The organism is Maribacter sp. 6B07 (assembly GCF_002700155.1).
In the GTDB taxonomy this organism is placed as follows: Bacteria; Bacteroidota; Bacteroidia; order Flavobacteriales; family Flavobacteriaceae; genus Maribacter; species Maribacter dokdonensis.
On record NZ_PDUT01000002.1, the window covers coordinates 1 to 57671 of the forward strand.

Sequence of the window (57671 nt, forward strand, 5' to 3'; positions counted from 1 at the left end):
TATCCCTAAACGTGTGCGCTTCCGAGCTTACGGGGCCCACCCCTTACCATTCCGAACAGGGAAGTTAAGACCGTTTGCGCCGATGGTACTGCTATACCAAGTGGGAGAGTAGGTAGCCGCCTTTTTCGAAAGCCCCTTACAGTAATGTAAGGGGCTTTTTTTATACCCTAATTGGAAAGTCAAGGATTACCAAAATATCTTTTCAATAATTACCTTAGCATTATCAGATATTATTTAATAGACTTAATTTTGGTGCAAATAGATAATAAGTAATGCTATATGTGCCAAAAGCATATGATAAGGATTAAGTTAAAATAATCGTTATGCCATATCTAAATTCGTTAGAAAAGGAAGAAAAATTTAATACCATTTCTCATGGTGTTGGTGCCGTATTGGCAATGGTAGGTATGATTGTTTTAATCAACGCTAATAGTCATAAATCGGTATATGCTACATTTGCTATTATTATTTACAGTATATCCTTAATTAGTATGTTAACAGTGTCTACAATCTATCACGCTGTTGAAAATAGAATTTGGAAACTAAGGACCAGAATTCTTGATCATATTAATATATACTATCTAATTGCCGGAACATATACTCCTGTGGCACTTATAACTCTTATTAACGGCAATGGATGGTTGATATTTGGAACGGTATGGGTAATTGCAGCTGTGGGGACTATTTTAAAATTGTTTTTTACCGGTAAGTTTGAAATTATATCATTGTTGCTATACTTAGCTATGGGATGGTTGATTGTATTCGATTTTCAAAATTTAATAGATAATACGTCAGAAAATGGAATTAATTTACTTATGCTAGGTGGTGCTTTCTATACTATTGGGATAATTTTTTATGCCGTTAGAAGAATCCCCTATAATCATTTCATATGGCATCTTTTTGTCCTGTGCGGTGCAATAAGCCATTGGTTTTTCATCTATCTAGATGTAGTCTAATTAGTCTAATAGATTCAACAATAGAATGTAATTATGAATCTATGATGTCTTTATACTCTTCATAAAACCTTTCTATCTGTAGCATGTTCTGGTTTAAGAATTCCATCGTTTCTCTCCAAGTATTCTTGTTGTGTATAGATACATGGTTTAGCTCTACATAAATTCTTGATATCTCTTTTTTGTTTTCTAGTAAATAGAAATCTTCGAAGATAGCTTCATGTAAATATTCATTTAGTAAAATTGATTTTAGGGCAACTAATTTATCCCATACTCTTATTCGTTGTTCAAAATCTGAATCTACATCTATAGACACTATAGCCCTTTTTAAATCAAAATGAAATTTAAAAGATAATCCCTTAACTTCAGTTTTATATAAAGTCCATTTATTTGGAAAGGATTTTCCAAATGCAATCCAAAATTCTTCTCGTAGTTTTCTCGATTCTTCTTTACTGAACATTTATAAATAATAAGCAATGGTTATACCTAGTATAATTACCAAAAGTTTTCGAAGATTGAATTTATGACCTTCAGAACTTTCAAATAAAATTACTGTTGATATATGTAAGAATACGCCAATTACGAAAGCATTTAAATACATGCCGTACCTTGATAGAATAGTTGTTGTATGGGCTAATAAAGTGCCGATAGGAGTCATTACGGAAAATAATAGCATAAAAAAAGCAGCATGTAGTGGCTTAATGTTTGAGCCTAAAAGAAAAATGCTTAAGATTATTGCAATTGGAATTTTGTGAATTAATATACCATATATGATGGTGTCATTTGTGCCTATTGGAAGACCTTCTAGCAATGAATGTATACAAAGACTAAAAAATAGTAACCAAGGAAAGTTCTGACTTTCCTTGGAAATGTGCACATGGCCGTGTTCAGCTCCTTTTGAGAAAAACTCTAAGAAAATTTGAAATAGTATGCCCAACATAATAAAAACACCAATAGATTTTGGGTTGGTATTTGCATATACCTCCGGTAACATTTCAAAAATTGTTAGGGCTAACAGAAATGCTCCACTAAAAGCTAATAAAAGTTTAAAGGACTCATTTTTTTTGGGTTTTGCAACAACCACAAAAAGAAAACTGATAAGCACTCCTAGAATAGGTAATATATAAATCATGTGTTGCTGATAAACCTTTTATAAAAGGAAATAGGTCATAAATTAAACAGGCGTCAAAATTAGCGTATTTTTGTGGTTCGAGAAAAAATGAATATGGGTAATAATTTTAAGATGGTCGCTAAGACCTTATTCGGATTTGAGGAACTTTTATCTAAAGAGCTAAGAAATCTTGGTGCAAGTAATGTTGTTGAAGGTGTTAGAAATGTATCTTTTGAAGGAGATAACGGATTTATGTATAAGGCTAATCTTTGCTTGCGTACCGCAATTAAAATAATTAAACCTATACATTCATTTAGAGTTAGGGATGAAAATGATCTTTATAAGAAAATCTATGCAATGGACTGGACGGAATATCTTTCTGTCAGTGAAACTTTTGCAATAGATGCTACGGTAAATTCAGATCAGTTTACGCATTCTTTGTACGTGTCTCAAAAAACTAAAGATGCTATTGTAGATAAGTTTAGAGATACTGATGGTACTAGGCCAGATGTTGATGTTAAGGATCCAGATTTACGTATTAATATTCATATTCACAATAATGAATGTAATGTATCATTGGATAGTTCTGGTTATTCATTACATAAAAGAGGGTACCGTACCGCTACTAATATTGCTCCTATTAACGAGGTGCTTGCTTCAGGTTTACTTTTGTTAAGTGGTTGGGACGGTCAATGTGATTTTATGGATCCTATGTGTGGTAGTGGTACTATGCTGACAGAAGCGGCTATGATAGCATGCAATATACCTGCAAATATTAATAGAAAGAGTTTTGCTTTTGAAAAATGGACAGATTTTGATGCTGAGCTATATGAGAAGATTGTAGAATCTAGTTTGAAGAAAACAAGAGAGTTTCATTATAAGATTATTGGATATGATAAAGCACCTTCTGCAGTGAGAAAGGCACAGGATAATATAGAAAATGCTCATTTAGAGGATTATATTACCGTTGAAAGAAAAGATTTTTTCAGAACTACCAAACAAACCGAGGGAACTTTACATATGTGTTTTAACCCTCCTTATGGCGAACGTTTGGATATAGAGATGGAAAATTTTTATAGTGCTATTGGAGATACTTTAAAACAGGGATATCCAGGAACCAATGCTTGGTTTGTAACTAGTAATTTACCTGCCTTGAAATTTGTGGGTTTACGGCCGTCTAGAAAAATAAAGGTTTTTAATAGTCACCTAGAATCTAGATTGGTAAAATACGAGATGTATGAAGGTAGTAAAAAAGCTAAACATCAAAACAGAACTGAGAAATGAAATTAAAACACAAAGTGTTAGTATTTAATTTTTTAGCTTTCGCAATACTTTTTATTGTTTTCCGTGTTGTATTGTTTATGACTTTAACAATTAGTTCAATTTATTTATCTGTAATTGCCGCAATTTTAGCATCATTTTTAGCCCCTAAGTTTGCTGTGGCCAAAATTGAAAGTGTTGAAAAAATTGTAATGAAATGGATTTTTACCAAAGGGTTTAAGGTTTTATAAACCTTCGTTCTGTCTTGGTGGTGGACCTTGGGGTTCGGTTGAACTTTCAACTTTTTTCTTTGCTTTGTTCTTCTTTTTGTAAAGAGACAAGAAGTATGAGATGCTGAAGTTGTATCCAACACCAAAATTACTATCCCAAGTAACTTTATTAAAGCCGGGAACCCATAGGTTTGGAAAACGTTCATCTTCTTTTTGGCTAAGAATGAGTCCTAAGCGCACACTAGCGCCAACATACACATTATGTAATAATTCTACTTTAGTACCAAATACACCTTCTAGCCAGGTTGCTGAAAGCCCTGAGAAGTTCTCGGGAGTATCAGAACCATTGGCGAAATCATCCGGATTCCAGTATCTATTGGTGTCAAAATACTGGTAGTTATTTAAAGTATTGTCAAACGTACTGAATGCCAATCTACCTCCTATGTAAATCAGGTTACGTTCACCATACCAATTTGCATAGTTGTTTTTGTTGACCCCTATCTTAATGTAGTTTCCTGAAGTTGTAAAATTGTAAAGATCTTCTTGTCTTGTTTTTTCTTCACTACCTAATTCTGCCGCTAAATACAAATTTTGTGTTAGTCGGTAATCGGCTACAATTTCAAACCCTGTATAATTATCATCTAACGAACCAGTGATTATCCTACTTAAATCTATACCTAATCTAAGTCCATAATATTGTTTGTGTTCAACCGTGTCTTTAGGGTTAAGGTCTATAGGTTTATTTTGACCTAATACGGTAACCGTAGTTAAAAGTACTATAAGACTAATGAAATATCTTGACATGTGTAGAATCTGAGTTGGTGACTAAAGACTGTGTGATTTCTATATCTTGAATCCAATTATCGGTATCCGCTGTTACATTTGCTGTTAGTTCATCATAATTGACAATAAAACCGCATCCGCGTGAAAGAAAATCTTCAATTCTGGAATAAGAGAAATTAATGGTGTCCAGGTTTCCTGTTTCGGCACCATCATCATCAGACGCTGAGCTATTAATTAATATAAAGCTAGTACTGTCTTCATCTGTTTTTAGTGGTATGGAAATAGTGCTCAAATTGCTGCGGTCTGTAACCGTATTTACGGTTATTGTTTGTCCTACACCAACAACCCTTAAAGTTGGAACTTCTTTTAAGGTGGATGTATCTTCGGCGTCGTAAAATTCTATGACCAGCAAAGGAGTGTCACCTTCTACGCAGATATCATCTTTTTCACAAGATGAGATAAAGATTATTCCTAATAATAGTAGTAACCCGATGTGAATTTTTTTCATTTTAGGCTTTCTTTTCTAAAAGTACAACATTTTCTACATGATGCGTTTGCGGAAACATGTCTACAGGCTGAACCTTTGTAATGGTATACATCTCCTTCATCAGTTCTAAGTCTCTTGCTTGTGTGGCGCTATTGCAACTCACATAAACTACTTTTTTAGGCGCAATGTTCAATATTTGCTGTACTACATCTTTATGCATGCCATCACGAGGTGGGTCTGTAATAATAACATCTGGCACACCGTTTTGAGCAATAAACTGTTCATTGAAAACATTTTTCATATCGCCTACAAAAAAATCTACGTTTTCAATTCTGTTTCGCTCTGCATTTGCCTTGGCATCTAAAATAGCTTCTGGGACAGATTCAATTCCAATTACTTTTTTAGCTTTTTTTGAAACAAATTGAGCAATGGTTCCTGTGCCTGTATATAAATCATATACCAATTCATCACCTTTTAAATCTGCAAAATTTCTGGTGATCTTATATAACTCATATGCTTGTTCTGAATTCGTTTGATAAAAAGATTTGGCGTTTATCTTAAACTTCAAGCCTTCCATTTCTTCGAATATATGGTCTCTACCAGAAAAACAGATAATTTCTTGATCGTATATGGTATCATTCTGTTTTGGATTGATTACATATAACAAAGATGTTATCTCTGGGAATGTTTTAGAAAGATGATTTAACAGCAACTCCCTTTTCTCTTTGTCATTTTCAAAGAATTGTACCAAAACCATAATTTCGCCAATAGATGATGTTCGTAACATTAATGTACGTAACATTCCATATTGGTTTCTTGGATTAAAAAAGGTTAATCCATTTTCAATCGCAAATCTTTTTGTTTCTAAACGAATTGCGTTTGATGGGTCTTTTTGAAGATGACATTTTTTAATGTCCAATATTTTATCCCACATGCCTGGTATATGAAAACCCAAGGCATTTTTGTTGTCAATTTGTTGATCAGATTGAATTTCGTCAAGAGTTAGCCAACGGCTATCGGAAAACGAAAATTCCATTTTATTTCTGTAAAAATATTGTTGCTCTGAACCAAGTATTGGTGTAAGCTCTGGTAAATCTAAATGCCCAATTCTTTTAAGATTGTTTTCTACTTCTTTTTGCTTATAAAAAAGTTGATGCTCATAGCCCATATCTTGCCACTTACAACCACCACATACATTAAAATGCTGACAAACTGGATCAACCCTTTTGTCGGAAAGACTATGGAAATTGATCGCAGTGCCTTCAAAATAAGCTTTTCGCTTTTTAGTGGTTTGTACATCTACCACATCACCTGGTACAGTGTTGTTCAGGAAAATTACTCTACCATCTGGAGCTTTACCTATGGTTTTGCCTTTGGCAGCAGCATCGGTAACGGTTACATTTTCAAAAACTAAACGTTTCTTCTTTTTTCGCATAGCGCAAAAATAATGGGTTTCTTTGGATTGGGAATATAGTTAGTGATAGTATTAACAAGATATTGAAACGTTTTAGCGTAAATTTTATGATTCATATTATAAATTTGTACTTTTGAAATTCTACAAGGATGATTTCTCTCCCACGCTGAATTTTCGACTCTTCGAAAGGAAAAAGGTATAGAAGGAATTGCTAAAGTTTTATTTAAAGTAATTTTATCATGTCAATTTTAGAAAACATCACATCTTCTAAAGATGCTATTGCATTAGAAGATAAACACGGAGCACACAATTATCACCCATTACCTGTTGTATTAAGCAAAGGTGAAGGTGTTTATGTATGGGACGTTGAAGGTAAAAAGTATTATGATTTTCTCTCTGCGTATTCTGCAGTTAACCAAGGTCATTGTCATCCAAAGATTGTTAATGCAATGACAGAACAGGCAAAGACCCTTACCTTGACCTCAAGGGCATTTTATAATGATATGCTTGGCAAGTATGAAAAATATGCTACGGAAACTTTTCATTTTGATAAGTTGTTGCCTATGAATACCGGTGCTGAAGCTGTTGAAACGGCACTAAAAATTTGTAGAAAATGGGCGTATGAGGAAAAAGGAATTGTAGAGAACAATGCTGAAATTGTTGTTTGTGAGAATAATTTTCATGGACGAACAACTACTATAATTTCTTTTTCTAACGATCCTGTTGCCCGAAAGAATTTTGGACCGTATACAGACGGATTTATTAAAATAGAGTATGATAATCTTTCGGCTCTAGAAGAAGTTTTAAAATCAAACACGAATGTTGCAGGTTTTTTAGTGGAACCTATACAAGGTGAAGCAGGAGTTTACGTGCCTTCTGAAGGTTATTTAAGCGGAGCCAAAGCATTATGCGAGAAGTATAATGTACTATTTATTGCAGATGAAGTACAAACCGGTATCGCTAGAACCGGTAAAATGATCGCTGTAGATTATGAAGAGGTAAAACCAGATATTCTTATTTTAGGTAAGGCATTATCAGGAGGTGCATACCCAGTTTCTGCTGTTTTAGCAGATGATAGGATTATGGGAGTTATTAGACCAGGTAACCATGGAAGTACTTTTGGAGGTAACCCTATAGCGGCTGCTGTTGCCATAGCTGCTTTAGAGGTGGTAAAGGAAGAAAAGTTAGCCGAAAATGCTTTTGAACTTGGTGAACTTTTTAGAGATGAACTTAATAAGTTTATTCCACATACAGATTTGGTAAATAGTGTTCGTGGTAAAGGTTTATTAAATGCTATACTTATTAACGACAGTGAAGATAGTTCTACTGCATGGGATATTTGCATGGCACTTAAAGAAAATGGTTTGCTTGCTAAACCTACACACGGTAACATTATAAGATTTGCACCGCCATTGGTGATGACAAAAGAACAGCTTTTGGATTGTGTTTCAATTATAATAAAAACACTGAAAGAGTTTAAAAATTAATAATAAAAAAATCCCCGATGTAAGTCGGGGATTTTTTTTGATTATTGCTTTTATTGAAAATCTGCAGTAGTAAATAATGCGATGATCAATCCAAAATAAAGAATACAAAATATCAGATAAATTAGCGATAATGCTAAACCAATATAAGAGAGAATTCTTCCCGTATTAATATTTTCGTATCCTCTATAATTACCAGGGTTTGTTTCAAAATAACGCTTTGCGTTTTTTGCATTGCTCAAACCTATAAAGCTGAATATAGCCCCAAAAGGACCACAGCAGAAAAGGGTTAAAACAATAGATAAAATGCCAAAAGTTAATGCGTTACTAGAGCCTGGTATTTGTTGATATTCGGAATTGTTCATTTAATTATTGTGAATATTGTTCAGACATAATTCTAACTTGTTCCATATATGCATCCCAACCTCCAATGCTCATTATACCATAGATAGAATATGCTAAATATAAAATCCCTAATACCAAAACGACAATTGAAATGGTTTTAGTCGTTTTTAAGGTACTGTAGTTGGAATAGTTTTCCGGATTTTCCTTGTATAGTTTTTCGTCTTTTGATGCTAAGAAAAATGCTATCCCGCCTAAAATAATACCAGGTAGCCCGCCTATACAACAGCAGACAAATCCTATAATAGAAAGAACTAAGGCTATTGTTACGTTGGGTAATTTTTGTTGTTCCATAATGTAAAGGTTTAATTAAATGAATTTTAAAATGTAATTGGTTAATATAAAACCTACGGTACATACCGCAAGAGTAATGGTAATATGATTAGAATATTTAATGGGAAAAAATTTGTTGACTCCTAAGAAGGTAAATAATGCTAGCATAGGGTAAATTGCAGGATACATTAAAAATGCGGAAACAAATTCGCCCTTGCTCAAAAATAATAAAGAACGTTGCAATCCACATCCAGGGCAATCTACACCAAGCAACTGTTTAGTAAAACAGGGAAGCATAAAATTTTCCAATGCTAAAAAAAGAATTAATGCCTTTACGCGCATCTGTAAATTAATTAATAGTCGGAAAATTACCATTATTTTTGTGTTTACAAAACAAAAACATGTCTCAATTTAAGATTGGCGATACCGTAGAAACTATAGATGATGTTATAAAAGGCGTTGTCGAATCTGTAATTGATGATACTGTTACACTCATAAGTGAAGACGGTTTTCCTTTAACATTTGCAGCTCGTGAACTTGTATTGGTTTCTAATGAGATAAAGGTTAGTAATTATGAAGTTGCCAAGGTTAAAAAAGAAAAGGAATTACCAAAGCGAAGAAAAACGAGCGTTCTAAAACCAAAAGAGCGTACTGCACCCAAAATGGAAGTTGACCTCCATATTAATCAGCTTGTTAAAAATCCTAAATCTATGGGCAAGTTTGATATGCTGAATCTACAATTAGATACCGCTAAAAGACAATTGGATTTTGCCATAAACAAACGTATTCAAAAAATAGTATTTATTCATGGTGTGGGTGAAGGCGTCTTAAAGGAAGAACTAGGTTATTTATTCAGAAAATATGACAACGTTAAATTTTATGACGCGGACTACCAAAAATATGGCTTGGGCGCTACAGAGGTATATATTTTCCAGAATTATTAATTAGTTACTCTGTAGATGTGGTTACCGTACCAAATTCATTGATCTGTAAATCTGTAATTCTACTACCGTTCTCATTTAAGAAGGTAACACCGCTTAGTTGAACCAAATGACTAAAAGTTACATTGTCTTCTGATGCGGTTGTGGTTATTATGATGCTACCTCCTGTGGCTTCAATTTCCTCAAGCACAGTTGGTGTAAGTGGTGGTGGCGAGTCGCAAAAATATGCACTTGTCACTGTTTCGGAAAAAATTCGATAACTGATTTGAGAGTTTCCAGGAACTGCACTTTCTATACTGGTAGTAGAAGCTTCATTTTTTAAAAGCCCGCTTGGTAAAGTCAATATCAAAGCTTCATCTCCATTTATCTTGAACAAAACATTTTCTGTAGATGCTGAAATAGTATTGCATGATTGTACGGTTTCTATACTATCAAAATCAACGGTTTCTATTTGTAAGTCACCATCGTTACATCCAAAGAACAAAATGGAACAACCAATTAAAAGGTATTTTTTCATAGGTCAAATTTAATTTAAAATTTGGAAAACCTTCCTTTGCTTAAGGGTCATTTATAGGTTAATTAACTATTTTTGCGCTTTATTTATATAAGAATGCACATATATGAAACATGTATATTTAGATAACGCCGCAACAACTCAAGTACATTCTAACGTTATTGCCAAAATGCAAGAAGCCTTGGCTACCTATGGTAACCCATCTTCTACGCATAGTTTTGGTAGAACCGCTAAAACAGCTATTGAAAGCGCGCGTAAAACCATTGCTAAATATATGAATGCCCAACCTTCTGAAATAATATTTACTTCTGGTGGTACCGAGGCGGATAATATGATTCTAAGATGTGCCGTACGTGATTTAGGGGTTACGACTATTATTACGACAAGAATAGAGCACCATGCTGTTTTGCATACCGTAGAAGAATTGGAGGAGAAAGGGCTAATAAAATTATTATATGTTGATCTTGATGCCTATGGAAATCCAGATTTAGCACATTTAGAATCTTTATTGCAAAAAGATGATTCTAAAAAATTGGTGAGCCTAATGCATGTTAATAATGAAATTGGGAATAAGATAGACTTAGAGGCAATTACCCTATTAAGCAAAAAGTATGGGGCTTTGGTGCATTCTGATACTGTACAATCTTTAGGACATTATAATTGGGATGTAAAAGCTTTTCCTATTGATTTTTTGGCTGCTGCAGCTCATAAATTTCATGGTCCAAAAGGTGTTGGTTTTGCTTTTATTCGAAAAAATTCTGGTCTTGGGTGTATGATTTCGGGCGGTTCTCAAGAAAGAGGCTTACGGGCAGGAACAGAATCATTCCATAACATTGTAGGTTTGGAAGAGGCTTTTAAACATGCCTATGACAATTTGGACACAGAAAAGAAATATGTAGAAGATTTAAAGTCTTATTTTATAGATCAGGTGAAGTCTGCTATACCAGGTGCCAAATTTAACGGACACTCTGGAGATTTGGAAAAAAGTACTTATACCTTAGTTAATGTTTGCTTGCCAATTGAAGAAGAAAAGGCTATGCTACTGCTATTTAATTTAGATATGAAAGGTATTGCTTGTTCTAAAGGTAGTGCTTGCCAATCTGGTAGTGATATGGGCTCTCATGTACTAACACAAATTCTAAATGATGAAGATATGAAAAAGCCTTCTGTTCGTTTTTCATTTTCAACGTACAATACAAAAGAAGATATTGATTATACCGTCAATGTTCTTAAAGAAATAATTGAAGCGTAATTAGCTCTTGTTTCTATCGCGTTTTCGCTCTCTTTCGTACGGGAATTTTCTAATAGCTAATTTCATCATTCGATCAATAAGATCGGTAGTGTTTTTACCTGTCTTTTTATTTATTTCTTTTTCATACTTCCATAGAAGTTTGCCGGTATTGCCATCACTGATCTTTATACCTATTCTTCCATAATTGGCACCGCCAGAGAAGTAATCCGTAAAACTGAATTCTGTAGGTACTCCGTTGGACAATAGTATATTTAGATCTAACGTACCGCTTATGATACCATCTACACCCAATATTTCACTTAACTCTTTGGTGGTGTATACATCAATATTCTCATAGCTTATATTTTTCTTAGCTAATATTGCAGCGGTGTTTTCTATGTTTTGAAAGGTTACCGGTAATTTTTTCTTTTTACTTCGTTTAGAAAAATAGGTTTCAAGGGCATTTTGTACAGCATACCCTTCATTTTCTTCTAATCTCTTTTGTTCAGATTTAGATACTTTCTCATTAAGATCTAAATTGGTGAGAAAAGGTATGATCGCCAAAACCTGATGGTCTTCACTTAAGTGGTCAAAATTTGGACTCTCGTAAATGTTCTTTTGGGCTACGACTGTTAGGGTAGAAGTAAGTGCTATTAAGAAAAGTAATCTTTTCATTTTTGTTTTTTATAGGCGAATTCCCAGTCTTAAATTTAATACTCTAGATGTAAGGTAGTTTGGAACGGCAAATTCATTTTTGCTATCCGCATCCCTTACCCAAGTATTGGTAATTGAATTCTGATTGTTGAAGAGATTAAAAATTTCAAAACCTAAACTCAATTCTTTAAAACTATGAAGCCAATGTGTACTTGAATATTGTTTGTCCTTGTTTGCAAAAATATAGGAAATTCCCAAATCTGCACGTTTATAATCTCTTAATCTATTTTGAAATATATATGGGTCCGCATAACTAGGAGAACCACCTGGAACACCGGTCTGGTATACCAAATTTAAATACATCTTAAAATCAGGAATGGTGGGTATGTAATCTTGAAAAAGAATGCCAAATTTAAAGCGTTGGTCGGTTGGTCTAGCTATATAACCTCTATTATCTCTATTTTCCTCTGTTTTTAAATAACCTAAACTAACCCAAGATTCGGTACCCGGAACAAAAGCACCATTTAGTCGTACTTCTGCACCGTAGACATAAGCTTCGGTATCATTTGTTGCCGTATACCTAATGCGTACATCTTCTAGTGAATACGGATTTACATTGTTCAATTTTTTGTAGTACGCTTCGCTTATGAGTGTAAACGGACGGTCCCATAATTGAAAACTATATTCATTGCTTGCTACCAAATGAAATGCCTTTTGTGCCTTTACATTAGGTTGTATAGTGCCAGTACTATCTCTTAGTTCCCTGTAAAACGGCGGTTGGTGGTAAATGCCCGTAGAAAGTTTGAACAACATGTCTTTTTCCCAATTTGGTTTAATGGCAAATTGTGCCCTTGGGCTAACTACTGTTTGTGATACCTTATCAACACCGGTACCACTAACTGTCCAATGATGAGAGCGTAATCCTGCATTATAGTAGATATCTGTATTGTTCCAAGTTTTGTGGGTGCCAATTTGAATATAACCAGAAAAACGATTTGTTTTCACAAAGTTTAAAGCACTGAGACCATTATAAGCGACTAAAGGGGCGTCAAACGGTTCTGAAGGCTGGTTGTTCGTGAATTCTGCTCGTGGAGGTCTAATGGAATATCCCGCGGAATCTATAAACTCAGATTCTCTTAGTTGATCTCTTATATCCTCGTGCGTATATTTTACGCCCCATTCCAAAAGCGAGTTGTTTTTGGTGTGGTTCCCTTTATGCTCTAAGTTGAAAATTAGGGCATCGAGGTCGTTTCTTGTTCTATTGAATTGTGACCCAATACCACGAGACGTTAAAACTTGGCCTGCGGTATCGCTATTTAAATTACTATCTATATCGCCCAGTTCATAAGCGGCAATTACATCTGAGTATTCCTCTTCTGTGGTATGATAGATTGATGAAATAAGTTTTATTGTCGTGTTTTCATCTAAAAAATAACTGCCTTTTAAAGCTGCTAAAGCAGTATTGTACTTGTTTGTTTCCTGTCCCTCATAATAAACGATTAAGGCTTGTGGGTTGTCTATAGTGCCAAAATTGGTTTGTCTGTTAATGGGTTCATTCTTGTAATCGTTGACCGAAATATTTCCTAGAAAATTGAATTGAAATTTGGGTGAGACATGGTAGGTTAAATAGCTTTGGACATCAGTGAATGAAGGGTTAAAATTGCTTTGTGTTTGTTGACTGTTTACTAATAATGCATTGTTTCTATAGCGAATTCCTGAAACCGAACTTAACTTTTTGTTTTTAGAGATCGTTTCTAAACTGGCACTAGCGCCCAAAAAACTTAAATCTGCACGCAGGGAAAATAGGGTAGGCGTTTTATACTTAATGTCAAGTACAGAGGACATTTTATCTCCATACTTGGCTTGAAAACCTCCTGCGGAAAATTTTACATTTTGAACAAGGTCGCTATTTACAAAGCTTAACCCTTCTTGCTGCGCAGAACGAATTAAAAATGGTCTGTACACTTCAATTTCATTAACGTAGACCAAATTTTCATCATAGTTACCGCCTCGCACAGCGTATTGGGTACTCAACTCATTGTTAGAAGATACGCCCGGTAATAGTTTCAGTATGGTTTCAACACCAGAATTTGCGCCAGGAATTTTTCTGATTTTTTCTGGGGTAATGTTCAGAATATTATTGGTTGTTCTTTCTCCTGTAGCGGTAACGGTAACACCATCTATTTGGGTGACATCACTTTTTAAAACCGGATTGAATTCAAATGTTTCGTTCGTAGTTAGGATTAAATTTTCAAGAACTACATCTTTAAAGGCTACGTGAGAAAAGGAAATCGTATTTTCCTTATCCGCTATAATTTCCAGAAGGTAAAATCCGTCCGAGTCGGAAATTGTACCCAAATCCTTGGCCGTAATGTTCACATTGGGCAGCGGTTTATTGTTCTCATCTAATACAACACCCGAAATAGTAGCGTTCTGAGCAAAACCAAAGGTGCTGCACAGCAGTATTATAAGGTTTTGTACATTGCTAAGTTTCAATTATTCTATTTTCTATAAAACGAAGTGGTCAAGGTATTTTCATTACCTACATTATCAGTAACGGTAACTTTAAGTACGCATTGCGTTTGGTCAGCAATCTTATCGTCAAAATTATACGTTAGCGTATTACGTTTTGGTTCGTATTCCATTAAAATCCATTCACCGTTTAAAGTTGCCTTGTAAGTATCTACACCACTAAGGTCATCTGCAATTTGAACACTTAGGTATTTATAATTGTTCAACCACTGCTTTTCTTTGAAATTTTTGGTTCTAATGGTTGGTGCAATAGTGTCTTTTGCTAAAGTATAGGTTCCTAAATTACGGGTACGAGTGGTAAATTCATTACCTCGTTTATAGGTGTTTGCGTGGCTAGGTCGTAGTTTAGAGTCTAACCTGGCAATAAATAACTGTTTTTGCTCTTCTTTTGAATATTTGGAAACATCAAAAGTTATTGTGAAATTTCTATGTGCAGGCACCGTATTGGTGTGTATGGTCACCGTGTCTTTTCCTTTTTTTAAGTCGATATAAAAATCTTCATAGAACGTGTTGGCAGGGAAATATACCTTGGCACCGTCCAAATCAAAATTATTAGGTCTTTTTGCTGTAATATAATTATCTGTGGTCATCGTTTCTTTTTTGTTGCCCAAAAGATTTTTCTTTCCAGTAACCGGTATGTTCATAACAAGTTTATTGCCTGCGAAATCCTTGATCAATAGTTTTGCGTTGTAGCTTAGACCTTCGTTAACCTTAATTTTTCCGTCATTGAACAATTCTTTATAAATACTTAAATTGTTACCTGGGGATTTAAAACTTTTTTGAATGCGCTGCCTATTTCTGCCATAGTAATCATAGTCTATTAAGGTGTTGATATACCTGGTTTCACCAAAGGAGAACGATTCAAAATCGTATAACGAGTACACTTTACCGTTAACACTGAGTTCTACACTGTAAACGCCATTTTTATTAGCGGCCATATCCAATCGGTCAAAGCCAACAAAGCCTATGCCAATATCACCGAGCGCAGTTACGTCATCTGCTAAAAAAGAGCCATCACTTTGTCTTTTGAAATTGACTTGGGTTCTGCTATAATTACCGTTTACATGAGATTGATCGGTTAGTGGGTACACAAATAGCTTCTCTAAAATCGGGTTAGTGGCATCTGCAACATCCATACCGTAGAGTAGCGGGTTGGTAGGTTTTTCAGAAATACTACTTCTTATCTCAAAATGCAAGTGCGGACCGGCAGAACCACCAGTGTTTCCGCTATAGGCAATTAGTTCTCCCTTTGAGACCTTTAATTCCCCATAGTCGGGAAAAACTTCTACCTCAAATGATTTTTTATCGTATTGTATTTTTTTGATGTATTCTTCAATGTATGGGGAAAATTTTTGAAGATGCCCGTAAACAGAAGTATAGCCGTTAGGGTGTGCAATGTATAATACCTTACCATAGCCCCAAAGAGAAACTTTAATTCTAGTTATTGTTCCATCACCAATTGAATTTATAGGAATACCTTCTCTTTGCTGTGTTTTTATGTCAACGCCAGAGTGAAAGTGATTAGAACGCAGCTCGCCAAAAGTACCTGCCAAAATGATAGGTATGTCCATAGGTGGCGCAAAAACTCCTTTTGGATAATCTTTTTGTGCAAAAAGGGCAAAACAAAATAAAAAAAGCAGGCTTGTTGAGATTTTTTTCATAGGTAGAATGCAATACTGCGAAAATAAATAATCATTGACAATTCTATGAAGAACATGCCGCTAAAATTAATATAAAGTAAAAGCGTTTTGCATAAGCAAAAATCAATTAAGATTTTATGAACTACGAATATTTCACAAAACTATTGCTAAGTCATAATATGTATGTTAACTTTGTGTAAATCGCATTGACGGTAATGTATGAGCGAATTAATTAAAATCGTTGATTCTTTAGAAAATAAAATTAGCAAGCTGTTGCATAAACTTGAGGTTTTGAACAATGCTAATATTGAATTGGAAAGAGAATTACGTACAATAAAATCTTCTCAAGAGAACGCTAGTAAAACAGTTTCTGAATGGGAAGAAAAATATAATTCGCTTAAACTTGCAAACTCAATGCTTGGCAGTAATACCAATAAAACAGAAGCTAAGCTTAAAATAAATACATTAATACGAGAGTTGGACCATTGTATAGCCCAATTATCGGAGTAATGTTTATAATAATATGTCAGATAAGCTCAAAATAAAACTTTCTATTGCTGATAGGGTATATCCATTAACAATTGATCCCTCTCAAGAAGAAGGCTTGCGCAAAGCGGCCAAGAACATAGAACAGTTGGTTAAAAAATTTGAGCAGAACTATGCAGTTAGGGACAAACAAGATGTATTGGCAATGTGCGCCTTACAATTTGCGTCTAAAATTGAACAGAATGGCATAGAGCAAGTAGAGGGTACCAAAGAAGCTGAAGAACGTTTAAAAGCGCTTGAAGACTTGGTAAATTCTAAATTAGCTTTTAAATAAAAACGTTCTTATAAATACATTAAGTTACTGCCCACATTGGTAATACCTTTTGACAAACTCAACATTTATTTTTTTTAAAAAGGGTGAGTTTAGATTGTAAAAGCAGGCCCTACTCGTATAGGGATCCTTGATCAGTCTGTTAGCCCTAAACCTGTTTACCGGAGTTTGATCAAAACTTCTCCAATGTGGGCTTTTTTTTTATTAATAAATTACACTATGGATAGTACAATGATAGTTATAGCCGCAATAGTTGGGCTGGCAGTAGGTTTTGCGATTGCAAAATTTTTGGAAAAAGGGAAGGCCTCTAAAACCATAATCAATGCTAAAAAAGATGCTGAACGCATTTTAAAGGACGCTAATGCAGAAGGTGAAAGTGTCAAAAAAGAAAAAATATTACAGGCAAAGGAAAAGTTTTTAGAATTAAAGGCCGAGCATGAAAAAGTTATCAATACTAAGGATAAGAAAATCAATGATGCCGAAAAGAGAACTAGAGACAAAGAATCTCAAGTAAGTAGTGAGCTTGCTAAAAATAAGAGCATGAATGCTCAATTAGACAATAAGCTGAAAGAGGTTGAACAAAAAAGACAACTTTTTGAAAAGCGTCATGAGGAGTTGGATAAAATGCATAAAAGCCAAATTCAGCAACTAGAAGTTATTTCTGGTCTATCTGCGGATGAAGCAAAAAATCAACTAGTAGAAAGCTTAAAGGAAACAGCCAAAACAGATGCAATGGCCTTTATACAGTCTACTGTTGAAGAGTCTAAACTTACCGCACAGCAAGAGGCTCGTAAAATCATTATCAATACTATTCAAAGAATAGGTACGGAAGAAGCTGTTGAAAACTGTGTGTCTGTATTCAATATAGAATCAGATGATGTAAAGGGGCGTATCATTGGTAGAGAGGGTAGAAATATTAGAGCTTTAGAGGCAGCTACTGGTGTAGAGATCATTGTGGATGATACACCTGAGGCAATTATACTTTCTTGTTTTGATTCGGTTAGAAGAGAGGTCGCAAGACTTTCGCTTCATAAACTGGTTACCGATGGTAGAATTCATCCGGCAAGAATTGAGGAAATCGTTAAGAAGACCGAAAAGCAGATAGAAGCGGAAATTGTTGAAATAGGAAAGCGTACCGTTATAGATTTAGGTATTCATGGTCTTCACCCAGAGCTTATTCGTGCAGTGGGTAGAATGAAGTATAGATCGTCTTACGGCCAGAACTTGTTACAGCATTCAAGAGAAGTTGCAAAACTTTGTGGTGTAATGGCATCTGAACTAGGCTTGAATCCTAAAATTGCCAAACGAGCCGGACTTTTACATGATATTGGAAAAGTACCTAATACTGAAAATGAAGTGGAAACTCCACACGCTATCTTAGGTATGCAATGGGCAGAAAAATTTGGTGAGAAACCAGAAGTTTGCAATGCCATTGGAGCACACCATGATGAAATAGAAATGAAGACATTGATTGCGCCTATAGTACAGGTTTGTGATGCCATAAGCGGAGCAAGACCAGGAGCTAGAAGACAAGTGTTAGATTCATATATTCAACGTTTAAAGGATCTAGAAGAAATTGCCTTTGGGTTTAGTGGTGTTCAAAAAGCATATGCTATACAGGCAGGTAGAGAGCTTCGTGTAATTGTTGAAAGTGAAAAAGTAAACGATGATAGAGCTGCTCAACTGTCCTTTGAAATTTCTCAAAAAATACAAACGGATATGACCTATCCAGGTCAAGTGAAAGTAACGGTCATAAGGGAAACACGTGCGGTTAATGTTGCTAAATAATCGTTATTGACTTATCATATGAAAGCCTCTAGTATAGAGGCTTTTTTTATGCGTGCTAAAATAAATTTTATGATGGTTTAAATTTGTACCTGATATATTTATAATGCATGAAACTTAGCAAGTGAAAAACTAAAAAACACGCCTTCTTTATTATTTTCACGGTTATTTATCCTAATTTGTCCACCCAGTTTCTCTATTAATGTTTTAATAGTTGTTAGACCAATACCCGTATCCTTAGCATCATCTGTGCCTAGTTTTTCAAAAAGTCCAAATACTTTTTTCCAATATTTTTCTGCTATTCCGGGTCCATTGTCTTCATAAGTGAAGTAATAAAAATCTTGGTCTTCATTAAATGTTACTATGATTTCTGTAGAAGGGGAGTTGGCGAATTTTAGACTGTTGGAAAATAAATCCCTAAATATTTGATCAAAACTATTTAAAGATTGGTTAATAATTTGATCACAATTGATCAGTTGTAACTTTACGTTATGGATATCTGAGTGCTTATGAAGTACTTGTTGTAACTCTTTTGTTACGTTAAACTTTTCTAATTTTATTTCAGCATTGGTTATAGAATTATAGTTGATTATACCGTTGATCAATGCCTCCATATACTCAACCCTGTTATCTATAGTGCCTAGATAGCTTGGTATTTCGGTATCTTTAAGTAAATCATCATAATCTTCATTGATAAAGGCTACCATAGAACTTATGCCAAGTAATGGTGTTTTCATATCATGGGCTAGTCGGTATGATAAATGTTTTAACTGGTCATTCTTTATACGTAATTCTTCATTAATTAGTTTTTGTTGAATGTTCTGCTTTCGTAGCTCTAACTGTGCTATTACCTGGTCAGCTAGATCTTTTAAGCAAGCTTGTTGCTTTTCTGTAAAAGCTTGTCTTGGTTTGGTATCTATAACGCAAAGCGTTCCAATAGAAGCTCCCTCTTTAGTGTTCAACGGAGCACCTGCATAGAACTGGACCGTAGGTCCGCCGGTTACCAGAGGATTGTCATAGAACCTTTCATCTTTATTGGCATCATTTACGATTAATAAGGAATCTGGGGAATTAATGGCATGAGCACAAAAAGCAAGTTCCCTTGGTGTTTCGGTGGCGTCAATACCATGATGCGATTTAAACCACTGCCTATCTTTGTCAACTAAAGATACAAGTGCCATGGGTGTATCACATATTTCAGCAGCAATGCGTGTTATAGCATCATATTCTTTTTCTTCCAATGTGTCTAAAACATTGAAACTATTTAAAACCTCTAATCTAGTTTGTTCGTTTTTTGGTATTTCTGGTTTTACCATTTTTTTGGATATAACATATTACCTAACATTATACTTGTAGGTTTTTTCTTACTTGTTAACGATTGAATTATTAAAATGTTATATCTACAAGAACTTAAAAATACTTATTCGTCTGTTTGGGCTTCATCAGTAGATTCCCCTTCATCATCTTCTTTAAGTAGATTGTTTTTTAAAATATTTAGCTTTTTAAGTTTTGCTTTCCACGCAGCTAAAGATTCTTTGTGTTGGTTTACTCTTTTTATGACATCTTGTACTAAAGGATTGCTTTCAGAAGCATTTGAGAAAAATTGTAGATTATTCTCTAACTGTCTAATCTCATCTTTGCTTTCGTCGATCTTCTTTCTGATAAACGTACGCTCATTTTGTATAGCACGTTCTTGATTGTCATTATCAGCAAGCTGTTGAATTTTGTTTCCATATTTCAATAACTCCGACTCTTGCTTGCTCACTCCGCATTTTTGATAGAGAGCGTCAATTATTTTATCGAATTTTTGGTTAATGTTTTTCTTTTTAAATGGAACTCTACCATAACCTTTCCATTCTTCAGAAAACTTTTTGATGTCATTAAGATCTTTAGACTTGTCGCCACTTAATTCAAAAGATTTAAGGCGGTCCATTAAAGCTTCTTTTTGCTTTAGATTTGCTTCTTCTTCTTTAAAAGCATCATTTTTTAGGGCATTTAATCTATCAAAATAGTGATTACAGGCCGTTTTAAATTCTTTCCATAATTTATCTGAATACTTTCTAGGTACATGGCCAATTTTTTTCCATTGTCCTTGAATTCGTTTCATTTCAGAAGTAGTAGCATCCCAATTTTCACTATCCTTTAATGATATCGCTATTTCTAATAATGCTCTTTTTTTATCTAAATTTTCTTGCTGCTCCTTTTTAAGGTTTTTGTAAAATGCGTTTTTATGCTGATTAAACTCTCTTACAGCGGCCTTAAAACTGTTCCATGTTTTAGAGTTTACTTTTTGTGGTACTTGTCCGGCCGTGAAAAATGCTTCTCTAAGTTCTTCTAACTTTTTAATCTGTTGTTGAAGCTTACCGTGATTGTCCGATACATTTTCGGTAAGGGTATTTATTTCAGCAATAATGGCATGTTTACGCTCTAGATTGTCTTCTTTTACTTTGTCAAGATTTTTAAAATAGTCTTGGCGTCTTTCATGTATAATTTTTGTGGCAGCACTAAAACGATCCCAAATTTCTTCTCTGTGATCTTTTCCTACCGGACCTAAATCTTCTTTCCAAATTTTATGCAGCACTTGTAATTCTCTGAAAGCCCTATTTAGATCTGGTTCTTTGGCAAGTTCTTCCGCTCTAGCAACGATCTTACTTTTTTCTTCAAGATTATGCTTAAAATCTAAATCTCTTAAATCTCTATTTATGTTAAGAAAGTCGTAGAATATTTCAATATGGTGATGGTAGGTTTTCCATACATTATTGTAATCTGCACGAGGTATAGGACCGGCATGACGCCATTTTGCTTGTATATCTTTAAAGTTGTTATACGTTGTGTTTATATCTTCTTCTACATTGACCAATGCCTTTAATTGCTCAATTAGATCTAACCTGTACGCTAGATTTTCTTTGTGACTTTTTTCTAGGCTTTTGTAGTATTGATTACGCTTTTCTCTATACTCTGTATATACTTCATTGAATTGTCTTTTGTCTACGGAATTGTATCTAAAATCAATTTCATTGCCGCCATTCGCGATAAATTCTTCTTTCTTTTCCTCAATAAATTCATCAAATTTCTGATTGAATTCATCTTTGATATTATCAACATGCTTTCTTATGGCCTGAACTTTTTCATGCTTTACCAATCGCTGTAGTTCTCCAACTAAGTTTTCCATGTTCATTTCATGGTAGTCTGGCATAGGAATTTCGTGTCTCTTTTCTGTATCACTATCTTCTGCATCTTCAGCGTTAGAATCGTCAATTTCGTTCATGACGTCAGTTTCTACGGCAGATTCATTTGATTCAGGTACATTTTCTTCAGGTTGCGCTGTTGAATTTGTACTGTCATCAACAGTTTCTTCTACCTTGCTTTCAATTGCTTGGGCAGTAGTTTTTTCTTCCGTTGAATTTTCTTGTAGCTTTTGTTGTTTATCCTCAGACATAATCCTATGTTATATGCTTACAAGATAGTAACAACCCTAGTACTGGCAAAGAATTGATTACTCTTTTTAAATCTATTGCAAAACCCAATTTGATAGGAAATTTCAATAAATAAGGTCTTAAGATGGTTGGTGAAGTGAATAGGGTACTTATTTATTCCAGATTTCCCAAGATTTTTCAGCTTGATATTCTAGCATGTTGTAACCATTACAAATGGTAGCCCCATTTGTTTTACCGGCTTTTAAGAATGCTGTTTCTTCGGGATTGTAAATGAGATCGAACAGCAAATGTTTTTGGTTGATTTTTCTGTAGGGGATATTTGGTTTTTTTTCAATGTCGGGAAATGTGCCTACGGGAGAACAATTAATGATCAACGTATGTTCTTCTATAATATCATCCGTCAATTCATCATAGGTGAATCCATTATTTTTACCACTTCTGGAGACAAAAGAATAGGTGATATCTAATTCTTCAAGAACGTAGGCTATAGCTTTAGAAGCCCCGCCCGTACCTAAAATCAATCCTTTTTGATGGTGTTTTTTTAAATGTGGTTCCAGTGATTTTTTAAATCCATATGCATCTGTATTAAAGCCTTTAAGACCTTCTTTACTGACTTTTATGGTGTTCACTGCACCGATTTTTTTAGCCGCGGCATCAATGTCGTTTAAAAAATCCATGACCTCTTCTTTGTATGGTATGGTAACGTTCAGCCCTTTTACATTTTTAGTATTCTTGAAGATTGCTGGAAAATCTGAAATTGATGATAAGTCAAAGTTTTGATAGACATGGTCATTTAAGCCCATTTCTTCAAATTTCTTTTTAAAATACCCTCTTGAAAATGAATAGGAAATATTTTTTCCTATTAAGCCATAATTAGCTTTCTGTTCTTCTGTTTTTTCCATACCAATCTAAAAGTAGCAAAATACTAATACCGATTATTATAAAGAAAATCGCGATCCAATTTTCTACAATGGTCAAATTCGGAAGAAAACGCTCATAATTCATAATTATTTGCTTTCCATTAGAATCTAATATGAGGTTTCCGTCAAAATCTGTTTTGTAAATTGTCTTTTTCCATGGCCAGACCACGCCTAATGAACCTGTTATAAAGCCAAGAATTGTTGCCGTGGTTACATGCTTATAATGTTTTAATACATAAGTCAATAAGTGTGATAAGGTTACAAGACCGGTTGCAGACCCCAAAGTAAAGACAGCAAGTATTTTTAATGTATGTAAACGCTCCGTATTGTTCGTAAAACTAAAATCACCGACCAGTAATTCTGAAAATGTATCGTATAATGCGTTAACTGAATCTACTAATAACAATACGTAATTGCCTAGTAAGATTAAAATAAAAGAACCTGATAGACCGGGCAAGGTCATACCTGAAACACTGATCATGCCACATAGAAAAATAAATAGCAAATTGTCATTTTCTTTTGCCGGACTAAGAAAACTTATTGCTATGCCTACAGCTAGGCCAATGAACGCGGCGGTAAAGGTTTTCTTTTTCCAATAGTCGAAATCCTTACCTATATAATAGATGGATCCTAGTATCATGCCAAAGAATGTGGCCCAAACGTAGAGTTCCCGTTTCACTAGAAAATAATCTAACACTTTTGAAATGCTAAAATAACTTACCAGCATACCAAAAATAAGCAGTGTTAAGAATGAGCCGTTAATATAGCGGTAGAAACTTTTAAACCGGCCATTGACAAATAGCTTAAATGCTTTTGCATTTACTTTTTGTAAAGAATAAATAAATTCTTCGTAAAAACCACCTACGAAAGCAACTATACCACCCGATACGCCAGGAACCTTATTGGCGGCGCCCATACAAAGTCCTTTAACAACCAAGAAAAATTTATCGGTAAAGGTACGGGGTGTGTTCATGTAGGTTATCGCATTACTTCTTTGAAGCGGATTTTTCCAATATAAAAATAAGGGAAAAACCGATGATAGCAGCTACGATGGCAAAAGTTAATTGATTGTCACCTTGAAAAGCAAAAGGTGAAATATTTTCATCAATTATGATTTCTTTTTTTCCAATTTGAATAATTTCTATGATGTTTTTCCAAGGCCATATTTTATTTAAAGAACCTAAAATAAAACCAGTTAACACCGCAAGTGTGGCATCTTTATAATTGGTAAACATCCATTTTAAGATTCTGGCAAAACTTAAAATACCAAAAGCAGCACCAAAAGCGAATGTAATAATAACGCCAAAATCTTTTTCATTGACAGCTTCTAAAACAGTTCTGTAAGACCCAAGTAATACTAGAATAAAGGATCCGGAAATACCGGGTAAAACCATTGCGCAAATAGCAATAGCCCCAGATAGGAAAATAAAGGGCAAGCTACCAGAACTTGCAGAAGGGGGTAGGGTCGTAATATAAAATGCACTTGCAGTTCCAACAATAAATAGTACAATGGCAAGTATATTCCATTTTTTAATGGATTTTGCAACGAATATAACGCTTGCTAAAACCAATCCAAAGAAGAAAGACCAAGTAGGTATAGGGTGCTCTTCTAAAAGCCAGGCAATTATTTTTGATAAAGAGAAAATACTGATCATCATACCTATGAACAAGGCCAAAAGAAAGTTGCCGTTCAATTTCTCCCAAAACCTTTTAAAGCCTTCTTCCTTTAAAACCTTTAGAGTAGTTAGGTTGACGTTGTTGATAGAGGTGATGAACTCTTCGTAAATACCTGTAACAAAAGCTATTGTGCCTCCAGATACCCCAGGTACCAGTTCGGCAATGCCCATTGCCATTCCTTTTAAAGAAATTACGGTATAATCTTTAAGTTTTCTATTTTCCATATGGTGTAGAACCTTTTCTACTTGGTTTTATTGTATTTTTTTACAATTTCCTGGGTCCATTCAGATTTGCCATATTGAGGAAAATTCTCAGTGAACAGATGAAGTTTTTTCTGTTTTATATCAATCTTTAAAGCATCCATTAGCATAATTCGTGCGTTTATAGGATCATTTGCCAATAGTAGATAACCTACAGATCTATATAACAATTTTAAACTTTCAGGGTAAAATTCCCTTCCTTGGGAAAGTATTTGAACAGCAGCTTCGGTTTCACCGTTGATTCTTACGACCTCTGCCCATTTTAGCCAAGTATCCAATTCGTAATTTCCTAAATCTACGGCTTGTTTAAAAGCAAAGTCAGCTTGGTCATAATTCTCTAGCGCCATGTGTATTTTAGCACATTTTTTCCAATACTGTGGGTTTTCACCATCTATATTCAACGCTTTGTTAATATAGAATACCGCTTTTTCAAAATCCCTTTTATTGTAGTACAAATTGGTGATGGCCAACCAGCCTTTGTCCAATAAAGGGTCTTCGTGTACCGTTTGGTAGAAATAATACTTGGCCATATCAGTATCCTTTAATTTTTCATAGCATTTTCCTATTCTTAAAAATGCATGTGAGGTTGGATCTTCAATGGATATGGTAGTTTCGTAGTTTTCTATAGCTTCTTTATATCTGCCTAGTTTTTCAAGAACTTTGCCTTTTTCAAAATAAGCCCCAATAAAGGTATCGTCTGAAATAATGGCAAAATCATATGCGGTCAAAGCTTCACTATACATTTCTTTATAGTAATACTGTTTGCCCAATTGGTGCCAAGCAACTTCACAATATGGATTTTTTTCTAAATACCCATTTAAATATACAATGGCACCTTCATAGTCTTCTAAGAATTCAAAACAATATACTACATTATATAGCGATGAATAATCTTGCTCATCGAACTCTACACATTTCATGAAGCTTTCTTTGGCGCTATCAAAGTTGTCCATAAATAAATACTCCATGCCCAAAAGGCTATACACATCAAAACTGTTATTGGTAATACTAAGCGCTTTTTGCAAAAGCTCTATTGCACCTTCATGATTATCCAATTTGGATAAAATATTGGCACGTTGAATATAAATTTCTTCGTTATGATTGTCAAGTAACTGCAATTCATCTAAAAGGGCTTCAGCCTTTTCCATTTGGTTTTCAAAAACCATCACCTCTACTTGAAGTAACTTAAGTTCAATAGAACCCGGATGTTGTTGCAGCCCAATTTTTATCCCCTTTTTAGCCAAGGAAATTTTACCATGGTTTAAATAGTGGTGTATAATATCTTCAAAATCTTCGGCATCAAAGAAGTAGACATCATCTGTCTTTAACATTGATTCAAATTTCGTAATTGGCTTGTCCGGTCTCTCGTTAGATTCTAACGCCATAGGCACTATTTAGTTTTACAAGATATATTAAAAGTAAGTGTTTGTAAGGGCTTTCAGCCATTGTGCCAATCTATATTATTAACAAATTAGTTAACAACATTGATTTACATAGCGTTGAGTAGCGCTAAAATAATGGCACATCCTTCTCTAATTTCCAATTCTGATATCGTCAATGGTGGAGAAATACGTACGGCCCTATTTTCAAACAATAGCCAAAATAGAATCAAATTTTTATCCTTGGCTCTTAGTACTAGTTCATTGGCCGTTTCCGGTGAATCCATAATTAGGGCCAGCATGAGACCTTTGCCTCTGACCTCTTTTATCTTTGGATGTTTTAAAAGTTCTTTAAAGAGTTGTTCTTTTTTTAACGTGTCTGCTATTAACGAAGAATTCAGCAATACGTTCAGTGTAGCTAAGCTAGATGCCGCAATTACTGGATTGCCGCCAAAAGTAGTTATATGTCCCATTTTAGGATTATCACTTAGACTGTGCATAATCTCTTTGCTTGCTGTAAAGGCACCCACGGGAAGACCAGATGCCATTCCTTTTCCAATTACAAGTATATTTGGCACACAGTTGAAATGTTCAAATGCAAACAGCTTTCCCGTTCTGCCAAAACCAGGTTGTATTTCATCCAATATTAATAATGCACCAACAGCTGTACAACGATCCTTAACTTTTTTTAAATAATTGTTCTCCGGTAAAATAAAGCCGGCACCACCTTGTATGGTCTCCAATATGACACAGGCCGTTTTGGTAGTGATCTTTTCTAAATCTTTTTCGTTGTTGAATTTTATATGGTAAACATCGGGCAAGAGTGGTCGGAAAACACTTTTGCGTTCTTCAAAATCCATTAAACTTAGGCTGCCCATTGTATTGCCATGATATGCGGATTTTGCAGCAATAATTTCTGAGCGACCTGTATATCGCCGCGCCAATTTTAATGCTCCTTCAATAGCTTCCGTACCGGAGTTCACCAGATAAGTTACCTCTAAAGGTGCAGGCAATTGTTCGGCCAATAGCTTTGTGTAGTCGGTTGCCGGTGATTGTGCATACTCACCATACACCATAACATGCATGTATTTTTCAACTTGATGTTTAATGGCTTCCACTACTTTGGGGTGACAATGTCCAAGTGTACAAGCGGAAACACCCGCCACAAAATCTAAATGTGCATTACCTGCGGTATCATAAATATAACTGCCATTTGCGTATGATACCTCCATACCTAAAGGATACGGAGAGGTTTGTGCTTGGTATTTTAAAAAGTCCTTGTTCATGTGAAATATTTATTTCACCTTTTTAGGTTTTACAGATTTTTTGGGATCTGTTGCTTTGTCTTGCGCAGGTATGTTGTTGACAGGGTCAGATTCGTTTTGACTACGTTGCTGTTCTTCTGCATCAATATCAATGGGGTTGTCTATACCATTAATAACCACGAGTTTCAAGTTATTATCGTTTTCATCAAATATATCTTCCTTGGTTAGTATGCGCTCATCGCCACGCCATACAAATCCTTTTAATATTCTACTGTTTTCTGGTAAATCTTTTTCAGGGAAGATATCGCCATCTGGATCGGTGTAAAAGGTCAGATCTTCTATATCATTATCTACCATGGTGATTCTGATTTTACTGCAGACCGTTTTGTCAATTCCAATAAGTTCATCATCATCGTTATACATATAATATACTACCTCGGTATTTTGAACCAGATCAATTAGTTTTAGCTCGTTATCAATGAACTTGCCGAACAAATTAATTCCTTTAGCTTGATTGTAACCTGTCATGCTTACACTGTCTAAAGAAATTATAAAGGCGTTCTTTAGTACTTTTAAAGAATCTAGCTTTTCGGTTTCCAAGTTCGATTTTAAATGAATACTATCGCCTGTCATCTGGTTGGCACCGTTCCAAATAATGGGGTTTTTTATCAATTGAGTAATGCCTGTCTTTTCCTCGGAATGAATACTGTCGCACTTACCGCTCAAATCTGTTTTGTAAAATTTTGCATTTCTAAACGCTCTTAGAACACGATCTTCTGGTTTGCCGGTGACCATTAAGGTATCTCCATGTACATACAGCGAATCTCTTTCTTGAACAGAAATAGAAACAGCTCTTCTAGTTGCAAAGACAGAATCTTTAGCTTTGAAGACCTCTGCGTAATGGGCTCTGATAATACCTTTGTTAATAGTATCGGTTACGGTAATGTTATTGGTGGCCGAAGCAAACTCTTGAACTTTGTTGAAGTACACACTGTCACCTTCAATAATACGATTGTTATAATCTATACGCGTGTTTTTGATACCATAGCCGGTTTCTACCTTGGTGTCATAAAATCCTCTTTCACAATAAATTTTATACGTTTCTCCGTTTATGGTCGACGGTCCGTACATGTAAGCATTTTTAGAAGTTGTATAGTAATCTAGCTGTTCAGAATCTAAAGTGTATTCCGGGTTTTGAACATGAACACTATCTAAAAACTGATACTTTTTGAGTTCCATAAAATACTTGCCAATTTTACTGGTCAATGTATTTGCGGAATCAACTACAGTACCATTATCTTGATAAAATGCTTCTTGTTTTTCACGATCTAAGCGAAGGGTATCTGTTCTTAACGTCATGTCAGAATTAGTAAGAACTACATTACCCCAAGCCTTTGCCAGTTTTACATCGCCCAAATAGTTGATTTTTTTACTGGTCATTTTTATGGAGTCACCCTGTTTTAAAATGACATTGCCAATAGCTTCTAAACGGTTTTCTAATTGGTAGTAAATTGCTACATCGCACCACAAATCGGCACCTTGGTGTTCAAATTGTACTTGGCGTGTATCTTTACTGAATATAGAGGCGCCTGGGTATTCAGCTTCGTTTTTAGTGAAGTTGGCACCGTAAACAATATTAATTTGCTTGGGTTCTTCTTCATTGCCATCTTGCTGGGCAACACCAAAAAAAGAACAGGCAAAGAACAAAAGAACAACTGAATAAATCTTTTTCAACCTAAAAATTTTTTCAAAAATAGGATATTTTAAAAGAGCCTTACCATGGTTAAGATACTTTTGACATTTACTTGTGCAAAAGTGACTTTTATACAAAGCAATTTATACCGTGTTATTATTTAAAAAATCCAGGTCAGAAATTATATCATTTTTAAAACACCTCTTATGTAACCTACAGATTCTGACAGTCCATAAATGGCGTGGTTGGCGTCTTTTTCATATTCTATAGCAACAATACCGGCATAATTAATCTTCTTTAAAGTACTTAAAATGGCAGGTAAGTCTATTTTGCCGTGGCCTAAAATGGTTTTTTGACCTTTTTCTATTGGCGCATCTATATCCTTTATATGGACATCAAATAATTTATCTTGATATTTTATAAGTTCTTCTGCCGGGTCAAGTCCTAGCCTAAAAGTATGACCAACATCTATGCATAGACCTATTCTGGAATCTAAGCCCTTAATTTTTTCATAGACACTTTTTGGGGAGGGAAAAACTACATCCTCAGGACCGTGATTGTGTATGGCCAATTTGATACCCGTCTCTTTTACCTTTTGCTCTACCAATGGTAATAAATCATGTTCCGGTGCTCCAATAATCATAGGCAAACCTGCATTATCCGCATAATTAAAATAGGTTTCCACATCTTCAGGTGATTTCATATAAATGACCCCACCGCCATATAAATTGAGTCCCCTTGCAGTAACTTTTTCACGTATAAAGGTGAGTTCTTTCTTGTTTGCTTCGTATGGTAAATGAAAACTTTTAAACGCTACATCTTTTAACCCTAAGCGCTCCGTGATATCTATGAGTTCATCTAAGCTATATTTTCTAAGTGTATAGGAAGCCAATCCAATGTTAAGTTGATGATTGGTATTGTTTGCTGTTTTTTTACTGTTTGAGTTAGCTGTAAAAGATGCAGTACCTAGTGCCAAAGCTCCTAATCCACTGGTTTTGATGAAATTTTTTCGTGATAATGCCATACTTTAAAAATTGGTTAATGGTTTTTGATTCTTTTTAAATTTCTGCCCAAAACCCGAGTTGTTTGGTTCAAACGGCTCATCTAATGTAACATTTACTCCTTCCTTCGGGATCTTGTCCTCTTTGCCTAACGCCCAATAAATTCCGTTCATGGCAATTTTGCGCATTACGGGAAGTTTAAAATCATAAGGGTGACCAAGGGTAGTGAAGAATACTCTTGCAGGTTTGCCAGAAGTGCCAGTATAGCTTTTTGTCCAAGCAACGGGGTTGTCCAAAGAAAATTGATCTAGATTGCCATTCATTTCGTGTTGAGATTTGGTGGAATGCCCCATTAAAATAGGTTTACTATCGCCCTGCAATTTCCAATCTCCGCCATCAACATGGTATAACCATGAATATGATTCAAATTCAGAAAAGCCGTTTAAAATTGGATTATCACTTTTACCTTCTTTAATTGAAATATCCGTGACAGGAAATTTACCATCATCAAAGTGGCCATGGTGCGTAATCCATTGTTGCCCAAAAACTTTTGCGGGCCATTCTTCATTATATGTTGTTAAAGTAGAGTCATTATCATATTTAAATGCATGGGTAGTGGTTCTAAAACCCACAATTGGTTTGCCCGATTCTACATAATTGGTTATGTAATCTAGTTCTTTTTTAGGTAGGTTTCTAAAACGCATGAATACGACCATTAAATCAGCAGTTTTCAAAGCTTCTAATCCTTCAATATGGTCAGTTCTGTTGGGGTCAATAAATCCTGAGCTGTCAATAGAATAGGCAATTGAGACTTTTGCGCCTAATTCTCTCTTTGCTAATTTTGCCAACATAGGAAACGTTTCCTCTGACCTGTACTCTTCCTCGCCAGTGACAAAAACAATGTGTGGAGCTTTAATTTCTTCTGAAATGATTTCTTTTTTACTTTTTGTTTTTTCACCACAAGCTGTTAATATGGTCAAAATTAGTAATGTAGCATATTTAAATTTCATATGGTCTCTATTTTATTGTATCAGTTCATAGGATGCTCTTGTAACAACTCGTCTGCGGTATAGAACTTATTACGGTCTATAGTGGCTTCCCTAATTTCTTTTACCTTGTCCGGATCGATGACAGATGCTTTATTGCCAAATGAATTTCTAACATAAGTAAGTACAGCAGCAATTTCATCATCATTTAATAGCCCCTTGAAAGCCATCATGGGTACTTGACCTTTGTAATGGTTGCCCATGATATTCATTGGTCCATAAAGTCCGTGAAGGGCTAACTTTATCAATCTTTCTTCGTTGCCCAAAACCCATTCTTGCCCCACTAGTGTTGGGTAACCGGCTTTTTGTAATCCGGTACCGCTTTCTTGATGACAAGTTATACAGTAACCCTCGGTTTCATATATTTTTTTTCCTTTGGCAAAAATTTCTAAATCAGCACCCTTTAAATGTGATGCTAATAGTTCTTCTTTATTATTTTTCAGGAAGTTACCTGTTAATCTGGTTTCTGCAAAATTGAATGCATCGGTCATCCATTCATCTAGTGGATGTTGTTTTGCGACTTCTAGAATTTCCATTCCTTCAGATTTTGGTAACCATGATGCTGCTGTTATAGCTTCTAACCTAACTCTACCGTGGGAGTCATTTGCAGCACTCTTCAGTAATTCTTGTGCATTGTTCAATTGATGCCCCATATACCTTGTGACCCTAACTGCGGCAGATCGTACTCTGTGGTCGTTAGATTTTAACAATGACTCCAGTAATGGTTGGTCTACCTTGTTCATTCCCCAAGATACCCACAAACCCTCTAACCTATGATGTTCATAATTGGGGTCGTTCTTATCTAAGCTGGTAATCCAAATTTTTAAATAGTCCAATACCTCTGTCGCATTTCTTCCCCTTAATTCCCTACGGGTTCTATAACGAGTTCTATATTCTGGCAATTTTAAATTCTCAAAAAGTTGGGCTATTGTTGCGCCATCAATTTGTGCAGGTATTATCAAAGGTCTAGAAGGGTAAGTAATCCTATAAATTCTGCCGTGAACATGGTCACGTAATGGGTCACGGGCATTGTGTTGCATGTGTCCAATTAATACATTGTGCCAATCAACTAGATAAAGTGAACCATCTGGAGCAAATTCTAGCTCAACCGGTCTGAAATTAGGATCAGTGCTTGTTATTAAATCTTGTCGGTGTATGGTGGTATAACCCGTGCCATCTTCTAACATTCGGTGTTGTTTTAATCCTAGGAAGCCAATGGAATTAGCTAGTAACATATCGCCCTGTATTTCTTCCGGAAAGTGGCTACTTGAAACAAATTCCAGACCAGAAGTTGGTCTTACACGATGTGCTTCTTCAATCAACTCTTCCGTTAACGGTGATGATATTCCGTAGATGGGCTTTAAAGAACTGGGCATCATCCAATTTACTTTTGGACCAGAGGTATGCAAAAAGAAATCTTGCCCCCAATCATCAAAAGCAATACCCCACGGATTAGGAACAGGCACTTGCAAGGTTCGCTCCAAATGTTTACGCTGTGGATTATATCTATAAAACCCACCGTTGGTAGCACGGACCGGACCGTATGAGGTTTCTACGTTGGTATGAAGAAAGAGCCCCTCTGACATATAAAAAGCGCCAGAAGGGTCTGCACAAAAAGCAGAAATGGCATGATGGGTATCATGATCATCAAATCCGCTTAGTATAGTTTCTATCGTATCAGCTTTATCGTCACCATCAGTGTCTTTAAATAATTTTAGGGTAGTGCCTTGGCTTACATAAACACCTTCCGCAGAGAACTCAAATCCAATGGGTAAATGTAAGTTCTCGGCAAATACTGTTTCCTTATCCGCTTTGCCATTATTATCGGTATCTTCTAAAATAATAATCTTGTCGTTTGGCTTGGCATCGCCCGGTCTGTAATGTGGATAAGAGGGTAGGGTAGCAACCCATAAACGACCTTTGTTATCAAAGGAAATTTGTGCAGGATTTGCCAAATTGGTGAATTCCTTTTCCGAGGCAAACAATTCTACTTTATAGCCCTTTGGTACGGTCAATGTTTTTAGAGCTTCTTCTCCGTATTTGTAATGAATAGCATCTCCTTCGCTTAAATTATAATTGCTGGTTACTGGGGGCAATTTGCTTGTTAATGCATCTGCAGCTTTAAGGTTGTATGTATTTCCCTGTGCTGCCGCCCAGATAGCAGTATCTCTGATCGCTGTTAATTCTCTTGTTTTTCTTATTTCATACGGATAATTGTCTGGTCCGTAGGGTGCGTGTCTTCTGCCAAAAACATGCACACCATTGGGTATCTTATAATCATTGTGCCAATAGAAATTCTTTTCTAGAATAGCTTCTTTAATTGCTACTCTCTTATTTTCTTGTTTTACGGAAGTATTGCCGGTAAGTTGATCAGCTAAGAATTTGGCAAAAGTTTCATAGCCTACTTTATTCATTTGTGAGCCATCAATGGTGAAATCATCATTGGTATTTTTAAACCATTTTTTTGATGCTTCAAAAACGTTAATAAAAGGTATGTTGTTTGCTTTTGTAACTTCGCTCATTGCAGCAGTATATAAATTTAGATTCTTATTCTCTAATTGACCATTAGGGACATCTATATGGTCTGATAAGTCTTCAAAAGCAATAGGGGAAATCAATACCAATTGCGGTGCAGTGGTGCCATTATAGCGTTGTTTTAATGAATGCTTTATGAATGCATCTAATTCTTTTTTGTAATTATCTAAACCTTCAGCGCCTTCAAATGATTCATTGTAACCAAAAAAGGCCAGGACAATATCAGCTTTAAGACGAGTTAGCCATTCGTCTGGCGTTTCAAACTCTCCTTCACTTCCAGAATTTTGTGCAAGTTCTGTCTGAAAATTTTCTGCACCGGGAAAAGCCCATGGGGAAACGCGACCAGAATGTGGCCTAAAGCCTGGGGTGTCTCCGGCATCGCACATATTTCTTATAAAAAGCGAATCTGTAGGATATCGCAAATGAAATTCTGTTTCTAAGCTTCCATACTCCATCATTCTAGATCCCAAGTTATTTCCTATAAGGACAATTGAAGAATGCGGTTTTATGTCAATTATTGGAGGAGTACTTTCTTTACAGCTTTCAAGGATAAAAATGCCTATGAACAGTAGAATACATCTAAAGATGATATTAAAGATTTTTGACATTGATGAAAAGGTTGGTGGTGGTATGTTCTTTTAAAGATAGGTATAAAAAAACCACTCGAAAGTGGTTTTTTATGATATAATATTGATTAGAAGTTTCTATAATCGCCTTGTAAAAATGCATTTGCTTCTTCTTCGGCAAACTTGGCATTTTCACTATCCCAGTGCAAAACTTGGTTGGGGAATCTACCGGCAATGACACCTAATAATATAGTTTCCGTTAACCTTGATGCATACGAAAATGGTGCTGTAGTGGTATCTGTACCTAGACAAGCATCTACAAACTGATGATAATGTTTAGGACCTTCAGTATCATAATTACGAATTGGTTTGCCCATATTGTTCGCTTTTTCCACTGCTTCTATTTCTGCGGAAATGTCTACGTATTTACCGTCTACTATTTTTTTAGGTAGTTGCATAAAGTGAGGTAGCAATAACCTTCCTTTTTCTCCAATGAACATAGCACCTTGATCTGGTAGTGTGCCTTCATCTGCAGTTTTAGTGACTAAGGACATTTTATCTTCCATACTATCCTTGGAACTATCATCTTTGGCGACTATATTTTCCGCATCCGGTAAAATTAAATCTTCATGATCTTTTGGTGCACCGGGACCGTCGTACCAAACCCATTTTAATGTTTCTGTAGTAAATTCAGTTTGTGGAAACTCATAGGTTACTACATTGTTTTGAGGAAAGCCAAACCCATTAGGTTCCCTGCATTCATTTTTTATGGTTTTGGGTACTTGTAAAGCCAGTGCGTTATAAGGGGTGTCAAAAATATGAACTCCCATATCTCCCAATGTTCCACAACCATAATCAACTAGTTTTCTCCAATTTCCAGGGTGGTAAAATCCTTCTTTATATGGTCTCTCTGCTGAGGTGCCCAACCATAAATTCCAGTCTAATGAATCAGGAACAGGGTCAGAACCTGTAGGTTCAGGTCCGTCATAACCCCAATCTTTTGGGGACCATGCACGAACCGTGTGTACTTTACCTATAATACCAGATTGAATCAATAAGGTGGCAAGTTTATAGTCATAAAATGAATGAACCTGAATTCCCATTTGAGTGACCAATCCTTTTTCTTGAGCTAGTTTATTCATAGCCCTGGCCTCTGATACATAATGGGTGAGGGGTTTTTGACAATATACAGGTTTGTCCATTTCCATTGCCATCATAGAAGCGGGAGCATGTGTGTGATCAGGTGTAGATACAACTACTGCATCTATTTCATCACCCATTTCTTTCAACATTACTCTGTAATCTGTATACGTTTTTGCATTTGGGTGAAGTTCTTTTGCTGCAGCCAGATTGTTGGCGTCAACATCACAAAGTGCAGTGACATCCACTTTATTGTGAGATGAAATGGCTTTTAAGTCTTCTGCCCCCATATTACCTACACCAATATGAGCCGTGCGTAATCTGGACAGTTTTTTCACTTCTTTTTTACAAGACCAGAGTCCAGATGGTAATAATACAAATGTGGACAATGCCGCTGCGTTCTTTAAAAAGTCTCTTTTGTTCATTGGTGTGGTGGTTATAGTTTTTTGATTTTTATATTTCTGAACCAAATAGGGCTAGAATGATCTTGAAAACCGATATAGCCAGTTTTAAACTTGCCGTAATCTTCGCTGTTTTTCCATTTATCTGAATTCTTTTTTTCGTACCAGGCTTCATCCCATGGAACAAAAGAAACTACTTTTTTACCGTTCAACCAATGTTCTACCTGGTCTGGGGTGAAAATAATTCTTGTAGTATTCCATTCGCCCACAGGGTGCAGAATTTTCCCTTCAGGGTCTGCTGCGTGCATGGAATAATCAGATGCGGTCTGTTGTAATGGTTTTAGTTCTTCCGGGTTGTCAGTATACCCTAAACTTAAATTGTAATCTGTAAGGTCGTGAATGCTTGCGTAATTTTCGTCATCTATCAATTGGTACTCAGGGGCAACTTCCGGTGGACTATCATACCCTTCTTTTAAATGGTAGAAAATGCCACTATTACCTCCTTTTGGTAGTTTCCATTCTACGTAGAGTTCAAAATTGTCAAATTCTTCAGCTCCATATATAATATCTGTGCCGCCGGTGTAGTCTTGTTCCTTACCTAATTCGGTGTCAAATTGTAGTTCTCCGTCTTTTGCGATCCAGCCAGGTGGTAATTCTTTTCCGTTATAAGCTCGCCACCCTTTTGTAGATGTACCATCAAAAAGGGTGATCCATTCGTTTTCGGTTTGTTGTTGGGTAACGGTTTGTTCTTCAGCTTTGTCTTTTTTTTCTGTTTTACAAGCTATTGTCAATACAAGAAAAAAAAGCAAAGTTGAGCAGGTGGTTTTTTTCATTTTTTTGAGTTGTCGTTAAGTTGTTGTTGAATTGTAAAATGTAAATTTTACATAAACTTGAAAATACAAAAAAAAAGAATGGCGATAAAGGTATTTCCCTATATCGCCATTCTCGAAAGTTGAACAACCTGTTCTAGTCGCTTAATGCTTATCTTAGAATTGTCTGCGTTCTATCTGGACCCACAGAAACAATTTTAATAGGCACTTCTAATTCTTTCTCTAGAAAATCTATATATGCATTTAATGCTTTTGGTAATTGATCGGCAGAGGTCATTTTGGTTAAATCTTCTTTCCAACCATCCATTTCAGAATAAACGGGAGTTACATTCTCTGCTTCAATGTTATATGGAAAATGCTCTATTTGTTCACCTTTGTAATTATAAGCGGTACAAACTTTTAGTTTTTCAAATCCACTAAGAACATCTCCTTTCATCATCATTAGCTCAGTTACGCCATTAACACGAACCGCATATTTTAAGGCAACCAAATCTAACCATCCACAACGTCTTGGTCTACCTGTAGTAGCTCCAAATTCATTACCTACACGGCCCATAGTTTCACCATCCTCGTCAAAAAGCTCTGTAGGGAAAGGACCGCTACCAACTCTTGTTGTATACGCTTTAAAAATACCTTTTACCTCTCCGATTTGATTAGGGGCTACACCTAAACCTGTACATGCTCCTGCTGCAGTAGTGTTTGATGAGGTTACAAATGGGTATGTACCAAAATCAATATCTAACAATGATCCTTGTGCACCTTCCGCCAATATTTTTTTACCCGATTTTTGAGCTTGATATAGATATTCTTCGCTATCTATAAAGGTCAATTTTTTCAATTCTTCTACAGCTTTGAAGAAATCTGATTCTAGCTCAGCCAAATCATATTGAATGTCTACGTCATAAAAGCTGATCATGGCTTCATGCTTATTGGCTAGACTACGGTATTTATCTTTCCAATCGTTTAATTCCAGATCACCGATACGCATACCGTTTCTACCGGTCTTATCCATGTATGTAGGACCAATACCTTTTAAAGTAGAACCAATTTTTGCTTTTCCTTTAGATGCTTCTGAGGCTGCATCAAGTAAGCGGTGGGTAGGTAAAATTAAATGTGCTTTTCTTGAAATGAATAATTTAGAATTTACATCTAAATTAAATTTCTTTAATGCATCTAATTCTTTTTTAAAGATAACAGGGTCTATAACCACCCCGTTACCAACTACGTTTACCGCATTTTTGTGAAAAATACCTGAAGGAATAGTGTGTAAAACATGCTTAATGCCGTCAAATTCTAAAGTATGACCGGCATTTGGTCCGCCTTGAAAGCGAGCAATAATGTCATAATTTTCGGTTAATACATCAACTATCTTACCTTTTCCTTCGTCACCCCATTGTAGGCCTAACAATAAATCTACTGCCATCTAAATATTATATACTTGGTTAGTCTTATTTTATTTCTTTTTTACCTGCATCTTTGGCAGGAGTATTTTTAGTCCCATAAAAATATAGGGAATGTGTATTTATCTTAATATCAAAAACTTCTTCAATTGTTTTTTTGATAGATTGTATTCTAGGGTCGCAAAATTCCATTACTTCACCCGTATCCGTCAAGATTACATGATCGTGCTGACGGTCAAAGTATGATTTTTCATATTGCGCCTGGTTTTTACCAAATTGATGCTTGCGAACCAATTTACAATCTAATAGAAGTTCAATGGTGTTATAGAGAGTTGCCCTACTTACACGATAGTTTTTATTCTTCATTTTAATATAGAGTGACTCTATATCAAAATGCTCATCACTTTCGTAAATTTCTTGTAGAATAGCGTAGCGTTCGGGTGTTTTTCTATGTCCTTTGTCCTCTAAAAAGGTAGTGAAGACGTTTTTTACAATTTCTTGATTTTTATCAGAAGACATATTTACTGCATTAATGCACAAAGGTACAGTTAAATTTTAATTTCCTTTTTCTAAATACGAGTAACTTTATCAATACCGTTGATGTTCATGAGATTATCGGTCAATTTTTTCAAGACAGCTTTGTTTTTGACCACAACCGTAATCTTACCTTTAAAGGTGCCACCATCTGTACTGAAATTTAGATTTCGCATATTTACGTGCATAATATCAGAAATAACTTCTGTTATATCACTGACCAAACCTAAATTGTCAATTCCCGTCATTACAATATCTGCTTGGTATTCTTGTTGAGAAGAATCGATCCATTTTGCGCTAATAATTCTATACGCGTAATTAGATTGTAACGATATGGCATTTGGACAGTTCTTTTTATGAACTTTAATTCCTTCTGACACACTTACAAAGCCAAAAACATCATCACCAGGAATTGGATTACAGCATTGAGATAGTTTATACTCTAGTTTTTCTTCTTCTTTACCAAAAACCAGCATATCATACTTAGATGTAATTTCATCTTTGTTGATGTCTTCAGGTGTTGGAGATTTGCGCATTCTGTTCTTGAAGAAACTAATGAATGCATTACTGTAAGATGATGCAAAGTCTTTGATCATGGCATTGTCTATGGAGCCAATGCCTACACGATAGAATAAATCTAAACTTGTCTTTAACTTAAAGAAGGTCACCATTTTGTTTATGGAATCTTCATTAAGCGTAATCTTTTGAGATTTTAGTTTACGGCGTAAAATCTCTTTTCCATCTTCGGCTACAACTTTTTTCTCTTCTCTAAGAACAGATTTAATTTTAGCACGGGCTCTGGCAGTAGTTGCATAATCTAACCAGTTTTGATTTGGTTTCGCCTGGTCAGATGTAATGATCTCTACTTGGTCTCCACTTGAAAGGGTGGTATTTAAGGGTACCAGTTTGCCGTTTACTTTAGCCCCACGAGTTCTCATGCCCACTTCAGTGTGAATATTGAAAGAAAAATCTAACGGTGTAGCGCCTTTAGGTAAAGACCTTAATTCTCCTTTTGGGGTAAAAACAAAAATTTCTTTTGAATATAGGTTTAGCTTGAACTCCTCTACAAAATCAACAGCATTGGTATTTGCATTTTCCAAAGCTTCTTGAAGTTTGTTCAGCCAAACTTCTATTCCTTGTTCTTTTTGGTCGCCATGTTTGTATTTAAAATGCGCCGCATACCCTTTTTCGGCAATTTCGTGCATTCTTTCACTTCTGATCTGTACCTCTACCCATTTGCCTTTTGGTCCCATAACGGTAATGTGTAGGGCTTCATATCCGGTAGATTTAGGAGATGATATCCAATCTCGCAATCTAACGGGGTTGGGGGTAAAGTGATCCGTAACTATAGAATAGATTTTCCAAGCTAAAAACTTCTCGTTCTGTAAGTCGGATTTGTAGATGATCCTTATGGCAAACTTGTCATAAATTTCCTCAAAAGTGACATTTTGGGCAATCATCTTTTTGCGCATAGAGAAGATAGATTTCATCCTCCCTTTAATGATATAGTTAAGCCCTTCCTTTTTTAAAGAATTGTCTATAGTGCCAGAAAATGCATCAATATAGGCTTGCTGATCTTCTTTGGTGTCTTCTATTTTATCCTTGATGGAGTTGTAGACCTCGGGTTCCGTATACTTTAAACTTAGATCTTCTAGCTCTGTCTTAATGTTGTAAAGACCAATTCTATGTGCAAGAGGAGCATAAATGTACAAGGTTTCAGAGGCAATTTTCACTTGTTTATGCTCTGGCATAGAATCCATAGTGAGCATATTGTGATAACGGTCGGCTATCTTTATGATGATAACCCTAACATCATCATTTAAGGTCAAGAGCATTTTTCTGAAATTCTCCGCTTGTTGGGAGATGTTCATGTCTTTTTTTAAATGAGATATTTTTGTGAGCCCATCAACAATCCGCGCCACGGTTTCACCAAACATACGATCAATGTCGTCTAAGGTATACTCTGTATCCTCAACAACATCATGTAATAGGGCAGAGGCAATGGAAACCGCATCAAGACCAATCTCCGAAGCTACAATTTTTGCCACCGCTATGGGGTGAAAAATATATGCCTCGCCAGATTTTCTTCGCTGGGTTTTGTGCGCATCAACAGCTACTTCAAAAGCGCTACGTATTAGTTTTTTATCCTCATCGGTTAAGGTTTGATAACTAATTCTAAGTAACTCTTTGTACTCTTGAGCTATGAGCTTGTTTTCCTCTTCTATTGCTGCCTGTGTCATACTAGATTAAAAATAAGATAATCTTAAATGATGGGCAACAAAAATTATGCCTTTAAATTACGAATGCGATCGATTAACGGTGGGTGGGAATAATGCATAAATACATATGCCGGATGTGGAGTTAGGTTGCTAAGACTGTTTTTTGATAACTTCTTTAGTGATGCTACCAATGGTAAAGCTGCGTAAGTTTGTTTAGCATAATCATCTGCTTGATATTCAAATTTTCTTGAAAAATGATTCATTAGCAGTCCTGTAATCTCAGAAATAGGGCTATAAAGTATGCCAAAGCCGATCAAGGCGGCATGAAAACTAGGTCTGTCAACACCAATTGCCAATGATACTTCTGGATTGTTTATGAAAAGTGATAGAATTAATAGCATAACCCCCGTAAGTAAAACTGAAGTCGCCAAATTATAAATGATATGTTTTCGTTTGTAATGACCTATTTCATGTGCCAAAACGGCAACTATTTCTTCTTCCTCTAAATCATTGATCAAAGTGTCATACAGAGTTACGCGCTTTTCTTTTCCAAAACCAGAAAAATAGGCATTGGCTTTTGTTGAGCGCTTAGATCCGTTGATTACAAAAATATTCTGAAGGTCAAAACCAACTTCTGCGGCATAGTTTTCAATTTTACTTTTTAAACTACCGGCTTCCAAAGGTTCTTGTTTGTTAAATAACGGCACAATAAGCTTGCTATAAAATAAATTCATGAACAACGTGAAAATGGTAATCAAAGCCCAAGTGTAGAGCCAGAAATTTGTGCCGGCCCATTGAAAAAACAAAAGAATCAGAGAAAGTATTATACCACCTACGATTATGGTCATTAGCCACTGTTTAAGCTTGTCTATGAAAAATGTAGCTTTTGTTGTTTTATTGAATCCAAACTTTTCTTCAATTACAAAAGTTTGATAATAAGAAAAAGGTAGGTTAAGGATGTCACTACCTATCATTATTATTCCGAAGAAAATCAATGCTTGGACTATACTGTTGTTACTAATGTTTTGAGCCACTTGGTCAACCCAGGCAAAACCACCAAATAGTAAGAACGCTAATATTAATACTAGGGAAAATACAGAGGTAATAATTCCGAATTTATAATTGGTAAGCTTATAGGCTTGAGACTTTTTGTATTCTTCGGCGTTAAATACATCGGCAACTTCTGTGGGAATAGGGTCTTTAAAACGCTTTGCGTTTAAATAATTCATTACCGTGGCAAGTATAAATTCACCTATCAGTATAAATAGAATACAATAAAAAACAATAGTTTGGTCCATATAGCGTAATTGAAAACGAAAACATTAATAGAAAAAGTATAAAATGCTACGTGTTTAATTTACGTTGCCGTTTTGCTTCAAATATAAGTATTGCTGCAGATACCGAAACATTCATAGAATCTATTTCACCCTCCATGGGTATAATGATATTTTGGGTGGAATTTTGCAACCATTCATTGCTGAGACCAGAGTGTTCTGTGCCAACAACTATGGCAGAGGGTTCTGTAAAATTAACGGTAGTGTAATCTTTGGAGGCTGTTAGCGCTGCACAAAAAACCTGAAAGCCCTCTTTTTTTAAGTAGGAAAGAATTTCGCTAGTACTGCCCGTTTTTACGTTTCTAGAAAAAACACATCCTACACTTGATCGTATAATATTTGGATTATAAAGATCGGTCTTTGGGTTGGCAATTAAAACCGCATCAAGATTAGCAGCATCTGCAGTTCTAAGTAAAGCGCCTATGTTGCCCGGTTTTTCAGGTGCTTCTGCAATTAGGATCAGTGGGTTCCTTGTGTTGAACTCTAAAGATGAAAGTTGGTGGTCTTTACTTTTTGCAATAGCTATTACACCTTCGGTAGTATCTCTGTATGCTAATTTTTTATATACATCTGCACTAACGGATATTAATTGATCTGCATTAAAAGTATGTAAGAGGTTACTATTCTCTATAATGTCTTCACAGAATAAAACTGACTCTATAAAGTAACCAGCGCCAATAGCAATCTGCAGTTCTCGCAAACCTTCTAAGACAAAGAGTCCGGTTTTTTTTCTTTCCCTTGATTTTTCTTTTAGTACCAAAACCTTTTTTATCAAAGGGTTTTGTGCGCTGCTTATATGTTTTGTTACCTGCATGTAGTACAAAAATAGTTCAATTTGGTAAGTACTTCATATTTTCTCGACTAACGATTTTTAAAACAATAAAAACAGAATTAAAATGATGAACAAACTTTACCTTTTGGTCTTGGCCTTAGCAGTATTTTCATGTAAGCAAGCTCCTAATAAAGAAAAGGCTGCAGCCCCTGTAGATGAGGTTGGGAAAATGGTAGATTCGGATAAATATCCAACTGAGTTGAATAAAGTTTTTGAAGCTCATGGAGGTTTAAAAGCATGGAAAAGTTATAAAACTTTAATTTTTGAAATGCCCAAAGAAGGTTTCAATGAAGTTCAAACTATTGACCTTCACAAGAGATTCGATAAGATATCTACACCTGCCAATACTATAGGGTACGATGGAAAAGAAGTTTGGCTTTTGGACAAAACTGGTGATTATGAGGGTAAACCAAAGTTCTATCATAATTTAATGTTCTATTTCTATGCTATGCCATTCGTATTGTCCGATGATGGTATAAAATATGAAGAAGTAGATGCTATGGTTTATGACGGTGTGTCTTACCCAGGTTATAAAATTTCTTATAATGCAGGGGTTGGGTCATCTTCTACGGATGAATATTATATTCATTATGATGCAGATACGTACCAAATGAAATGGTTGGGCTATACCATGACTTATTTTAGTGGTGAACCATCGGACAAAATTAGTTGGATCAACTATGCTGAATGGAACAAAGTTGATGAGGTGTTATTGCCTAAGGCAATTACTTGGCATAAAGTTGAAGAGGGAAAGGTTAAGGAACCTGCTAAAACCGTTAATTTTGAAAACGCAAGTATATCTACTCAGGCACAGCCAAAAGGGTTTTATTCCAAACCTGAGAATGCTGTAACGGTCCAGTAGGTCTTTTCTCAAAATCATATAATTTTTTTAAAATAGGTGCCATTTTTATGGCACCTTATTTTTTATGCCTAACTTGGAATTTATCTAATTTTAGACGGATATGAATGTACTTTTTTTCGGTATTACCAAAGACATTGTGGGTAGTTCTGAGATTAACTTTAATGACGAATTAAAGCCGGCTAACGTTGGCTCGTTAAAGAAGAGATTAATAGATGCTTACCCTGAGTTTTCAAAGCTGAATTCGCTAGCGGTTGCCGTTAATAGCGAGTATGCAGATGATACTTTGACTTTGACCGGTAATGAGGAAATTGCAATTATACCACCTGTAAGCGGAGGCTAATGAAGAAAGTAATAGAAATTGTTAATGATATAGATACGGCAAAGGTATATGCAGAGTTGAGCGATGCCAAAAGTGGCGGAATTTGTGTTTTTGTAGGTGCTGTTCGTGAGTTTACCAATAATGAAGAAGTGGTTGCCCTGGAGTTTGAAACGTACCAGGCAATGGCATTGAAAGAGATGGATAAAATTGCGGATAAAGCTTTTGAAAAATGGACTTTGAACAAGGTAGTCATGCGACATGCCGTAGGCGAAAAAGGGGTTGAAGAGCCCGTTGTTGTTGTAGGGGCATCTTCTGCGCATAGGGATGCTTGTTTTGAGGCATGCAGGTTTTTAATAGATACACTAAAAGAAACAGTTCCTATTTGGAAAAAAGAGAAATTCAAAAATAAATCTGTCTGGGTTTCGGCACATCCGTGATTTTTGGATAAGAGAAGTTAGAAAATAGAGAATAGAAATTAGATAAAAGAGTAAAGAGATTGGAGTATAGATGTTATTGAACTCGAATTTGATTCTTGAACTTGTATTTTTAAAAGTATGTTAGTAGATAACCATAATAGAGCAATTAATTACCTGAGATTGGCAGTGACAGATCGTTGCAACCTGCGTTGCAATTATTGTATGCCAGAAGAGGGGATAAACTTTGCTAAAAATGATAAGTTGTTTACTATAGATGAGCTTGTGAGGTTAAGTGAAATTGTGGTTTCTCAAGGAATAGATAAGATTAGAATAACTGGTGGTGAACCTTTTGTACGCAAGGATCTTATGGTTTTGCTGAGAAGCTTATCTAAATTAAACGGTCTAAAAGATATCTCCGTCACTACTAACGCTACTTTAATTGGTCCATATATAGATGAATTAAAGCAATTGGGCATTAAGAACATTAACGTAAGCATGGATGCCAATAATCGTGAGACTTTTGAACGAATTACACGTCGCAATCAGTATGATGTTGTATATAATAACATGATTCGTTTAATAACCGAAGGGTTTAATGTTCGTATCAATTTTATTGCGTTAGATGGTCAGAATACAGATGATATTTTACCCATGCTTGAACTAACTAAACATTACAATGTTTCGGTTCGCTTTTTGGAAGAAATGCCTTTTAACGGTGGGTCAAAAGAATTTCAGACTATAAAGTGGGATTTTAAAACTATTCTAGGGCATATTAAAAGCGCACACCCAGATTATTATAAATTGGAATCTCCAAAGACATCAACGTCTATAAATTATAAAATTCCAGGTTTTAAAGGAACTTTTGGAGTAATCCCATCTTTTAGTAGAACATTTTGCGGTAGTTGTAATCGTTTAAGAATTTCGGCAACAGGTGATGTTATTTCTTGTTTGTATGCTAAAGCAAGCGCAAATCTTAGAGATTTAATGAGAGCGGATGATATGGAGGAAAATATCAAAAAAGAAATTTTAAAGGCTGTAGGCAGTCGTGCTAAAACTGGTTTTGAGGCGCAAGAAAAATATAAGGACGTATTCAGTAATTCAATGACTTCAATAGGAGGCTAATGCAGAAGAAATTATCACATATAGATGAATCTGGGAATGCTACCATGGTAGATGTTTCTCAAAAAACAGCATCAGTACGTACTGCCATTGCTAGTGGTACTATACAATTTCCTTCAGAGGTTTTTAAATCTTTGTCTGATCAAGATTTTGTTGGTAAAAAGGGAAGTATTGTGCAAACTGCTGTTATAGCAGGTATACAAGGTGTAAAGAAAACGTCTGAGCTAATACCTCTTTGTCATCAGATAAACTTGTCTAAAATCAATATCGATATCACTCCTTCTGTAAACGCTTTTCAAATAACATGTACTGTAAAATGTAATGAGAAAACGGGAGTGGAAATGGAGGCATTAACTGGTGTATCAGTTGCTGCTTTGACCATTTATGATATGTGTAAGGCACTTTCTCAAGATATTGTAATCGGTACAATTCAACTAGAACAAAAAACAGGAGGAAAAAATGATTTCCAAAGATAAGTTATATGGGCTAGTGCTATCCGGAGGGAAAAGTACTAGGATGGGAGAAGATAAGGGTTTGATCAAATATCATGAACTTCCACAACGTGAGCATTTATATTCATTGTTGAATGAGGTTTGTGACCAAACATTTTTAAGTATCCGCAAAGACCAAAAAGATGAAATTTCAAATGCTTTTGATACCATAGTTGATAAAGATGAGTTTCGCGGACCCTATAATGGTTTGCTTTCTGCACATAAAGCCCACCCAGATGCAGCTTGGTTGGTTCTGGCCTGCGATCTGCCTTTAATGGATAAAAAAGCTTTGGAAGAATTAATCGCTTCAAGAAATACAGGCAAAATAGCCAGTGCTTTTGCCGACAAGCAAAACCCGTTGCCAGAACCACTTTGTGCTATTTGGGAGCCAGAGGCTCTAAAACGATCGGTCGCCTACTTAGAGGCGGGCAATGGTTCATGTCCTAGAAAATTTTTGATCAATGCAGATGTTCATTTGGTATTCCCAGAACATAAAGAAGTATTGTTAAATGCGAATTCCAAGGCAGAATATGAAGAGGCATTCCTAAAAATTTCATTATGAACCAAGATCGTTACCAGAGGCAAATCACTTTAGCGGGTTTTGGAATTGAAGGGCAACAGAAATTACAGAAGGCAAAAGTACTGGTAGTAGGTGCTGGCGGTCTAGGTATTCCTGTATTAACTTATTTAAATGCCATGGGGGTAGGTACCCTTGGTGTTGTAGATGCAGATGTAGTTTCATTATCCAACCTTCACCGTCAAGTGTTGTTTACAGAAGCTATGGTGGGTATTTCTAAAGTTGAAGCGGTTAAAAGTCAATTATCTGCCCAAAACTCATCTACCGAAATACGAACATATCATACTTTTTTGACTGTTGATAATGCTCTTGAAATTATTGAAGGATATGATCTTGTTGTTGATGCTACAGATAATTTTCCGACAAGGTATCTTATAAACGATGCTTGTGTTATATTGAATAAACCATTTGTTTATGGGGCTTTGCATGCTTTTGAAGGGCAGGTAAGTGTTTTTAATTATAAAGGCGGACCAACATATCGTTGTTTGTACCCTACCATGCCGGCTGCCGATGCTGTACCCAATTGTAATGAAAACGGAGTCTTGGGAATTTTACCGGGAATTATTGGAAACTTACAGGCATTGGAAGCAATAAAAATAATAACGGATCTAGGGGAAGTTTTAACTGGTATTTTACTTTTGTGTGATACACTTACCCAACGTACCCAACGTATTAGATTTAAGTTACAGCCTGGTCATAATGAGATTAAGGTTCTGGAGAAGAGTTATGAATTTAATTGTGATTTACCCTTAAAATCTATTGAAGCCAATGCCCTTCAACAGTTGCTTTCAGAAGGGGCTATTGAATTGTTAGATGTTCGTACACCAAAAGAATATCAAAGACAGCATATTGACCAGGTTAAGCACATACCTCTAAGCGAGTTAGCAGATAGAAGTAGCGAGTTGAATTTAGAGAAAACTGTATATGTTATTTGTCAGTCTGGCGTACGCAGTAAAAAGGCAATAGCCAAGCTTCAAGAACTATATCCTGGTAAAGATTTTGTAAATGTGGTCGGAGGCATGAACCAGATGAAAAATTATGTTGATACCTATTGAGCAATTACTGCTTTTATGTGTTGGTTTTTTTATCATAGCTACCTTATATTCTTCGGTCGGTTTTGGTGGTGGATCTAGTTATTTGGCGCTATTGACTCTTTTTTTGACCAGCTTTTTTGCCATTAGGTCCATAGCATTGGTTTGCAATTTGGTGGTGGTTTCCGGTAGTACCTATCTTTATTTTAAAAATGGACATGCAAAATTCAAGGATTTTCTGCCGTTTGTGTTAACTAGTATTCCTTTGGCATATATTGGAGCTACCTTTCGTCTTAAGGAAAGTGTGTTTTTTATTATTCTTGGGTGCTCCCTTATCCTTTCAGCTTTATTCTTGGCTATTCAGACATTTGAATTGAACAAGACAAAGCAAGAAGTACATGACTATCCAAATTATATGAGTTACTTATTAGGTGCTGGAATAGGTTTTTTATCTGGATTGGTAGGAATTGGAGGCGGTATTTTTTTGGCTCCGATCTTAAATCATTTACGATGGAAAAAGGCTATTAAAATTGCTGCCCTCGCCAGCTTCTTTATATTGGTCAATTCTATCTCGGGTTTACTTGGTCTAATTACCAGCAATTCACTTTCATTGCCTTTAAAAGAAACCTTATGTTTGGTTATAGCTGTTCTTCTTGGGGGGCAGTTGGGTATTCGCATTAGTTTAAAGAAACTTTCTGCCAATGGAATTAAAAGAGTAACCGCACTTCTTGTTTTTGTGGTGGGTGTAAGAGTATTGTTGGTCAACGGTTTAAGTTTGTTTTCATCTTAATATGATGATGTTCATTTAATAGCAGTTTACATTATAATTTTACCTTTAATTCTATGATTACATTTAAAGAGGCATTTGAAAAAGTAATTGATCATCGCTTAGACTTGGGAGCAGAAAAGGTGAAGCTGATGGACAGCTTAAATAGAGTTTTAGCTGAAGATGTTCTTGCGGATCGTGATTTTCCACCTTTTGATCGGGCTACCAAAGATGGTATTGCTGTTCAATTTTCAAGTTTGTTGGAAAACGGGCATGCTTATACTATAGAAGGGGTAGCTGCGGCAGGTGTTGCCCAACAAACTTTAAATGATACAAGTAAATGTTTAGAGGTTATGACGGGTGCGGTAGTTCCTAAACATTGCGATACCGTGATTATGTATGAACATATCACTATTAAAGATAACAAGGTTACCATTAACGAAATAGTTACCAAAGGCCAAAATATTCACTACAAAGGCAGTGACGAAAAGGCTGGTGCCGTAATTCTTTCTAAAGGAATTAAAATTACACCTGCTGAAATTGGTGTTTTGGCTTCTGTGGGTAAATCTGTAGTCAAGGTAAAAGTGAACCCGAACATTTGTACCATAGCAACCGGTAATGAATTGGTTGAGGTTGACCAGTTGCCAGAACCGCATCAAATTAGAAAATCAAATATGCTGACCATTAAGGCGGCATTAATGAACAGTACAATACCTTCAAGCTCGTTACATCTTTTAGATGATAAGGAAAGTATTAAAACAGCATTGGAGAGGGCGCTGATTAAAAATGACGTTCTGTTATTAAGTGGAGGCGTATCTAAGGGTAAGTTTGATTTTATTCCGGATGTTATGGAATCCCTTGGTGTGGAAAAAGTGTTTCATAGGGTAGCACAAAGACCCGGGAAACCTTTTTGGTTTGGTTTACATGCTAAGTTAAAGACTGTGGTTTTTTCATTCCCCGGTAATCCTGTCTCTACATTTGCTAATTATCATCTATATTTTTTACCGTGGTTGTATGCTTCTTGGGGTATTCAGATAGAAAATTTGTATATTAAACTAGGTGTTCCTTTAAAAATAGTACCGCCATTAACTAGATTTATACATGTAAAAATGGAGTTGAAAGAAGGAGTTGTTTGGGGGGCACCGGTCATAGAAAATGGCTCAGGTGATTTAACCAGTTTGACCAAGGCCGATGGTTTTGTTTGTTTAGAGCCAAAGGAAAATGCTTATGAAGTAGGAGAGGTGGTACGCTTTGTAAAGACCAGATAGTAACCAATTAAATCTTTTGATATGAATCCAATATTAAAAAACGTTTTGGCTGTCGTTGCCGGAGTTATTATAGGCAGTATGGTGAATATGGGAATAATTATGATAAGTGGTTCTATTATTCCACCACCTGAAGGAGGAGACATTACTACTATGGAAGGGTTAAAGTCAACAATGCATTTGTTTGAACCCAAACATTTTATCTTTCCCTTTTTGGCACATGCGTTAGGTACATTGGTAGGAGCTTTCGTAGCCGCTAAAATAGCTGCTGGTAAAAAAATGCTAATGGCACTTTTGGTAGGGTTGTTTTTTTTGATAGGAGGTACGGTCAATATAGCTATGCTTGGCGGACCAATGTGGTTTACAGCTTTAGATATTATTGTAGCCTATATGCCAATGGGATATTTAGGATATGTGCTAGCTAAGAGATAATTGTATAGAATATACTAAATAAAAGAGGCTGCCCTGAATAAGGCAGCCTCTTTTGTTCAATGTTGTAATTGGGAATTATTTGCCTTCGTATTTACCCATGTAGCGTTTCCAAAGTTCAGTTTGGTGTGTCTCTAAAGAAACTGTTCTGCCGTCTATGAAAGCGTGGGTTAAAATGTTTCCGGCCATATCAAGAGCATCACCTTCAGAAATAAATAGAGTAGCGCTCTTACCGTTTTCTAAAGTGCCATATTGGTCATCAATACCTAAAATTTTGGCTGTATTTCCGGTCAGTAGTTGAACGGCTTTTTCCTTGTCCAACCCCTGTTGAGCGGCTTGACCCGCATAGAAAGGTAAATTTCTAGTCTGGAAATTTGCCGCATCTGCATTTTGAATACCTACCAATAGACCAGCATCCATTAATAATTTTGGCAGTTTGTAAGGCAGGTCATAATCATCATCATCAAATACCGGAAGATTATGCGTATACTGTACTAAAACAGGGATATTATTGCTCTTTAAAAATTCTGGAATTTTATAGGCATGGTATCCCCCGATCAAAACTACTTCTTTTGCGCCATTAGCTTTTAAAGTGTTTACGGCATCTATAATTTGCTTTTCATCATCTGCATGAACATATAGTTTTTGGGTACCGTCGAAAATACCTTTCATAGCTGCATAAGCGGGGTTTACTTCTTTAGGAGTAGTCTTGCCATAAGCTTGTGAATTTTTAAGAAAGGTAGCAATGGCTTCTATTTCTTCCGCGTAGTCTTTATTTGGATGGTAACCCGGGTCTTCACCTGCCCACCAACGACCTTGCTTAAAAGTACTTGGCCAGTTTAAATGAATGCCGTCATCAACCTTTATAGCCGCATCTTCCCAGTTCCATGCATCAAATTGTACAATACTTGAAGTTCCTGAAATTAAACCACCAGAAGGTGCTATTTGCCCAATTAAAACTCCATTGGGTCTCATGCTTTCTACTACTTTAGATTCTGCATTGTAAGCTATTAAGCTTCTAACATGTGGAATAAAATCGCCAATTTCATCTTCATCTTTTGAAGCTCTCACGGCATCGATCTCAACCAGTCCCAATGTTTTCGCTGGCGCTATAAATCCAGGATAAACATGTTTGCCTGTTGCATCTATTACTTTGCCTTTTCTTGCAATTCTCATTTTAGAATCACCCACAAAGGTAATCTTGCCGTCTTCGAACATTATAAGTGAACTTTCAATGACTTCGCCATTACCCAAATGAGCCGTTGCTCCTTCAATGGTAATAGCTTCGGTTTGTTTATTGCCCGGTGTCTGCTGCGCAAGGGTCGGTAATACCAAGCCAAGGGCAATGATCAAGGTTATTAATTTTTTCATTTTTAAAGTTTTATATATTTTGAATACTTCTTATACTATTAAAGGCTTTCGCAAGTGAAATCTCTTTTGACACTTTGTTTAGGACCTTGGGTTTTTTTACCGCTGCTTTTTTCTTTTAGCATCATAGTGACCAATTCATTTCTTTCTTTTTTGATGGCTTCACGATTTTTTTTGTCGGTCTCTAAATCAAAATAGGTAATACCCTCGATCATTGTTTTTTCGGCTTTTGAATAAACCGATAACGGACTGCCGGACCACAATACCAAATCAGCATCCTTACCTTCTTTAATACTACCAACACGGTCATCTAAGTGTAATAGTTTAGCAGGGTTTATGGTAACCATTTTCCAAGCTTCCAATTCCGTCATGCCACCATACTTTATAGTTTTGGCAGCTTCTTGGTTCAGCCTTCTTATCATTTCTCTGTCATCACTGTTTATGGCAGTTACAACCCCTTGTTTTTGCATAATTGCCGCGTTGTAAGGTATAGCATCATTTACTTCGAATTTATACGCCCACCAGTCACTGAATGTTCCTGCGCCAACACCATGTTCCGCCATTTTATCGGCTACTTTATAGCCTTCTAGAATATGGGTGAAAGTATTGATTCTGAATCCAAAGTGCTCCGCAACTTTCATCATCATATTGATTTCACTTTGTACATAGGAGTGGCAACTTATAAAGCGTTCACCATTTAATATTTCGGCAAGAACTTCCATTTCCTCATCATAACGATATGGCTCACCATTTTTCTTTTTTGTGTCATATTCCTTGGCTCTTTGGAAATAGTTCATGTACAGCTGTTCTACACCCATACGTGTTTGAGGAAAACGCGAAAAACTACCCCAGTTACTTTGTTTTACATTTTCACCAAGAGCAAACTTTATAAATTTAGGTGAATTGTCATAGATCAAGCCATCAGCTTCTTCTCCCCATTTTAATTTTAATATGGCCGATCTACCACCAATAGGGTTAGCGGAACCGTGCAGTAACTGTAATGAGGTAACTCCGCCAGCAAGTGATCTATAAATACCCATATGCTCCGGGTCTACTACATCTTCCATTTTAACTTCTGCTGAACTGTTCTGACCGGATTCGTTTACCGATAACGCCGCAATATGGCTATGCTCATCTATAATACCAGCGGTTAAATGTTTGCCTGTAGCATCTATTACCGTAGCGCCACCTGCACCTAAGTCTTTACCTATTTTTGCTATTTTACCGTTTTTGACCAGCACATCAGTGTTTTTTAAAATACCTGCTTCTTCACTAGTCCATACCGTAGCATTTTTGAACAAGGTATTTTGTGCCTTTGGTTTAGCGGCAAAGCCATACCCAACATTAGGGAAGGTTACCGGTACCACCTGTATAGATTTGTCAGCTTTCTCTTTTTCAGTTTCTTTTTCGGTAAAAGATTTTGATTTGGTCGCCGTAAATTTAGATTCGGTTCCGTCTGGTAAAACCAATCGCCCAGATAGGTTATCTGATGTATTGGTAACGGCACTAATCATTCTATAGGTTTTTTCGCCCTTATCTGTAGCGAATGAAAGGGTTACCCAATTGTTGTCATATGCAATTTTTGAACTTAGTTTGGTCGTATCTTGCTTAACTTCAATTTTAGGTTTTGAAACATCTCCTGAAATAGCTACGTCATAAGATTTTCCTTGAACCATTAATTGGTAATCCCCACGAATGTCTTTAACGTCCATAGCGTTGATAACGCTTTTTGTTCCCTGTACCCAGTTTTCATACAAGGTGGTAGTTTTGTCAAAAATGTCGCCAGATGAAATTAAAAAGTTGGCAAGGTAGCCTGTCTTTAAAGCCCCTATTTCATTTGATTTTCCCAAAATTTCTGCAGGAACGGTTGTTAGCGCTTCTAATGCCTTGGTCGATGAAAGACCATAATCTATGGCTTTAATTAATTTCTCCTTAAAATTAGCCGGAGATTTCAAATCATATGTAGTAAGCGAAAATTTTATTCCGTTATCCGCTAACACTTTTGGGTTAGATGGGGCTTGGTTCCAATAACGCATATCCTGTAAAGAAACATAGTCAACCGCATATGGGTTAGATACATCATACGCATCTGGAAAATTTATAGGTATAATGAATTTTGCATTGGTGGCCTTAATTTCCTCAATACGTTCAAACTCGTTTCCACCGCCTAAAATAGTGTACTGTACACCGTAACTATCGCCAATTTTATCGGCACGTAAGTCGTGCGATTTGTCCTTGGCTTCAATAATCTGAACCAAATTTTTATTACTGTTCAATGCTTCTAAAGAAAGATCTGTTGTGGTGGCGTTCCCTTTAGCATACCAATCTGCATCACTATACATTTGTCTTAATAATGCTAATGTTCCCATTAGTGAACTTGGGTAAGATTGTGCTTTAGTGATACTTCTGCTTAGTGAAAAATACTGCGCAGAACGATCATCTAAAATTCTATTGGCATTGGTACCCTTTCCATTTAAAGCGATAAGCACACCTGTACCTCTGGCAATACCATCATGAATGTGAGAGTTAACTACACCAAAACCAGCTGCTCTAAGTGTTTTGGCTTCCTTATCATCATAAGTGAATTTTTCTATTGCCTTATTTTCCGGCATAATATGATCATTCCAATAATATCCTTCTCTAGAAGGTTCATATTGGGTGGATCTTCCACGACCTGGTTTTCTTTTAGCTTGTTCTACCCCAAATTTTGAGTATACATCTATAAATGATGGATATATTGATTTACCTTGCAAGTCAATTACCACGGCATTTTTAGGAATATTGACATTGCTTGATGCATTGACCACTTTTCCATGTTGGATCAATAAAGTTCCTTTTTCGATTACTTGTGTTGGAGTTACATAGATTTTAGCATTGGTAAAGGCGGTATAATTGTTATTGTTGACCTTTACTCCGGCATTTTCCGGAAAATAATCTTGGGCAGTTAAAAATGAACCATACCCGAGTAGGCATAGTGCAAAGAATAGTTTTTTCATTACGTTTGGTTTGAATTAGTATTCTAAAAATACACGGATTATACACTAAATACGGTGTATTTCACTTTTGTTTAACAGTTGAAATATCCGTAATTAGGAATAATGATTATTTTCTTAATATTTTATAAAATGACCCGAAATAAAGCTTTAAGATCACGAACTTTTGAAGGTAGATTAAAGCGGATGGTTTTTGTGGTAAGCAACCAAAAATAGAACCACGGCGTTATAGCTTTTTATACCTTCTTTTTGATTGTTAGCTTTTAAAAACGTATCAAAAATTGATTTAAAGACGGGTTCCATAGGGTTTTCATAAGAATTCCAGAAAATGGCCATTTCTTGAAAGTTCTTTTTTACACCATCATTTAGCGCCAACATAATTCTGTCAAAATCTTCTTTATTAGTTCGCCTAACATCGTTTAAACAATAACCAAGAGCATAGGCGTAGGCGGCATATTTAAAATATGGATCTTTGTTGTTAGATGTGACCAAGTAGCCAATAAAGTTTGTTTCGTTTTCAGCGGAATACCCCAATTGATGTCCTACTTCATGACCTGCAACAAAAGGAAATCTAAAATTGGGCAATAGGTCATTTACCTGAGCTTCGTTCGTGAATGGATTTAAATACCCCGCATAACCCATATACGTGAGTCCGGTACTGAACAATGATCTTTTTAAACTAGGGTTGTTATAGGTAAGAAACGGATGAATAGTTTTAAGGTGTTTATAGCCATCTATGGTTTTGTTGAATATCTCTTTTTGTGAGTAGGGAATCTTTACCGCTAAGCTAGAATCTTTGGTAATGAATACTTGAGATTCATTGGTCTTTTGAATCAATAATTCTGTGAACTTTAAAAGGTCTGTATATTCTTTATTAGGGGTAAGTTGTAATTTATGGGATAAGGGTTCCCTGTAGTAGTTCATGCCCCACATAATATGAAACGTAAAATAAACAACGGCTAGTACCATACCCACGTTTTCCAAGAATTTCAACTTATGTCGCCAAATGTGTTTTCTTTTTCTAACTAAATAAAACAAGGCAAGAAATGTCAATGTGAAATATAAAAGGTCACCAATGGAAAAAGGAATCCACCCAAATAAAAGCCTGAAGAAATTAGAGATAACGGGGTAAATGCCTGTGCTATAATATTGTTCAACTAAATCTGTGCGGGTAGCAAGCCATTTCACAACAATAATTTGAGGAATTATAGTTAAGGCAACGGAGGTTTTAAAGGATATCTTCATTAACCCAAAAATAGCGAAATCCTTTTTCTATGAGTACTTTTGTGGTATCTAACCATGAAAATTGTAGAATGGAAATCAATAAACTAGAACCCACATCTGTTTGGGGGAATTTTTCTAAGCTTAATGCAGTGCCAAGACCATCTAAAAAGGAAGAAGAGGTAATTGCGTTTATGTTGGAATTTGGAAGTAAACTGGGCTTGGAAACTTTTTCTGATGAAGCAGGTAATGTTATTATTAGAAAACCGGCTACCGAAGGTATGGAAGGTAAAAAGATGATTACCCTTCAAAGTCATTTGGATATGGTACATCAAAAGAATGCGGATACTGAATTTGATTTTAATACCCAAGGCATAGAAATGTTCGTTGAAGGAGATTGGGTTAAAGCAAAAGGTACTACGTTGGGTGCTGATAATGGTATGGGCGTTGCCGCTATTATGTCGCTTTTAGAAAGTAATTATATACCTCACCCGCCACTAGAAGCTTTGTTCACTATAGATGAAGAAACGGGTATGACGGGTGCATTTGAATTAAAGGAGGGAGTTTTAAAAGGTGAGATACTTTTAAACTTAGACACTGAAGAGGACGATGAAATTGATATTGGTTGTGCCGGAGGAATAGATGTGACCGCTACTAGAAAATATAATGAAAAAGAGGGCACACATGGCGATGCGGGATTTCAAATTACCGTTAAAGGTTTAACCGGTGGACATAGTGGAATGGATATTCATAGGGGCAGGGGTAATGCCAATAAAATAATGAACCGTTTACTATACTTGGGGGTAGACCATAATGTACGCGTTAGCTTTTTAAATGGTGGTAGTCTAAGAAATGCTATTCCCAGGGAAAGTGTTTGTAAATTGAATATTGTACGTAAACAGGCAGATAGTTTTTTAAAGAAAGTAAAAGAACTGTCCAATGTTATCATTCAGGAACTAAAAGAACAAGAGCCGAATTTGATTATTGAGGTTGAAGATATAAAACCAGCTAAAAGAGTGATGGGTCTAGGTGCGCAAGAAAAAATGGTCAAAGCCATTTATGCGGCACAAAATGGTGTGTATGCCATGAGTGGGGCAATTGATGACTTGGTAGAGACCTCAAACAATATTGCCAAGGTAAAGGTAGAAGATGGTAAGATAACCATTGGTTGTTTAACCCGTTCTTCGGTAAATTCGGCAAAATTGGATTTAGCCAATTCTTTACGATCGGCGTTTGAATTAAGTGGATTTGATGTTGAATTTAGTGGAGATTACCCTGGATGGAACCCTAATCCTAATTCTGAGATTCTTACTGTAGTAAAAGATACATATGTAAGTTTATTTAAAGATGAGCCTAGAGTGGTAGCTTGTCATGCAGGTTTGGAGTGTGGTATTTTAGGTCAAAATTATCCAGAAATGGATATGGTCAGTTTTGGTCCAACTATTTTAGGGGCGCATTCACCAGATGAGCGTGTAAGTATAACTTCTGTTCAAAAGTTCTGGAGTTTACTTTTAGAAGTTTTAAAACGTACCAATTAGAAATTCTATTTTAAATAAAAAAGCCCTTTAGTGATATCACTAAAGGGCTTTTTTGATTATGAGGAGTTATTACTCCGTTAAACCTGTTATTTCAAGATCAAAGATCAAATCTGCATTTGGCGGTATTGGTCCGCCACCTTGTTCACCGTAGCCTAAATGAGACGGAATAAATAAACGTACTTTATCACCAACCTTCATGGTTAAAAGACCTTCTCTAAAGCCCGCAATTAAACGAGATTCAGGAGAATAGTCCATTGGTACCGGCATGTAGCCACCACCTTGCAATCTTCTTTCAT

54 protein-coding genes and 1 other RNA gene (1 of these 55 running past the window's edge) are annotated in these 57671 nt (G+C 35.8%); 21 read left to right on the forward strand and 34 right to left on the reverse strand.

Annotated features, from left to right (window positions below; genetic code table 11):
• Window positions 1-323 precede the first annotated feature (323 nt).
• Window positions 324-956, forward strand: a complete 633-nt coding sequence (locus tag CSC80_RS09800; RefSeq protein WP_099191495.1) for a hemolysin III family protein — start codon at window positions 324-326, stop codon at window positions 954-956.
• A 31-nt stretch (window positions 957-987) separates the two neighbouring features.
• Here CSC80_RS09800 and CSC80_RS09805 read toward each other — a convergent pair whose 3' ends face one another.
• Both CSC80_RS09805 and CSC80_RS09810 read right to left on the reverse strand, forming a co-directional pair.
• Window positions 988-1413: a DUF4268 domain-containing protein gene (locus CSC80_RS09805; protein WP_074672986.1), complete on the reverse strand. Its 426-nt coding sequence runs from the start codon at window positions 1411-1413 to the stop codon at window positions 988-990.
• Window positions 1414-2085 carry a ZIP family metal transporter gene (locus CSC80_RS09810; RefSeq protein ID WP_099191497.1) on the reverse strand — a complete coding sequence of 224 codons (672 nt, stop codon included), beginning with the start codon at window positions 2083-2085 and terminating at the stop codon, window positions 1414-1416.
• A 93-nt stretch (window positions 2086-2178) separates the two neighbouring features.
• On the opposite strand from CSC80_RS09810, the gene CSC80_RS09815 reads away from it, so the two are divergent.
• On the forward strand, window positions 2179-3348 hold the full coding sequence (locus CSC80_RS09815) for a THUMP domain-containing protein (protein ID WP_074672991.1): 1170 nt from the start codon (window positions 2179-2181) through the stop codon (window positions 3346-3348).
• A complete protein-coding gene (locus CSC80_RS09820) occupies window positions 3345-3575 on the forward strand; it encodes a hypothetical protein (protein WP_099191499.1) in 231 nt (76 codons plus the stop codon). The genes CSC80_RS09815 and CSC80_RS09820 overlap by 4 nt, the downstream gene beginning before the upstream one ends.
• On the opposite strand, the gene CSC80_RS09825 is transcribed toward CSC80_RS09820, so the two are convergent.
• Genes CSC80_RS09825 through rlmD form a run of 3 tightly spaced genes read right to left on the reverse strand, consistent with a single transcriptional unit; the run spans window position 3570 to window position 6259 of the window.
• Window positions 3570-4358 carry a DUF6048 family protein gene (locus tag CSC80_RS09825; protein ID WP_099191501.1) on the reverse strand — a complete coding sequence of 263 codons (789 nt, stop codon included), beginning with the start codon at window positions 4356-4358 and terminating at the stop codon, window positions 3570-3572. The two genes, CSC80_RS09820 and CSC80_RS09825, sit on opposite strands and share 6 nt — an antisense overlap.
• On the reverse strand, window positions 4339-4845 hold the full coding sequence (locus CSC80_RS09830; RefSeq protein WP_071341728.1) for a DUF6452 family protein: 507 nt from the start codon (window positions 4843-4845) through the stop codon (window positions 4339-4341). Before CSC80_RS09830 ends, CSC80_RS09825 begins: the two co-directional genes overlap by 20 nt.
• 1 nt (window position 4846) lies before the next feature.
• Window positions 4847-6259: a 23S rRNA (uracil(1939)-C(5))-methyltransferase RlmD gene (gene rlmD, locus CSC80_RS09835; protein WP_074672999.1), complete on the reverse strand. Its 1413-nt coding sequence runs from the start codon at window positions 6257-6259 to the stop codon at window positions 4847-4849.
• A gap of 218 nt (window positions 6260-6477) precedes the next feature.
• On the opposite strand from rlmD, the gene rocD reads away from it, so the two are divergent.
• Window positions 6478-7725 (forward strand): ornithine--oxo-acid transaminase, encoded by a 1248-nt coding sequence (gene rocD / locus CSC80_RS09840; protein ID WP_058103380.1) that lies wholly within the window; start codon window positions 6478-6480, stop codon window positions 7723-7725.
• 50 nt (window positions 7726-7775) lie between these two features.
• On the opposite strand, the gene CSC80_RS09845 is transcribed toward rocD, so the two are convergent.
• Genes CSC80_RS09845 through CSC80_RS09855 form a run of 3 tightly spaced genes read right to left on the reverse strand, consistent with a single transcriptional unit; the run spans window position 7776 to window position 8739 of the window.
• Window positions 7776-8087, reverse strand: coding sequence for a CCC motif membrane protein (locus CSC80_RS09845; protein ID WP_074673002.1), 312 nt, complete (start codon window positions 8085-8087; stop codon window positions 7776-7778).
• A gap of 4 nt (window positions 8088-8091) precedes the next feature.
• Window positions 8092-8418 carry a CCC motif membrane protein gene (locus CSC80_RS09850; RefSeq protein WP_058103378.1) on the reverse strand — a complete coding sequence of 109 codons (327 nt, stop codon included), beginning with the start codon at window positions 8416-8418 and terminating at the stop codon, window positions 8092-8094.
• A gap of 15 nt (window positions 8419-8433) precedes the next feature.
• Window positions 8434-8739 carry a DUF2752 domain-containing protein gene (locus CSC80_RS09855; RefSeq protein ID WP_058103377.1) on the reverse strand — a complete coding sequence of 102 codons (306 nt, stop codon included), beginning with the start codon at window positions 8737-8739 and terminating at the stop codon, window positions 8434-8436.
• A gap of 59 nt (window positions 8740-8798) precedes the next feature.
• Between CSC80_RS09855 and CSC80_RS09860 the strand changes: the two genes are divergently transcribed.
• The gene (locus CSC80_RS09860; protein WP_099191502.1) at window positions 8799-9341 is read left to right on the forward strand and encodes a Smr/MutS family protein; all 543 of its coding nucleotides are present in this window, start codon (window positions 8799-8801) and stop codon (window positions 9339-9341) included.
• Window positions 9342-9345: 4 nt separating this feature from the next.
• On the opposite strand, the gene CSC80_RS09865 is transcribed toward CSC80_RS09860, so the two are convergent.
• Window positions 9346-9855 (reverse strand): hypothetical protein, encoded by a 510-nt coding sequence (locus CSC80_RS09865; protein ID WP_091605557.1) that lies wholly within the window; start codon window positions 9853-9855, stop codon window positions 9346-9348.
• A gap of 103 nt (window positions 9856-9958) precedes the next feature.
• On the opposite strand from CSC80_RS09865, the gene CSC80_RS09870 reads away from it, so the two are divergent.
• Window positions 9959-11104: a cysteine desulfurase family protein gene (locus tag CSC80_RS09870; RefSeq protein WP_074673010.1), complete on the forward strand. Its 1146-nt coding sequence runs from the start codon at window positions 9959-9961 to the stop codon at window positions 11102-11104.
• Here CSC80_RS09870 and CSC80_RS09875 read toward each other — a convergent pair whose 3' ends face one another.
• From CSC80_RS09875 to CSC80_RS09885, 3 genes are read right to left on the reverse strand one after another with little or no spacing between them, the layout of a single operon-like run.
• Entirely contained in the window at window positions 11105-11758 is a 654-nt protein-coding gene (locus tag CSC80_RS09875; RefSeq protein ID WP_058103373.1) for a hypothetical protein, read from the reverse strand. It abuts the gene before it with no gap.
• Between the two features lie 9 nt (window positions 11759-11767).
• Window positions 11768-14233: a TonB-dependent receptor gene (locus CSC80_RS09880; RefSeq protein WP_099191504.1), complete on the reverse strand. Its 2466-nt coding sequence runs from the start codon at window positions 14231-14233 to the stop codon at window positions 11768-11770.
• A 5-nt stretch (window positions 14234-14238) separates the two neighbouring features.
• Window positions 14239-15930 (reverse strand): M23 family metallopeptidase, encoded by a 1692-nt coding sequence (locus tag CSC80_RS09885; RefSeq protein WP_099191506.1) that lies wholly within the window; start codon window positions 15928-15930, stop codon window positions 14239-14241.
• 198 nt (window positions 15931-16128) lie between these two features.
• On the opposite strand from CSC80_RS09885, the gene CSC80_RS09890 reads away from it, so the two are divergent.
• From CSC80_RS09890 to rny, 4 genes are all read left to right on the forward strand, one after another.
• Window positions 16129-16419, forward strand: a complete 291-nt coding sequence (locus CSC80_RS09890; RefSeq protein WP_058103370.1) for a hypothetical protein — start codon at window positions 16129-16131, stop codon at window positions 16417-16419.
• 13 nt (window positions 16420-16432) lie between these two features.
• Window positions 16433-16729 carry a cell division protein ZapA gene (locus tag CSC80_RS09895; RefSeq protein ID WP_099191508.1) on the forward strand — a complete coding sequence of 99 codons (297 nt, stop codon included), beginning with the start codon at window positions 16433-16435 and terminating at the stop codon, window positions 16727-16729.
• A 56-nt stretch (window positions 16730-16785) separates the two neighbouring features.
• Window positions 16786-16896: non-coding RNA, 6S RNA (gene ssrS, locus CSC80_RS09900), on the forward strand.
• A 49-nt stretch (window positions 16897-16945) separates the two neighbouring features.
• Window positions 16946-18514, forward strand: a complete 1569-nt coding sequence (gene rny / locus CSC80_RS09905; RefSeq protein ID WP_099192286.1) for a ribonuclease Y — start codon at window positions 16946-16948, stop codon at window positions 18512-18514.
• A 98-nt stretch (window positions 18515-18612) separates the two neighbouring features.
• Here rny and CSC80_RS09910 read toward each other — a convergent pair whose 3' ends face one another.
• The 18 genes from CSC80_RS09910 to CSC80_RS09995 all read right to left on the reverse strand — a co-directional run bounded on the left by CSC80_RS09910 (window position 18613) and on the right by CSC80_RS09995 (window position 42962).
• Complete coding sequence (locus CSC80_RS09910) at window positions 18613-19827, reverse strand: GAF domain-containing sensor histidine kinase (protein ID WP_099191510.1); 1215 nt, start codon at window positions 19825-19827, stop codon at window positions 18613-18615.
• Between the two features lie 104 nt (window positions 19828-19931).
• Complete coding sequence (locus CSC80_RS09915) at window positions 19932-21950, reverse strand: DUF349 domain-containing protein (protein ID WP_099191511.1); 2019 nt, start codon at window positions 21948-21950, stop codon at window positions 19932-19934.
• A gap of 147 nt (window positions 21951-22097) precedes the next feature.
• Window positions 22098-22850, reverse strand: coding sequence for a shikimate dehydrogenase (locus CSC80_RS09920; protein ID WP_099191513.1), 753 nt, complete (start codon window positions 22848-22850; stop codon window positions 22098-22100).
• Window positions 22822-23841 (reverse strand): DUF368 domain-containing protein, encoded by a 1020-nt coding sequence (locus CSC80_RS09925; RefSeq protein ID WP_099191515.1) that lies wholly within the window; start codon window positions 23839-23841, stop codon window positions 22822-22824. Before CSC80_RS09925 ends, CSC80_RS09920 begins: the two co-directional genes overlap by 29 nt.
• 13 nt (window positions 23842-23854) lie before the next feature.
• Window positions 23855-24769: a DUF368 domain-containing protein gene (locus CSC80_RS09930; protein ID WP_099191517.1), complete on the reverse strand. Its 915-nt coding sequence runs from the start codon at window positions 24767-24769 to the stop codon at window positions 23855-23857.
• A gap of 17 nt (window positions 24770-24786) precedes the next feature.
• Complete coding sequence (locus CSC80_RS09935) at window positions 24787-26190, reverse strand: tetratricopeptide repeat protein (protein ID WP_058103363.1); 1404 nt, start codon at window positions 26188-26190, stop codon at window positions 24787-24789.
• A gap of 104 nt (window positions 26191-26294) precedes the next feature.
• Window positions 26295-27470, reverse strand: a complete 1176-nt coding sequence (locus tag CSC80_RS09940; protein WP_099191520.1) for an aspartate aminotransferase family protein — start codon at window positions 27468-27470, stop codon at window positions 26295-26297.
• 9 nt (window positions 27471-27479) lie between these two features.
• Entirely contained in the window at window positions 27480-29156 is a 1677-nt protein-coding gene (locus CSC80_RS09945) for an OstA-like protein (RefSeq protein WP_180268618.1), read from the reverse strand.
• A 167-nt stretch (window positions 29157-29323) separates the two neighbouring features.
• Window positions 29324-30166, reverse strand: a complete 843-nt coding sequence (locus CSC80_RS09950) for a sugar phosphate isomerase/epimerase (RefSeq protein WP_099191523.1) — start codon at window positions 30164-30166, stop codon at window positions 29324-29326.
• Between the two features lie 3 nt (window positions 30167-30169).
• The gene (locus CSC80_RS09955) at window positions 30170-31153 is read right to left on the reverse strand and encodes a ThuA domain-containing protein (protein ID WP_099191527.1); all 984 of its coding nucleotides are present in this window, start codon (window positions 31151-31153) and stop codon (window positions 30170-30172) included.
• A gap of 20 nt (window positions 31154-31173) precedes the next feature.
• The gene (locus CSC80_RS09960; RefSeq protein WP_099191530.1) at window positions 31174-34332 is read right to left on the reverse strand and encodes a PVC-type heme-binding CxxCH protein; all 3159 of its coding nucleotides are present in this window, start codon (window positions 34330-34332) and stop codon (window positions 31174-31176) included.
• 86 nt (window positions 34333-34418) lie between these two features.
• The gene (locus tag CSC80_RS09965) at window positions 34419-35855 is read right to left on the reverse strand and encodes a Gfo/Idh/MocA family oxidoreductase (RefSeq protein ID WP_099192290.1); all 1437 of its coding nucleotides are present in this window, start codon (window positions 35853-35855) and stop codon (window positions 34419-34421) included.
• 11 nt (window positions 35856-35866) lie between these two features.
• Window positions 35867-36664 carry a DUF1080 domain-containing protein gene (locus tag CSC80_RS09970; RefSeq protein WP_099191532.1) on the reverse strand — a complete coding sequence of 266 codons (798 nt, stop codon included), beginning with the start codon at window positions 36662-36664 and terminating at the stop codon, window positions 35867-35869.
• Window positions 36665-36812: 148 nt separating this feature from the next.
• Window positions 36813-38084 carry an adenylosuccinate synthase gene (locus CSC80_RS09975; protein WP_099191534.1) on the reverse strand — a complete coding sequence of 424 codons (1272 nt, stop codon included), beginning with the start codon at window positions 38082-38084 and terminating at the stop codon, window positions 36813-36815.
• A gap of 25 nt (window positions 38085-38109) precedes the next feature.
• Complete coding sequence (locus CSC80_RS09980) at window positions 38110-38580, reverse strand: transcriptional repressor (RefSeq protein ID WP_058103355.1); 471 nt, start codon at window positions 38578-38580, stop codon at window positions 38110-38112.
• 50 nt (window positions 38581-38630) lie between these two features.
• Window positions 38631-40835 (reverse strand): RelA/SpoT family protein, encoded by a 2205-nt coding sequence (locus CSC80_RS09985; RefSeq protein ID WP_071341747.1) that lies wholly within the window; start codon window positions 40833-40835, stop codon window positions 38631-38633.
• A gap of 44 nt (window positions 40836-40879) precedes the next feature.
• Window positions 40880-42112, reverse strand: coding sequence for a M48 family metallopeptidase (locus tag CSC80_RS09990; protein WP_074673042.1), 1233 nt, complete (start codon window positions 42110-42112; stop codon window positions 40880-40882).
• Between the two features lie 46 nt (window positions 42113-42158).
• Window positions 42159-42962: an RNA methyltransferase gene (locus tag CSC80_RS09995; protein WP_071341749.1), complete on the reverse strand. Its 804-nt coding sequence runs from the start codon at window positions 42960-42962 to the stop codon at window positions 42159-42161.
• Between the two features lie 82 nt (window positions 42963-43044).
• Here CSC80_RS09995 and CSC80_RS10000 point away from each other — a divergent pair, with 82 nt between their 5' ends.
• From CSC80_RS10000 to CSC80_RS10045, 10 genes are all read left to right on the forward strand, one after another.
• Entirely contained in the window at window positions 43045-43842 is a 798-nt protein-coding gene (locus CSC80_RS10000) for a DUF6503 family protein (RefSeq protein WP_236973368.1), read from the forward strand.
• Window positions 43843-43942: 100 nt separating this feature from the next.
• Window positions 43943-44182, forward strand: coding sequence for a MoaD/ThiS family protein (locus tag CSC80_RS10005; protein ID WP_074673050.1), 240 nt, complete (start codon window positions 43943-43945; stop codon window positions 44180-44182).
• Window positions 44182-44598, forward strand: coding sequence for a molybdenum cofactor biosynthesis protein MoaE (locus CSC80_RS10010; protein ID WP_058103349.1), 417 nt, complete (start codon window positions 44182-44184; stop codon window positions 44596-44598). The genes CSC80_RS10005 and CSC80_RS10010 overlap by 1 nt, the downstream gene beginning before the upstream one ends.
• Before the next feature lie 117 nt (window positions 44599-44715).
• Window positions 44716-45699: a GTP 3',8-cyclase MoaA gene (gene moaA / locus CSC80_RS10015; protein WP_099191537.1), complete on the forward strand. Its 984-nt coding sequence runs from the start codon at window positions 44716-44718 to the stop codon at window positions 45697-45699.
• On the forward strand, window positions 45699-46172 hold the full coding sequence (gene moaC, locus CSC80_RS10020) for a cyclic pyranopterin monophosphate synthase MoaC (RefSeq protein WP_058103347.1): 474 nt from the start codon (window positions 45699-45701) through the stop codon (window positions 46170-46172). Before moaA ends, moaC begins: the two co-directional genes overlap by 1 nt.
• Window positions 46156-46749, forward strand: a complete 594-nt coding sequence (locus tag CSC80_RS10025; protein WP_099191539.1) for an NTP transferase domain-containing protein — start codon at window positions 46156-46158, stop codon at window positions 46747-46749. The genes moaC and CSC80_RS10025 overlap by 17 nt, the downstream gene beginning before the upstream one ends.
• On the forward strand, window positions 46746-47819 hold the full coding sequence (locus CSC80_RS10030) for a HesA/MoeB/ThiF family protein (RefSeq protein WP_099191541.1): 1074 nt from the start codon (window positions 46746-46748) through the stop codon (window positions 47817-47819). Before CSC80_RS10025 ends, CSC80_RS10030 begins: the two co-directional genes overlap by 4 nt.
• Complete coding sequence (locus CSC80_RS10035; RefSeq protein WP_091605502.1) at window positions 47803-48585, forward strand: sulfite exporter TauE/SafE family protein; 783 nt, start codon at window positions 47803-47805, stop codon at window positions 48583-48585. The genes CSC80_RS10030 and CSC80_RS10035 overlap by 17 nt, the downstream gene beginning before the upstream one ends.
• Window positions 48586-48638: 53 nt before the next feature.
• Window positions 48639-49829 carry a molybdopterin molybdotransferase MoeA gene (locus CSC80_RS10040; protein ID WP_099191543.1) on the forward strand — a complete coding sequence of 397 codons (1191 nt, stop codon included), beginning with the start codon at window positions 48639-48641 and terminating at the stop codon, window positions 49827-49829.
• Window positions 49830-49850: 21 nt separating this feature from the next.
• Window positions 49851-50258, forward strand: coding sequence for a hypothetical protein (locus tag CSC80_RS10045; protein WP_058103342.1), 408 nt, complete (start codon window positions 49851-49853; stop codon window positions 50256-50258).
• A gap of 75 nt (window positions 50259-50333) precedes the next feature.
• On the opposite strand, the gene CSC80_RS10050 is transcribed toward CSC80_RS10045, so the two are convergent.
• The 3 genes from CSC80_RS10050 to CSC80_RS10060 form a co-directional block, all read right to left on the reverse strand.
• Window positions 50334-51626 carry an amidohydrolase family protein gene (locus CSC80_RS10050; protein WP_099191545.1) on the reverse strand — a complete coding sequence of 431 codons (1293 nt, stop codon included), beginning with the start codon at window positions 51624-51626 and terminating at the stop codon, window positions 50334-50336.
• Window positions 51627-51664: 38 nt separating this feature from the next.
• The gene (locus CSC80_RS10055; RefSeq protein ID WP_099191547.1) at window positions 51665-54619 is read right to left on the reverse strand and encodes an amidohydrolase family protein; all 2955 of its coding nucleotides are present in this window, start codon (window positions 54617-54619) and stop codon (window positions 51665-51667) included.
• 174 nt (window positions 54620-54793) lie between these two features.
• Window positions 54794-55861 (reverse strand): DUF3810 domain-containing protein, encoded by a 1068-nt coding sequence (locus CSC80_RS10060; protein ID WP_099191549.1) that lies wholly within the window; start codon window positions 55859-55861, stop codon window positions 54794-54796.
• Window positions 55862-55890: 29 nt separating this feature from the next.
• Here CSC80_RS10060 and CSC80_RS10065 point away from each other — a divergent pair, with 29 nt between their 5' ends.
• Window positions 55891-57375 carry an aminoacyl-histidine dipeptidase gene (locus CSC80_RS10065; RefSeq protein WP_236973369.1) on the forward strand — a complete coding sequence of 495 codons (1485 nt, stop codon included), beginning with the start codon at window positions 55891-55893 and terminating at the stop codon, window positions 57373-57375.
• Between the two features lie 69 nt (window positions 57376-57444).
• Here CSC80_RS10065 and CSC80_RS10070 read toward each other — a convergent pair whose 3' ends face one another.
• Window positions 57445-57671, reverse strand: the 3' portion of a protein-coding gene (locus CSC80_RS10070) for a peptidylprolyl isomerase (RefSeq protein WP_074674755.1). 913 nt of this gene lie beyond the right edge of the window; 227 of the gene's 1140 nt are visible here — the last part of the coding sequence; its start codon lies beyond the right edge, outside the window — the gene reads right to left on this strand; it ends in the stop codon at window positions 57445-57447.

Excerpts from the sequence above, each read along its gene's own strand:
- CSC80_RS09805 (WP_074672986.1), bottom strand. The coding sequence starts at position 1,413 with ATGTTCAGTAAAGAAGAATCGAGAAAACTACGAGAAGAATTTTGGATT.
- CSC80_RS09995 (WP_071341749.1), bottom strand. The coding sequence starts at position 42,962 with ATGCAGGTAACAAAACATATAAGCAGCGCACAAAACCCTTTGATAAAA.
- CSC80_RS09930 (WP_099191517.1), bottom strand. The coding sequence starts at position 24,769 with ATGGAAAATAGAAAACTTAAAGATTATACCGTAATTTCTTTAAAAGGA.
- CSC80_RS09915 (WP_099191511.1), bottom strand. The coding sequence starts at position 21,950 with ATGTCTGAGGATAAACAACAAAAGCTACAAGAAAATTCAACGGAAGAA.
- CSC80_RS09855 (WP_058103377.1), bottom strand. The coding sequence starts at position 8,739 with ATGCGCGTAAAGGCATTAATTCTTTTTTTAGCATTGGAAAATTTTATG.
- CSC80_RS09875 (WP_058103373.1), bottom strand. The coding sequence starts at position 11,758 with ATGAAAAGATTACTTTTCTTAATAGCACTTACTTCTACCCTAACAGTC.
- moaC (WP_058103347.1), top strand. The coding sequence starts at position 45,699 with ATGCAGAAGAAATTATCACATATAGATGAATCTGGGAATGCTACCATG.
- CSC80_RS09890 (WP_058103370.1), top strand. The coding sequence starts at position 16,129 with ATGAGCGAATTAATTAAAATCGTTGATTCTTTAGAAAATAAAATTAGC.
- CSC80_RS10045 (WP_058103342.1), top strand. The coding sequence starts at position 49,851 with ATGAATCCAATATTAAAAAACGTTTTGGCTGTCGTTGCCGGAGTTATT.
- CSC80_RS09980 (WP_058103355.1), bottom strand. The coding sequence starts at position 38,580 with ATGTCTTCTGATAAAAATCAAGAAATTGTAAAAAACGTCTTCACTACC.
- CSC80_RS10030 (WP_099191541.1), top strand. The coding sequence starts at position 46,746 with ATGAACCAAGATCGTTACCAGAGGCAAATCACTTTAGCGGGTTTTGGA.
- CSC80_RS09845 (WP_074673002.1), bottom strand. The coding sequence starts at position 8,087 with ATGAACAATTCCGAATATCAACAAATACCAGGCTCTAGTAACGCATTA.
- CSC80_RS09820 (WP_099191499.1), top strand. The coding sequence starts at position 3,345 with ATGAAATTAAAACACAAAGTGTTAGTATTTAATTTTTTAGCTTTCGCA.
- CSC80_RS09830 (WP_071341728.1), bottom strand. The coding sequence starts at position 4,845 with ATGAAAAAAATTCACATCGGGTTACTACTATTATTAGGAATAATCTTT.
- CSC80_RS09975 (WP_099191534.1), bottom strand. The coding sequence starts at position 38,084 with ATGGCAGTAGATTTATTGTTAGGCCTACAATGGGGTGACGAAGGAAAA.
- CSC80_RS09940 (WP_099191520.1), bottom strand. The coding sequence starts at position 27,470 with ATGAACAAGGACTTTTTAAAATACCAAGCACAAACCTCTCCGTATCCT.
- CSC80_RS09815 (WP_074672991.1), top strand. The coding sequence starts at position 2,179 with ATGGGTAATAATTTTAAGATGGTCGCTAAGACCTTATTCGGATTTGAG.
- rlmD (WP_074672999.1), bottom strand. The coding sequence starts at position 6,259 with ATGCGAAAAAAGAAGAAACGTTTAGTTTTTGAAAATGTAACCGTTACC.
- CSC80_RS10000 (WP_236973368.1), top strand. The coding sequence starts at position 43,045 with ATGATGAACAAACTTTACCTTTTGGTCTTGGCCTTAGCAGTATTTTCA.
- CSC80_RS10040 (WP_099191543.1), top strand. The coding sequence starts at position 48,639 with ATGATTACATTTAAAGAGGCATTTGAAAAAGTAATTGATCATCGCTTA.
- rny (WP_099192286.1), top strand. The coding sequence starts at position 16,946 with ATGGATAGTACAATGATAGTTATAGCCGCAATAGTTGGGCTGGCAGTA.
- CSC80_RS09850 (WP_058103378.1), bottom strand. The coding sequence starts at position 8,418 with ATGGAACAACAAAAATTACCCAACGTAACAATAGCCTTAGTTCTTTCT.
- CSC80_RS09960 (WP_099191530.1), bottom strand. The coding sequence starts at position 34,332 with ATGTCAAAAATCTTTAATATCATCTTTAGATGTATTCTACTGTTCATA.
- CSC80_RS10025 (WP_099191539.1), top strand. The coding sequence starts at position 46,156 with ATGATTTCCAAAGATAAGTTATATGGGCTAGTGCTATCCGGAGGGAAA.
- CSC80_RS09925 (WP_099191515.1), bottom strand. The coding sequence starts at position 23,841 with ATGAACACACCCCGTACCTTTACCGATAAATTTTTCTTGGTTGTTAAA.
- CSC80_RS09985 (WP_071341747.1), bottom strand. The coding sequence starts at position 40,835 with ATGACACAGGCAGCAATAGAAGAGGAAAACAAGCTCATAGCTCAAGAG.
- rocD (WP_058103380.1), top strand. The coding sequence starts at position 6,478 with ATGTCAATTTTAGAAAACATCACATCTTCTAAAGATGCTATTGCATTA.
- moaA (WP_099191537.1), top strand. The coding sequence starts at position 44,716 with ATGTTAGTAGATAACCATAATAGAGCAATTAATTACCTGAGATTGGCA.
- CSC80_RS09885 (WP_099191506.1), bottom strand. The coding sequence starts at position 15,930 with ATGAAAAAAATCTCAACAAGCCTGCTTTTTTTATTTTGTTTTGCCCTT.
- CSC80_RS09825 (WP_099191501.1), bottom strand. The coding sequence starts at position 4,358 with ATGTCAAGATATTTCATTAGTCTTATAGTACTTTTAACTACGGTTACC.
- CSC80_RS09860 (WP_099191502.1), top strand. The coding sequence starts at position 8,799 with ATGTCTCAATTTAAGATTGGCGATACCGTAGAAACTATAGATGATGTT.
- CSC80_RS09800 (WP_099191495.1), top strand. The coding sequence starts at position 324 with ATGCCATATCTAAATTCGTTAGAAAAGGAAGAAAAATTTAATACCATT.
- CSC80_RS09920 (WP_099191513.1), bottom strand. The coding sequence starts at position 22,850 with ATGGAAAAAACAGAAGAACAGAAAGCTAATTATGGCTTAATAGGAAAA.
- CSC80_RS10060 (WP_099191549.1), bottom strand. The coding sequence starts at position 55,861 with ATGAAGATATCCTTTAAAACCTCCGTTGCCTTAACTATAATTCCTCAA.
- CSC80_RS09955 (WP_099191527.1), bottom strand. The coding sequence starts at position 31,153 with ATGAAATTTAAATATGCTACATTACTAATTTTGACCATATTAACAGCT.
- CSC80_RS10050 (WP_099191545.1), bottom strand. The coding sequence starts at position 51,626 with ATGAAAAAATTAATAACCTTGATCATTGCCCTTGGCTTGGTATTACCG.
- CSC80_RS09965 (WP_099192290.1), bottom strand. The coding sequence starts at position 35,855 with ATGAACAAAAGAGACTTTTTAAAGAACGCAGCGGCATTGTCCACATTT.
- CSC80_RS10055 (WP_099191547.1), bottom strand. The coding sequence starts at position 54,619 with ATGAAAAAACTATTCTTTGCACTATGCCTACTCGGGTATGGTTCATTT.
- CSC80_RS10010 (WP_058103349.1), top strand. The coding sequence starts at position 44,182 with ATGAAGAAAGTAATAGAAATTGTTAATGATATAGATACGGCAAAGGTA.
- CSC80_RS09950 (WP_099191523.1), bottom strand. The coding sequence starts at position 30,166 with ATGGCATTATCACGAAAAAATTTCATCAAAACCAGTGGATTAGGAGCT.
- CSC80_RS09935 (WP_058103363.1), bottom strand. The coding sequence starts at position 26,190 with ATGGCGTTAGAATCTAACGAGAGACCGGACAAGCCAATTACGAAATTT.
- CSC80_RS09990 (WP_074673042.1), bottom strand. The coding sequence starts at position 42,112 with ATGGACCAAACTATTGTTTTTTATTGTATTCTATTTATACTGATAGGT.
- CSC80_RS10005 (WP_074673050.1), top strand. The coding sequence starts at position 43,943 with ATGAATGTACTTTTTTTCGGTATTACCAAAGACATTGTGGGTAGTTCT.
- CSC80_RS09810 (WP_099191497.1), bottom strand. The coding sequence starts at position 2,085 with ATGATTTATATATTACCTATTCTAGGAGTGCTTATCAGTTTTCTTTTT.
- CSC80_RS09895 (WP_099191508.1), top strand. The coding sequence starts at position 16,433 with ATGTCAGATAAGCTCAAAATAAAACTTTCTATTGCTGATAGGGTATAT.
- CSC80_RS09910 (WP_099191510.1), bottom strand. The coding sequence starts at position 19,827 with ATGGTAAAACCAGAAATACCAAAAAACGAACAAACTAGATTAGAGGTT.
- CSC80_RS10065 (WP_236973369.1), top strand. The coding sequence starts at position 55,891 with ATGAGTACTTTTGTGGTATCTAACCATGAAAATTGTAGAATGGAAATC.
- CSC80_RS09865 (WP_091605557.1), bottom strand. The coding sequence starts at position 9,855 with ATGAAAAAATACCTTTTAATTGGTTGTTCCATTTTGTTCTTTGGATGT.
- CSC80_RS09970 (WP_099191532.1), bottom strand. The coding sequence starts at position 36,664 with ATGAAAAAAACCACCTGCTCAACTTTGCTTTTTTTTCTTGTATTGACA.
- CSC80_RS10035 (WP_091605502.1), top strand. The coding sequence starts at position 47,803 with ATGTTGATACCTATTGAGCAATTACTGCTTTTATGTGTTGGTTTTTTT.
- CSC80_RS09870 (WP_074673010.1), top strand. The coding sequence starts at position 9,959 with ATGAAACATGTATATTTAGATAACGCCGCAACAACTCAAGTACATTCT.